The organism is Ruegeria sp. YKSF131 (assembly GCF_059612645.1).
The window spans coordinates 57672-112454 of sequence record NZ_JBXWQZ010000004.1 but is presented as its reverse complement, the minus strand read 5'-3'; the positions used below and the strand labels follow the sequence as shown (position 1 = coordinate 112454).

The 54783-nt window shown below is 58.2% G+C and carries 62 protein-coding genes and 1 tRNA gene (2 of these 63 running past the window's edge); 30 read left to right on the top strand and 33 right to left on the bottom strand.

Translation table 11 applies throughout. The annotated features are described in order from the left end of the window. Window positions 1-830: the 5' portion of a peptide chain release factor 1 gene (prfA, locus tag AC2FLZ_RS03055; protein WP_496881735.1), read on the bottom strand. It extends 226 nt beyond the left edge of the window; the window shows 830 of its 1056 coding nt (coding positions 1-830); it begins with the start codon at window positions 828-830; its stop codon lies off the left edge, out of view. Window positions 831-892: 62 nt separating this feature from the next. On the opposite strand from prfA, the gene AC2FLZ_RS03050 reads away from it, so the two are divergent. Further along, a complete protein-coding gene (locus AC2FLZ_RS03050) occupies window positions 893-1183 on the top strand; it encodes a hypothetical protein (protein WP_480473197.1) in 291 nt (96 codons plus the stop codon). A 3-nt stretch (window positions 1184-1186) separates the two neighbouring features. On the opposite strand, the gene AC2FLZ_RS03045 is transcribed toward AC2FLZ_RS03050, so the two are convergent. The 5 genes from AC2FLZ_RS03045 to AC2FLZ_RS03025 form a co-directional block, all read right to left on the bottom strand. After that, on the bottom strand, window positions 1187-1540 hold the full coding sequence (locus tag AC2FLZ_RS03045) for a DUF6404 family protein (RefSeq protein WP_480553721.1): 354 nt from the start codon (window positions 1538-1540) through the stop codon (window positions 1187-1189). Window positions 1541-1575: 35 nt separating this feature from the next. Then, on the bottom strand, window positions 1576-1980 hold the full coding sequence (locus tag AC2FLZ_RS03040; RefSeq protein ID WP_496881729.1) for a DUF1499 domain-containing protein: 405 nt from the start codon (window positions 1978-1980) through the stop codon (window positions 1576-1578). A gap of 66 nt (window positions 1981-2046) precedes the next feature. After that, complete coding sequence (gene speB / locus AC2FLZ_RS03035) at window positions 2047-2994, bottom strand: agmatinase (protein WP_480553722.1); 948 nt, start codon at window positions 2992-2994, stop codon at window positions 2047-2049. Window positions 2995-3083: 89 nt separating this feature from the next. Continuing rightward, window positions 3084-4058 (bottom strand): agmatinase, encoded by a 975-nt coding sequence (gene speB / locus AC2FLZ_RS03030; protein WP_480473205.1) that lies wholly within the window; start codon window positions 4056-4058, stop codon window positions 3084-3086. Window positions 4059-4088: 30 nt separating this feature from the next. Next, window positions 4089-5252 carry a M20 aminoacylase family protein gene (locus tag AC2FLZ_RS03025; RefSeq protein WP_480473207.1) on the bottom strand — a complete coding sequence of 388 codons (1164 nt, stop codon included), beginning with the start codon at window positions 5250-5252 and terminating at the stop codon, window positions 4089-4091. Window positions 5253-5318: 66 nt separating this feature from the next. On the opposite strand from AC2FLZ_RS03025, the gene mazG reads away from it, so the two are divergent. Genes mazG through AC2FLZ_RS03010 form a run of 3 tightly spaced genes read left to right on the top strand, consistent with a single transcriptional unit; the run spans window position 5319 to window position 7627 of the window. Then, window positions 5319-6185, top strand: a complete 867-nt coding sequence (gene mazG, locus AC2FLZ_RS03020; protein WP_496714824.1) for a nucleoside triphosphate pyrophosphohydrolase — start codon at window positions 5319-5321, stop codon at window positions 6183-6185. A 54-nt stretch (window positions 6186-6239) separates the two neighbouring features. After that, window positions 6240-7181, top strand: a complete 942-nt coding sequence (locus AC2FLZ_RS03015; RefSeq protein ID WP_480517337.1) for a nucleoside hydrolase — start codon at window positions 6240-6242, stop codon at window positions 7179-7181. Continuing rightward, window positions 7178-7627: a GNAT family N-acetyltransferase gene (locus AC2FLZ_RS03010; RefSeq protein WP_480517339.1), complete on the top strand. Its 450-nt coding sequence runs from the start codon at window positions 7178-7180 to the stop codon at window positions 7625-7627. The genes AC2FLZ_RS03015 and AC2FLZ_RS03010 overlap by 4 nt, the downstream gene beginning before the upstream one ends. Here the strand turns inward: AC2FLZ_RS03010 and AC2FLZ_RS03005 are convergent. The 7 genes from AC2FLZ_RS03005 to AC2FLZ_RS02975 form a co-directional block, all read right to left on the bottom strand. Further along, window positions 7624-7788 carry a hypothetical protein gene (locus tag AC2FLZ_RS03005; RefSeq protein ID WP_480517341.1) on the bottom strand — a complete coding sequence of 55 codons (165 nt, stop codon included), beginning with the start codon at window positions 7786-7788 and terminating at the stop codon, window positions 7624-7626. The genes AC2FLZ_RS03010 and AC2FLZ_RS03005 overlap by 4 nt on opposite strands. Before the next feature lie 109 nt (window positions 7789-7897). Continuing rightward, entirely contained in the window at window positions 7898-8467 is a 570-nt protein-coding gene (locus AC2FLZ_RS03000; RefSeq protein ID WP_496881728.1) for a GNAT family N-acetyltransferase, read from the bottom strand. A 48-nt stretch (window positions 8468-8515) separates the two neighbouring features. Then, window positions 8516-9793, bottom strand: coding sequence for a phosphopyruvate hydratase (gene eno / locus AC2FLZ_RS02995; protein WP_480517345.1), 1278 nt, complete (start codon window positions 9791-9793; stop codon window positions 8516-8518). A gap of 136 nt (window positions 9794-9929) precedes the next feature. Beyond that, window positions 9930-10808: a DMT family transporter gene (locus tag AC2FLZ_RS02990; RefSeq protein ID WP_480473219.1), complete on the bottom strand. Its 879-nt coding sequence runs from the start codon at window positions 10806-10808 to the stop codon at window positions 9930-9932. Between the two features lie 135 nt (window positions 10809-10943). Continuing rightward, window positions 10944-11357 (bottom strand): Fur family transcriptional regulator, encoded by a 414-nt coding sequence (locus tag AC2FLZ_RS02985; protein WP_480473221.1) that lies wholly within the window; start codon window positions 11355-11357, stop codon window positions 10944-10946. A gap of 83 nt (window positions 11358-11440) precedes the next feature. Beyond that, entirely contained in the window at window positions 11441-12145 is a 705-nt protein-coding gene (locus AC2FLZ_RS02980; RefSeq protein WP_480517762.1) for an endonuclease/exonuclease/phosphatase family protein, read from the bottom strand. Window positions 12146-12441: 296 nt separating this feature from the next. Next, on the bottom strand, window positions 12442-13860 hold the full coding sequence (locus AC2FLZ_RS02975; RefSeq protein WP_496881727.1) for a protein adenylyltransferase SelO: 1419 nt from the start codon (window positions 13858-13860) through the stop codon (window positions 12442-12444). Between the two features lie 85 nt (window positions 13861-13945). Between AC2FLZ_RS02975 and AC2FLZ_RS02970 the strand changes: the two genes are divergently transcribed. Then, the gene (locus tag AC2FLZ_RS02970) at window positions 13946-14365 is read left to right on the top strand and encodes a cupin domain-containing protein (protein WP_496881726.1); all 420 of its coding nucleotides are present in this window, start codon (window positions 13946-13948) and stop codon (window positions 14363-14365) included. A gap of 90 nt (window positions 14366-14455) precedes the next feature. Next, on the top strand, window positions 14456-15232 hold the full coding sequence (locus AC2FLZ_RS02965) for an extensin-like domain-containing protein (protein ID WP_480517349.1): 777 nt from the start codon (window positions 14456-14458) through the stop codon (window positions 15230-15232). A 27-nt stretch (window positions 15233-15259) separates the two neighbouring features. On the opposite strand, the gene AC2FLZ_RS02960 is transcribed toward AC2FLZ_RS02965, so the two are convergent. Next, window positions 15260-16354, bottom strand: coding sequence for an anhydro-N-acetylmuramic acid kinase (locus AC2FLZ_RS02960; protein WP_480517764.1), 1095 nt, complete (start codon window positions 16352-16354; stop codon window positions 15260-15262). A gap of 305 nt (window positions 16355-16659) precedes the next feature. Here AC2FLZ_RS02960 and tyrS point away from each other — a divergent pair, with 305 nt between their 5' ends. Continuing rightward, complete coding sequence (gene tyrS / locus AC2FLZ_RS02955) at window positions 16660-17952, top strand: tyrosine--tRNA ligase (protein ID WP_496881725.1); 1293 nt, start codon at window positions 16660-16662, stop codon at window positions 17950-17952. Window positions 17953-18030: 78 nt separating this feature from the next. Here the strand turns inward: tyrS and AC2FLZ_RS02950 are convergent, their stop codons facing one another. Next, window positions 18031-18753 carry a hypothetical protein gene (locus AC2FLZ_RS02950; protein WP_496881724.1) on the bottom strand — a complete coding sequence of 241 codons (723 nt, stop codon included), beginning with the start codon at window positions 18751-18753 and terminating at the stop codon, window positions 18031-18033. 220 nt (window positions 18754-18973) lie between these two features. On the opposite strand from AC2FLZ_RS02950, the gene AC2FLZ_RS02945 reads away from it, so the two are divergent. Beyond that, window positions 18974-19729: a 3-hydroxyacyl-CoA dehydrogenase gene (locus AC2FLZ_RS02945; RefSeq protein WP_480553728.1), complete on the top strand. Its 756-nt coding sequence runs from the start codon at window positions 18974-18976 to the stop codon at window positions 19727-19729. A 9-nt stretch (window positions 19730-19738) separates the two neighbouring features. After that, window positions 19739-20287: a sugar O-acetyltransferase gene (locus AC2FLZ_RS02940; protein ID WP_480553729.1), complete on the top strand. Its 549-nt coding sequence runs from the start codon at window positions 19739-19741 to the stop codon at window positions 20285-20287. Here the strand turns inward: AC2FLZ_RS02940 and AC2FLZ_RS02935 are convergent. The 3 genes from AC2FLZ_RS02935 to AC2FLZ_RS02925 all read right to left on the bottom strand — a co-directional run bounded on the left by AC2FLZ_RS02935 (window position 20284) and on the right by AC2FLZ_RS02925 (window position 23475). Continuing rightward, a complete protein-coding gene (locus tag AC2FLZ_RS02935) occupies window positions 20284-22092 on the bottom strand; it encodes an ABC-F family ATP-binding cassette domain-containing protein (protein WP_496881723.1) in 1809 nt (602 codons plus the stop codon). The two genes, AC2FLZ_RS02940 and AC2FLZ_RS02935, sit on opposite strands and share 4 nt — an antisense overlap. 68 nt (window positions 22093-22160) lie before the next feature. Next, window positions 22161-22901 carry a GNAT family N-acetyltransferase gene (locus tag AC2FLZ_RS02930; protein ID WP_496881722.1) on the bottom strand — a complete coding sequence of 247 codons (741 nt, stop codon included), beginning with the start codon at window positions 22899-22901 and terminating at the stop codon, window positions 22161-22163. A 100-nt stretch (window positions 22902-23001) separates the two neighbouring features. Next, entirely contained in the window at window positions 23002-23475 is a 474-nt protein-coding gene (locus AC2FLZ_RS02925; RefSeq protein WP_480517362.1) for an outer membrane protein assembly factor BamE, read from the bottom strand. Between the two features lie 85 nt (window positions 23476-23560). Between AC2FLZ_RS02925 and AC2FLZ_RS02920 the strand changes: the two genes are divergently transcribed. The 8 genes from AC2FLZ_RS02920 (at window position 23561) to AC2FLZ_RS02885 (ending at window position 28918) form a co-directional block, all read left to right on the top strand. Beyond that, a complete protein-coding gene (locus AC2FLZ_RS02920; RefSeq protein WP_480517364.1) occupies window positions 23561-24097 on the top strand; it encodes a YceD family protein in 537 nt (178 codons plus the stop codon). Between the two features lie 205 nt (window positions 24098-24302). Then, window positions 24303-24509: a 50S ribosomal protein L32 gene (gene rpmF, locus AC2FLZ_RS02915; RefSeq protein ID WP_008756996.1), complete on the top strand. Its 207-nt coding sequence runs from the start codon at window positions 24303-24305 to the stop codon at window positions 24507-24509. 24 nt (window positions 24510-24533) lie between these two features. Continuing rightward, window positions 24534-25622, top strand: coding sequence for a phosphate acyltransferase PlsX (gene plsX / locus AC2FLZ_RS02910; RefSeq protein ID WP_480473243.1), 1089 nt, complete (start codon window positions 24534-24536; stop codon window positions 25620-25622). A 22-nt stretch (window positions 25623-25644) separates the two neighbouring features. Continuing rightward, complete coding sequence (locus AC2FLZ_RS02905; RefSeq protein ID WP_480473245.1) at window positions 25645-26616, top strand: beta-ketoacyl-ACP synthase III; 972 nt, start codon at window positions 25645-25647, stop codon at window positions 26614-26616. A 96-nt stretch (window positions 26617-26712) separates the two neighbouring features. Next, entirely contained in the window at window positions 26713-27015 is a 303-nt protein-coding gene (gene ihfA / locus AC2FLZ_RS02900) for an integration host factor subunit alpha (protein WP_209503673.1), read from the top strand. Window positions 27016-27033: 18 nt separating this feature from the next. After that, window positions 27034-27639: a MerR family transcriptional regulator gene (locus AC2FLZ_RS02895; RefSeq protein WP_496881721.1), complete on the top strand. Its 606-nt coding sequence runs from the start codon at window positions 27034-27036 to the stop codon at window positions 27637-27639. Window positions 27640-27700: 61 nt separating this feature from the next. Beyond that, window positions 27701-27777 (top strand) — tRNA-Pro (locus AC2FLZ_RS02890). Between the two features lie 61 nt (window positions 27778-27838). Continuing rightward, the gene (locus AC2FLZ_RS02885) at window positions 27839-28918 is read left to right on the top strand and encodes a 2'-deoxycytidine 5'-triphosphate deaminase (protein WP_480493018.1); all 1080 of its coding nucleotides are present in this window, start codon (window positions 27839-27841) and stop codon (window positions 28916-28918) included. Window positions 28919-29011: 93 nt separating this feature from the next. Here the strand turns inward: AC2FLZ_RS02885 and scpB are convergent, their stop codons facing one another. From scpB to AC2FLZ_RS02855, 6 genes are all read right to left on the bottom strand, one after another. Next, window positions 29012-29659, bottom strand: coding sequence for an SMC-Scp complex subunit ScpB (gene scpB, locus AC2FLZ_RS02880; protein WP_496881720.1), 648 nt, complete (start codon window positions 29657-29659; stop codon window positions 29012-29014). Next, window positions 29652-30446 (bottom strand): segregation and condensation protein A, encoded by a 795-nt coding sequence (locus AC2FLZ_RS02875; RefSeq protein ID WP_480517368.1) that lies wholly within the window; start codon window positions 30444-30446, stop codon window positions 29652-29654. The genes scpB and AC2FLZ_RS02875 overlap by 8 nt, the downstream gene beginning before the upstream one ends. After that, window positions 30436-31443: a beta-N-acetylhexosaminidase gene (gene nagZ / locus AC2FLZ_RS02870; protein ID WP_496881719.1), complete on the bottom strand. Its 1008-nt coding sequence runs from the start codon at window positions 31441-31443 to the stop codon at window positions 30436-30438. Before nagZ ends, AC2FLZ_RS02875 begins: the two co-directional genes overlap by 11 nt. Then, a complete protein-coding gene (locus AC2FLZ_RS02865) occupies window positions 31440-32504 on the bottom strand; it encodes an SPOR domain-containing protein (protein ID WP_480517372.1) in 1065 nt (354 codons plus the stop codon). The genes nagZ and AC2FLZ_RS02865 overlap by 4 nt, the downstream gene beginning before the upstream one ends. Before the next feature lie 88 nt (window positions 32505-32592). Next, window positions 32593-34338 (bottom strand): arginine--tRNA ligase, encoded by a 1746-nt coding sequence (gene argS, locus AC2FLZ_RS02860; protein ID WP_496808728.1) that lies wholly within the window; start codon window positions 34336-34338, stop codon window positions 32593-32595. Between the two features lie 252 nt (window positions 34339-34590). Next, window positions 34591-35730 carry a deoxyguanosinetriphosphate triphosphohydrolase gene (locus tag AC2FLZ_RS02855; RefSeq protein ID WP_480473259.1) on the bottom strand — a complete coding sequence of 380 codons (1140 nt, stop codon included), beginning with the start codon at window positions 35728-35730 and terminating at the stop codon, window positions 34591-34593. Window positions 35731-35806: 76 nt separating this feature from the next. On the opposite strand from AC2FLZ_RS02855, the gene AC2FLZ_RS02850 reads away from it, so the two are divergent. Beyond that, window positions 35807-36130 carry a HesB/IscA family protein gene (locus AC2FLZ_RS02850; protein WP_267363969.1) on the top strand — a complete coding sequence of 108 codons (324 nt, stop codon included), beginning with the start codon at window positions 35807-35809 and terminating at the stop codon, window positions 36128-36130. A gap of 280 nt (window positions 36131-36410) precedes the next feature. Next, window positions 36411-37190: an exodeoxyribonuclease III gene (gene xth / locus AC2FLZ_RS02845; RefSeq protein ID WP_480473261.1), complete on the top strand. Its 780-nt coding sequence runs from the start codon at window positions 36411-36413 to the stop codon at window positions 37188-37190. A gap of 4 nt (window positions 37191-37194) precedes the next feature. Here xth and AC2FLZ_RS02840 read toward each other — a convergent pair whose 3' ends face one another. Together AC2FLZ_RS02840 and dksA are read right to left on the bottom strand one after the other, a co-directional pair. Next, window positions 37195-38343 (bottom strand): FAD-dependent monooxygenase, encoded by a 1149-nt coding sequence (locus AC2FLZ_RS02840; protein WP_496881718.1) that lies wholly within the window; start codon window positions 38341-38343, stop codon window positions 37195-37197. A gap of 71 nt (window positions 38344-38414) precedes the next feature. Continuing rightward, window positions 38415-38837, bottom strand: coding sequence for an RNA polymerase-binding protein DksA (gene dksA / locus AC2FLZ_RS02835; RefSeq protein WP_209504868.1), 423 nt, complete (start codon window positions 38835-38837; stop codon window positions 38415-38417). A gap of 381 nt (window positions 38838-39218) precedes the next feature. On the opposite strand from dksA, the gene AC2FLZ_RS02830 reads away from it, so the two are divergent. The 5 genes from AC2FLZ_RS02830 (at window position 39219) to AC2FLZ_RS02810 (ending at window position 43354) form a co-directional block, all read left to right on the top strand. Beyond that, window positions 39219-40064 (top strand): AAA family ATPase, encoded by an 846-nt coding sequence (locus AC2FLZ_RS02830; protein ID WP_480473265.1) that lies wholly within the window; start codon window positions 39219-39221, stop codon window positions 40062-40064. Between the two features lie 109 nt (window positions 40065-40173). Beyond that, window positions 40174-40623, top strand: coding sequence for a GNAT family N-acetyltransferase (locus AC2FLZ_RS02825; protein WP_496714798.1), 450 nt, complete (start codon window positions 40174-40176; stop codon window positions 40621-40623). Continuing rightward, complete coding sequence (locus AC2FLZ_RS02820) at window positions 40620-41987, top strand: DUF2927 domain-containing protein (protein WP_496881717.1); 1368 nt, start codon at window positions 40620-40622, stop codon at window positions 41985-41987. Before AC2FLZ_RS02825 ends, AC2FLZ_RS02820 begins: the two co-directional genes overlap by 4 nt. A gap of 7 nt (window positions 41988-41994) precedes the next feature. Then, window positions 41995-42165, top strand: coding sequence for a hypothetical protein (locus AC2FLZ_RS02815; RefSeq protein WP_209503658.1), 171 nt, complete (start codon window positions 41995-41997; stop codon window positions 42163-42165). Between the two features lie 4 nt (window positions 42166-42169). Then, window positions 42170-43354 carry a vWA domain-containing protein gene (locus AC2FLZ_RS02810; RefSeq protein WP_496881716.1) on the top strand — a complete coding sequence of 395 codons (1185 nt, stop codon included), beginning with the start codon at window positions 42170-42172 and terminating at the stop codon, window positions 43352-43354. Between the two features lie 83 nt (window positions 43355-43437). Here AC2FLZ_RS02810 and AC2FLZ_RS02805 read toward each other — a convergent pair whose 3' ends face one another. Further along, on the bottom strand, window positions 43438-45063 hold the full coding sequence (locus tag AC2FLZ_RS02805) for a winged helix-turn-helix domain-containing tetratricopeptide repeat protein (protein WP_480553741.1): 1626 nt from the start codon (window positions 45061-45063) through the stop codon (window positions 43438-43440). Between the two features lie 182 nt (window positions 45064-45245). Here AC2FLZ_RS02805 and AC2FLZ_RS02800 point away from each other — a divergent pair, with 182 nt between their 5' ends. Then, on the top strand, window positions 45246-45662 hold the full coding sequence (locus AC2FLZ_RS02800) for a hypothetical protein (RefSeq protein ID WP_480553742.1): 417 nt from the start codon (window positions 45246-45248) through the stop codon (window positions 45660-45662). Window positions 45663-45792: 130 nt separating this feature from the next. After that, complete coding sequence (locus AC2FLZ_RS02795; RefSeq protein ID WP_496881715.1) at window positions 45793-46479, top strand: M48 family metallopeptidase; 687 nt, start codon at window positions 45793-45795, stop codon at window positions 46477-46479. 71 nt (window positions 46480-46550) lie between these two features. On the opposite strand, the gene AC2FLZ_RS02790 is transcribed toward AC2FLZ_RS02795, so the two are convergent. Genes AC2FLZ_RS02790 through AC2FLZ_RS02770 form a run of 5 tightly spaced genes read right to left on the bottom strand, consistent with a single transcriptional unit; the run spans window position 46551 to window position 51821 of the window. Next, on the bottom strand, window positions 46551-47093 hold the full coding sequence (locus tag AC2FLZ_RS02790; RefSeq protein ID WP_496714794.1) for an RSP_2648 family PIN domain-containing protein: 543 nt from the start codon (window positions 47091-47093) through the stop codon (window positions 46551-46553). Continuing rightward, window positions 47090-48292: an RSP_2647 family RNA methyltransferase gene (locus tag AC2FLZ_RS02785; RefSeq protein ID WP_496714793.1), complete on the bottom strand. Its 1203-nt coding sequence runs from the start codon at window positions 48290-48292 to the stop codon at window positions 47090-47092. The genes AC2FLZ_RS02790 and AC2FLZ_RS02785 overlap by 4 nt, the downstream gene beginning before the upstream one ends. A gap of 38 nt (window positions 48293-48330) precedes the next feature. Further along, a complete protein-coding gene (locus tag AC2FLZ_RS02780) occupies window positions 48331-48603 on the bottom strand; it encodes a hypothetical protein (RefSeq protein ID WP_480517387.1) in 273 nt (90 codons plus the stop codon). Continuing rightward, window positions 48587-51382 carry a bifunctional [glutamate--ammonia ligase]-adenylyl-L-tyrosine phosphorylase/[glutamate--ammonia-ligase] adenylyltransferase gene (gene glnE / locus AC2FLZ_RS02775; RefSeq protein WP_496714792.1) on the bottom strand — a complete coding sequence of 932 codons (2796 nt, stop codon included), beginning with the start codon at window positions 51380-51382 and terminating at the stop codon, window positions 48587-48589. Before glnE ends, AC2FLZ_RS02780 begins: the two co-directional genes overlap by 17 nt. Before the next feature lie 49 nt (window positions 51383-51431). Beyond that, window positions 51432-51821, bottom strand: a complete 390-nt coding sequence (locus AC2FLZ_RS02770; protein ID WP_496881714.1) for a DUF4440 domain-containing protein — start codon at window positions 51819-51821, stop codon at window positions 51432-51434. A 142-nt stretch (window positions 51822-51963) separates the two neighbouring features. Between AC2FLZ_RS02770 and AC2FLZ_RS02765 the strand changes: the two genes are divergently transcribed. The 4 genes from AC2FLZ_RS02765 to AC2FLZ_RS02750 all read left to right on the top strand — a co-directional run bounded on the left by AC2FLZ_RS02765 (window position 51964) and on the right by AC2FLZ_RS02750 (window position 54181). Further along, window positions 51964-52386 carry a DUF2852 domain-containing protein gene (locus tag AC2FLZ_RS02765; RefSeq protein WP_480473289.1) on the top strand — a complete coding sequence of 141 codons (423 nt, stop codon included), beginning with the start codon at window positions 51964-51966 and terminating at the stop codon, window positions 52384-52386. 66 nt (window positions 52387-52452) lie between these two features. Then, complete coding sequence (locus AC2FLZ_RS02760; RefSeq protein WP_480473291.1) at window positions 52453-52884, top strand: RDD family protein; 432 nt, start codon at window positions 52453-52455, stop codon at window positions 52882-52884. Between the two features lie 75 nt (window positions 52885-52959). After that, complete coding sequence (locus AC2FLZ_RS02755; RefSeq protein WP_480493009.1) at window positions 52960-53784, top strand: arginyltransferase; 825 nt, start codon at window positions 52960-52962, stop codon at window positions 53782-53784. A gap of 7 nt (window positions 53785-53791) precedes the next feature. Continuing rightward, on the top strand, window positions 53792-54181 hold the full coding sequence (locus AC2FLZ_RS02750) for a VOC family protein (protein WP_480624503.1): 390 nt from the start codon (window positions 53792-53794) through the stop codon (window positions 54179-54181). A 134-nt stretch (window positions 54182-54315) separates the two neighbouring features. Here AC2FLZ_RS02750 and AC2FLZ_RS02745 read toward each other — a convergent pair whose 3' ends face one another. Further along, on the bottom strand, window positions 54316-54783 hold the 3' end of the coding sequence (locus AC2FLZ_RS02745; protein ID WP_480493007.1) for a TRAP transporter large permease. It continues 1887 nt past the right edge of the window; 468 of the gene's 2355 nt are visible here — the last part of the coding sequence; the start codon falls outside the window, past its right edge — the gene reads right to left on this strand; the stop codon is at window positions 54316-54318.

Genomic DNA, 54783 nt, shown 5'->3' with positions numbered 1-54783 from the left:
TGCCGTTCCAGATCATATAAGCGCGTCTTCAGAACCTGCATGGCGATCTCGCGGTTGCGATGCTGGGACTTCTCGGAACTCGTCACCACCAATCCCGTCGGAAGATGCGTGATCCGCACTGCCGAGTCGGTCGTGTTCACGTGCTGTCCGCCCGCGCCCGAGCTTCGCATCGTATCGATTCGGATATCATTGGCGTCTATCTGGATGTCTACATCCTCGGCCTCGGGCAGAACCGCCACTGTCGCCGCCGAGGTGTGAATGCGCCCCCCGCTTTCGGTTTCGGGCACGCGTTGCACCCGATGGACGCCGGATTCGTACTTCAGGCGCGCAAAGACATTGTCGCCTTTGATATGGGCGACCACTTCCTTGATGCCGCCCAGATCCGAGGCCTGTTCTTCGATAATCTCGAATTTCCAGCCACGCGCCTCGGCGTAACGCTGATACATGCGCAACAGGTCGCTTGCGAACAAAGCGGCCTCGTCCCCGCCGGTGCCGGGGCGGATTTCCAGCATCGCCGGACGGGCATCCGCCGCGTCCTTTGGCAACAATGCCAGTTGGAGCGCGATTTCCGCCTTGGGGATGCGGGCCTGCAACTCGGGGATCTCCTCCTCGGCAAGCTCTTTCATGTCCGGGTCAGTCAGCATCGCCTGCGCCTCGGCCAGATCTCCCACCAGCTGTCGCCAGGCCATGATCTGATCGACGACAGGCTTGAGGTCGGAATATTCTTTGGCCAGCGCCGCTATGTCACCACCCGACGCGCCATCGGCCATGGCTGCCTCGAGGTACTGGAAACGCTGGGTGATCTGTTCAAGACGTTCTTCGGGGATCATCCCGGCGGTGTCTCTCATCCGGGGGCTTTGGTCAAGGGCAACGTCATGCTAAGCTTGCGGCCATGAAACGGGTTTTAATTACTCTGCTGCTGACAACGACGCCTGCATTCGCCGATTACATCGGCCCTGATGGCAAGACGCGGGATTGTTATTGCACTGACACATCCGGGTCTCGCATCGAACTGGGTGAGATGATCTGCCTCCAGGTCGACGGACGCATGTTCACGGCGCAATGCCAGATGTCCCTGAACGTTCCCATGTGGCGTGAGGTTCAGGAGGGGTGTTTGTCGTCTGGGTTACACTCGGACTGGCCAAATTTGGATACACCGCCAGATGGTGACAACGCTCTCTGAGCGCTACAAGTCTTCCCACTTGCTCAAATTGTATGCCCTGCGTTGGAACAGTCTGAGTGCGACTGTTAGCAAAGTAAGTGGTACGGCGGCCAACGCTGCAAAGCCAAATATATTGGGAAGGCAAAAGTTCTCACCAAGTATGACAGTTACCCCGGCCTGAACCGAAGCAATTATCAAGGTCAGCAAGACAAACACAGCAACATTGGTTAACGGCGATGCCCAATACAGAAAGGGTCTTGGTTCAAAGCCAAGTGCTTTCAATCGTTCAAGATCAGAATCAATTCTTATGTGCTGCTTAATACCGGCCTGCTCAATTTCAGCCAATGCATTATGGAACTTTTGTTCATAGTCATTCATACGTCCAATTTAGGAACTTTCCCCTTGATTTCAATCTATTGAAGTGCAGTCAACCACCCATCGACTCGCGCTCTGTTAACCCCGAAATCCTTGCGGCCAAATCGCAGGCGCCCATGAATGCGCAGGGTGTCACCATCCTGCTGAACCGTGGTGTAGTCGGGAAAGCCGATCCATTTCGTGCGGGTGATATAGGTGATCATACCCTCACTGACCGAACCTGCCAAAACCGTGGTGCGCGACGTGGCTTGGGCAATCTCGTCAAGACGCTGCAACCCGTCGAAGCCGATTTCGACAACGCGCACCACACCACCGGGCAAATCCTGATTTTCGGTTGCAACAAAAGCAACGTGCCACCGCGTAGGGTCGGACGGTGCCAGGCGGACATAGCCGCCCGCCCCAACCACAAGCGCAATCACTGCCCCCAAAGCCACCTTTTTCATCCCGTTCTATCCTTTTTGGTGAACCCTAAGCGGAACAAAACCGGCGGCAAGACATTCCACCGCGTCTTACCGCGACGTCACACCCGGCAGGATACACAGCATCTCGTAGATCAGGTTGGCTGCTGTCAGTGCAGTGTTGCCCGATGGATCATAAGGGGGTGAAACCTCAACCAGATCACATCCCACCACGTTTACCCCATGCAGGGCATGGATCAGTTGCAGCGCTTGCGGTGTCGTCAGACCTGCGATTTCCGGCGTGCCGGTGCCCGGAGCAAACGCGGGATCAAGGCTGTCGATGTCATACGAGATGTAAACCGGGTGGTCCCCGATGATCTTGCGAACCTGCGATCCGATCTGGGTCAGGTTCTGCTGCCACAGCTCCCAGGCCGGGAACTGGCGGAAGCCCCAGTCCTTGGCTTCGGTGAAGTCCGAAGCGGCATAGCCCGAGCCCCGAATGCCGATCTGGAACGTCTTGTCGGGAACAATCAGCCCCTCTTCATAGGCGCGGCGGAAGACGGTACCGTGGGTTTCACGCTCACCGAACATCTCGTCATTCACATCGGCATGGGCGTCCACATGCACCAGCGCCACGGGCCCGTGTTTTGCCTTGATGGCTCGCAGGATCGGCAGGGTGATCGAATGATCGCCCCCCATGGCCACCGGGATCACGCCTTTCGCCAATATGGCGTCATAGCTTTCCTTGATGATCCTGAGGCTGTCTGCCAGCGAGAAGGTGTTGATCGCCAGATCCCCAATATCGGCTATCTGCAAACTGTCGAACGGGGCCGCTCTGGTGGCCATGTTATAGGGCCGGATCATCGCGCTTTCGCCGCGGATTTGCTTGGGGCCAAAGCGCGTGCCCGACCGCCACGACGTGCCGATATCCATCGGCACCCCCAGCACCGCCACATCCAGCCCCTCAAGCGAGGAGGCCTGCGGCAGGCGCATGAATGTGTTCGGCCCGGAAAACCGAGCCAGATCATTCCCGCTAATTGGTCGGTTGAATTCGGTCATGCGCGTAATAGCCCCGCCCCTGTTCGTCTTGTGATCCAGCACATACCTTAAGCATGGCTAACTGTTGGTTAACGTGAACCCATGCGGGTTTACCCTTCTGCTTTTTCCAGCTTGTTCCACCCCAACAGGCAAATGATCTGCGTCGCCACATGAGCCCCAGCAATCGCTGTCGCACCTGAGGTGTCAAAGGGCGGCGATACTTCGACCACGTCCCCGCCCTTGATATTGATCCCGGCAATGTCGCGCAGGATGATTTGCGCCTGAATCGAGCTTAACCCACCCCAGACCGGCGTGCCCGTACCAGGGGCAAAGGCCGGGTCAAGACCGTCAATGTCGAAGCTGAGGTAAACGGGGCTGTCACCAAGAATGTCTTTGATCTTTTGCGCCACGGCAGCAGGTCCCGATTCATAAACCTCACGCGCATCGATGATGTTCACGCCCAGCGTATCCTCATTCGTCGTGCGAATACCCACCTGGACCGAGCGTTTCGGATCGACAATGCCCGACTTTACAGCCTTGTAGAACATTGTCCCGTGATCCACGCGGGACATATCGTCATCGACCCATGTGTCGGTATGCGCATCGAATTGCAGCAGGGACATTGGCCCGAATTTCTCGGCATAAGCCTTGAGGATCGGAAAGCTGATATAGTGGTCGCCACCCAACGCGACCGACGCTACGTCAGCGGTCAGAATGGTCCGGATGTGGTCGGTCAGCGTGTCGGGAAAGGCCGGTATATTGGCATAATCATAAGCCATATCGCCATAGTCCACGATCGCCAGTTCACTCAGCGCATCAAAGGGCCAGCCATAGGGCGCATCAGGCGACTGAAGCGCACTGGCCTCTCGGATCGCCCTAGGGCCAAGGCGCGTGCCGGGCCGGTTCGTAACCGCCTGATCAAACGGCACGCCGGTTACGGCGATGTCCACACCCTTCAGGTTCTTGGTGTAAAGCCGCCGAAGAAAAGACGTCGCGCCGCCGAACGTATTTTCATAAGACAACCCCTTGAGGTCCGGATTGGTGAATGCCTCATCCACTTGGTTTCTTGCGTCTTCCAGTGCCATGTCTTCCGTAGTCCCTTTCCCGAACCTTTATCAGCTCAACGGCTGCGCTTTTTCCACGATTCGCGCGAAAAACGACGCGCCCACCGGTGCGATTTCGTCGTTAAAGTTGTATTTCGGATGATGCAGCCCCGCGCCTTCACCCTGCCCGAGGAACAGATAAGCACCGGGGCGCTTTTGCAGCATGTACGAGAAATCCTCGGCCCCCATCTCGCGCCCGGTATTGCCGGTGACCCGGTCATCTCCGGATATTTCTCGCGCCACCTCGGTCGCAAAACCCGCCTTTTCGGCATCATTGATGGTGGCAGGGTAATCGACATTGTATTCCAAACGCGCCTCGACCCCATAGGATTTGGCCTGCCCCTCGACAATCTCGGCCATGCGTCGCATCACCATCTGCTGCACGTTCGGATCGAATGTTCGAACGGTGCCGTTGATATAGGCCGTATCCGGGATCACGTTGTTGACCGTGCCTGTGTGAATTTGCGTGACCGAAACGACAAGATCATCCAGCGCATAGTGGTTGCGACTGACAATGGTCTGAATGGCCTGCGCAATCCCACAGGCCGCCATAACCGGATCACGGGTTTCATGCGGCATCGCACCGTGGCCGCCGACACCCTGAATATGCACTTCGAACGTATCGACAGCCGCCATGATCGGCCCTGGCGTGGTATAGAATGTCCCTTCGGCAAATCCCGGCGCGTTGTGCAGCGCGTAGACCTGCGAGATGTCGAAACGGTCCATGATGCCTTCTTCGACCATCACGCCAGCACCACCGCCATCTTCCTCGGCGGGTTGAAAGATCAGCGCCACGCGACCGCTGAAATTTCGCGTCTCGGCCAGATAACGGGCCGCGCCCAGTAACATCGTGGTATGCCCGTCATGACCGCAGGCATGCATCTTTCCGGGGTTCTGAGAGGCGTAGTCAACGCCTGTTTCTTCGGTAATTGGCAACGCATCCATATCGGCGCGCAGGCCAATCGTCGGCCCGTCGCCCTGCCCGTTTATGATCGCGACCATCCCGGTCTTTGCGAGCCCCTCATGCAACTCATCGACCCCGAACTCACGCAGACGTTCCGCCACAAAGGCCGCAGTTTCATGGCATTCGAATTCCAACTCTGGGATGGTATGCAGATACTGGCGCCATCTGGTCATGTCGGCAGAGAAATCGGCAATTCGGTTGACGACGGGCATCTGGGGTGGACTCCTGATCGGGACTGCGGAATGGATGCATCTGACACCGGAATGAAAGGGTTCGCAATGGCTGAAAATCCTCTGATCCATGACAGCGATGCAGGTATCGAACGGCTGCTGGAAATCATGCGCCGCCTGCGCGATCCGCAATCCGGCTGCCCGTGGGATATCGAACAGGATTTCGCGACCATCGCCCCCTATACGATCGAAGAGGCCTATGAGGTCGCGGACGCCATCGAACGCGAAGCCTTTGACGAGCTTAAGGGCGAACTGGGGGATTTACTGTTTCAATCCGTGTTTCACGCCCAAATGGCAGAAGAAGCAGGACATTTCACCTTTCAGGACGTAGTGCGCACCATGTCGGACAAGATGGTCAGCCGCCATCCGCATGTGTTTGGCGATGAATCCCGCGACAAGTCGGCTAACCAGCAAATCAAAGATTGGGAGGCCATCAAAGCCGCCGAGCGGGCGGGCAAGGAACAGAAAGGTGCGCTGGACGGTGTGGCCGCAAACCTGCCCGCACTGCTGCGCGCGCATAAGCTCCAAAAACGTGCCGCTCGGGTGGGGTTCGACTGGCCTGACGCAAGCCATGTGCTGGCCAAGATCACCGAAGAAGCCGCCGAACTGGAAGAGGCGCGTGACCAAATGGATGCTGACGCGCTGGAAGACGAATTCGGCGATCTGCTGTTCGTGATGGTCAATCTGGGTCGTCATCTTGGCATCGAACCCGAAGCCGCCCTGCGTCGCACCAATGCCAAGTTCACCCGTCGCTTTGAAAAGGTCGAAGCCCGGCTGGCCGAACGGGGCAAGACCCCCTCGCAAAGCGATCTGGCCGAGATGGATGCGCTGTGGGACGAAGTTAAAACGGAAGAGCATCGCGCGAATGGCAAACTCCCGCCGGTGGATACACTGGCCGCAACCAGAAACGGGTAGACAAGCGATCCGACACTTGCGAGTGTCCCACCTTCACGACCCCCGGAGACGCCTATGCCCCCTCGCAAGATCATCATCGACACCGATCCCGGACAGGACGACGCCGTCGCCATCCTGCTGGCGCTGGCCAGCCCGGACGAGATCGAGGTTCTGGGTATTACGGCCGTCGCGGGTAACGTCCCGCTCGCCCTTACAGCCAAGAACGCCCGAATCGTTTGTGAATTGGCCGGACGTACGGATGTGCCGGTTTATGCGGGCTGCGACAAACCGCTGAACCGTCCGCTTGTCACCGCAGAACATGTGCACGGGAAAACCGGGCTGGATGGCCCGGTCCTGCCGGATCCGCAGATGCCCCTGGCCAAAGGTCACGCTGTGGATTTCATCATCGACACCCTGCGTGCTGAAGAGCCGGGGACCGTGACCCTTTGTCCACTGGGTCCGCTTACAAACGTCGCGACTGCGTTTCGCAAGGCCCCCGATATCATCGACCACGTGCAGGAAATCGTCTTGATGGGTGGGGCGTATTTCGAAGTCGGCAACATCACCCCCACTGCTGAATTCAACATCTATGTCGACCCAGAAGCTGCTGATATCGTTTTTAAATCCGGAATACCGATTGTTGTCATGCCATTGGATATCACGCACAAAGCGCTGGTGACCAAACCGCGAAACGACGCGTTCCGCGCATTGGACAGCAAGGTTGGGCATGCCGTGGCCGAGATGACGGATTTCTTTGAACGCTTCGACAAAGAGAAATACGGCAGCGCGGGCGCTCCCCTGCACGACCCTTGCGTCACCGCCTATCTGATCCGCCCCGAGCTGTTTTCGGGCCGCCGCGTGAATGTCGAGATTGAAACAGGGTCCGACCTGACCTTGGGCATGACCGTTGCGGATTGGTGGGGTGTCACCAACCGCGCACCAAATGCGTTGTTCATGGGGGAAATCGACGCCGACGGCTTTTTCACCTTGCTGACAGAAAGGCTGGCCAGATTATGAGCGCTGCCCTCCGCCTAGCGCGTCCCGACGATCTGGATCGCCTGATGACGCTGGTCACCGCCTTTCATACCGAGGCCGGGCTGACACAGGACGCCGACAAGACACGCAATGCCCTCGCCCCCATGCTGGATGGTATCCCTCATGGCTGTGTCTATCTGATTGGGCCCGGGCGCGCGCCTTTGGGATATATCATCCTGACCTTTGGCTGGTCAGTCGAGTTTGGCGGCATGGACGGTTTCGTGGACGAAATCTATATACGCCCCGCCGTTCGGGGCCGCGGCATTGCCACCGAGGTTCTTTTGGATCTGCCCAAAGCTCTTGCCGGGGCAGGCCTGATGGCTCTTCATCTGGAAGTCGACCGAAACAATGAATCTGCCCATAAGCTCTATCTGCGTACCGGGTTTAGACAACGCGACAGGTATATGCTGATGAGCAAGGTACTTTAGCGCGACTCGCCGCGGAAGATATTTGCCGGATTCATATGCTGAACCGGGTCATTCGACGAAACCTCTTCTCCGGTTATCGGATACGTTCCCGGACCCGCGCAGGCGGACAATACTGTGATGGACGCTGTGACGATTATCAGAAGGAATTTGGATACAGACATCGTAGTCTCCTTTCTGCAATGAAGACAAACTACGGCATTCTGTGCGGGCGTGATAAGTAACAAGTTCACACATAAGAATAGATAAGCCACATTTTTTTTATCAAACACCTCAACCGCAAACGAACATGTCCCTGAAAAATTTAACTTTTCTCTGGCCTGAGGGTGCCATTCTCAAATAGCGGCATCTCAAAAAAAGCAGGTGGTCGCGTGCGATTTCAGGAGTTTCGTAATAGGCGTCGCGCAAGTGAAAGCCCAAAGACAGGTATAACCGAGTCGCCGCTTCCAGGGGTTTGCCGGTGTCCATTCGAATATAGTCGAACCCAATATCTCGGCACATTTCGATCAGCGAAAGCATGATGGCACGGCCTGCTCCGGTCCCCCTTGCTGCGTCAGTTACAAATACACGTTTGATTTCAGCTACACCGGGTTCGTACGTGTGAAACATACCGCAGCCGACCGGTTCCCCATGCAGCAATGCCAGTTTGATCCCACCGGTCGGCGGTGTGTGTTCCGTGTCGATGTTGTCCATCACGCGGGCGTATTTTTCGCTTGGGTAGAAAGCCTGCACAATCTGGGCGGTTCTTTCATCCAGTGCCAGCAGGAAATCCCTGTAATCCCAACACAAACGCCGAACCGCTTCAATCTGGTCCGGCGTTTCCGGTTCGATGATGTTCAGCACAACGCGACCCCCGGATTAAAACCAGGGGCCAGCCTAGCGCCAAGCGCGTTATTTGCGAAGGATCGACGCGCCTGCGTATTCCGCAACCTCGCCCAGCGATTCCTCAATGCGGATCAACTGGTTGTATTTGGCCAACCGATCCGACCGCGCCAGCGAGCCGGTTTTGATCTGACCGCAATTAGTCGCCACCGCCAGATCGGCAATAGTGGCATCCTCGGTCTCGCCCGAACGGTGCGACATCACGTTGGTATAACGCGCACGGTGCGCCATATCGACGGCGCGCAGGGTTTCGGTCAGCGATCCGATCTGGTTCACCTTAACCAGCATCGAGTTCGCGCAGCCGCGCTTGATCCCTTCGGCCAAGCGCGCCGGATTGGTCACAAACAGGTCGTCGCCCACGAGCTGCACCTTGTCGCCGATGGCGTCGGTCAGGGCTTCCCAGCCGTCCCAGTCATCCTCGGACATGCCGTCTTCGATCGAGATGATTGGATAGTCATTGACCAGAGCCGCCAGATAGGCTGCGTTTTCTTCGGGTGTCAGGGTGATCCCCTCGCCCGCCAGAACGTATTTACCATCCTTGTAATACTCGGTCGCCGCGCAATCCAAGGCCAGGTGGATTTCTTCGCCGGGTTTGTAGCCCGCCTTTTCGATGGATTTCAGGATGAAATCCAGCGCCTCGCGGGTGCTGGCGATGTTGGGGGCAAAACCGCCCTCATCGCCCACGCCCGTGGCCAGCCCCGCGGAAGACAGTTCTTTCTTCAGCGTATGGAACACTTCGGACCCCATTCGCACGGCCTCGCGGATATTCGCGGCCGAGGTTGGCATGATCATGAATTCCTGAATGTCGATCGGGTTGTCGGCGTGTTCGCCGCCATTGATGATGTTCATCATCGGTACCGGCAGCACGCGAGCTGAGGTACCACCGACGTAACGATAAAGGGGCTGCGTCGTGAAATCGGCTGCCGCCTTTGCGGTGGCCAGCGACACACCCAGAATGGCGTTGGCGCCCAGACGGCCTTTGTTATTGGTTCCGTCCAGTTCGATCATCGCCTGGTCGATGGCCACTTGTTCTGTCGCGTCAAAGCCCACCAGTTCCTCGGCGATTTCACCATTCACGGCGGCCACGGCTTCCAGAACCCCTTTGCCCATATAGCGGGATTTGTCGCCGTCGCGTTTTTCTACGGCTTCATGTGCGCCGGTGGACGCACCGGACGGTACGGCGGCGCGGCCCATGGTGCCGTCTTCCAGAATCACGTCGACCTCGACCGTCGGGTTGCCCCGGCTGTCCAGAATTTCGCGCGCGTGGATGTCAATAATGGTGCTCATGAGGTCTGTCCCTATGGCTGCAGTCTGTTGCACGCGTCATAGCAGCAACCGGCCAAAAGTAAACCGGTTCCGTTATCGCTAACACGCATATTTACCGACCTTTAGGGCTAACAGTTTGCTGTTTGCGCCAACAGGATCAGGCCGGAACCAGATTGCGCGCCAGACGTCGCTCGCGGATAAAGGTATACAGGCCAGATCCGATGATGAGGCTCGCCCCAGCCATTGTCAGCGCGTCAGGGCGTTCACCGAACATCAACATTCCGGCAAGGATCGAAAACACCAGACGCGTGTAACGGAATGGCATCATGGCCGAAGCCTCGCCAACCCGCATGGCCGTTACGATGCCGTAATACCCCAAAACGCCGAAACCGATCGCGCCCAGATATGGCCCTGCCTGGCCGCTTTGCACCGGCACAAAGGGTGTTCCGGAAATGACCATCAACAGCAGCCCGGCCAGCGCCACTGCGATATACGCCTGCATCGCCACAACGGATGAGGCCACCCGAGCATCCAGCTTGCGCGTTATCAGATCACGCGCCGCAATCGCAAACACGGTCAGGACGACAAACAGCGAGTCTGGCTGAAACCCTTCCAATCCGGGGCGAATGATCATCAGAACACCGATAAAGCCGACACCAATGGCGCTCCAGCGGCGCCAGCCGACCTGCTCTCCCAGAAACAGGGCCGCGCCCATGGTCACGGCAAGCGGCATGGCCTGAAACACGGCGGCGACAGTGGACAGATCAATCAGCGACAACGCGGTGACAAAGGTTACGGCACCGAATCCTTCTGTCCCTGCACGTACCATCGGCAGCAGTTTCCACGCCACGGGATCGAAGATGCGTTTGCGGGTGACCACCGACATCACCGCAAAGACAAGCCCGCAGAACACACCCAGACACACCATGATCTGACCTGTCGGCACAGCGCCCGACAGGAACTTGATGAACATATCCTCAAGAGAAAAGGCCGCCATCGAGCCGATCAGCAAAAGGATGCCGTTTACGTTATTCATGCGCGCGTCCGTAGGAAAAGGGTACTTGGGGTGCAGTATGCGGGCACATGAACCGCAACCAGCGGCATCTGGCAAGCCAATTCCCGACACATTCAATGAATTAACGTGTTGGGGCCGTTCGTGATTTGTGATGGATCACTTCTGCTTGAGCGGCACGCCATACAGTTCCAGCCGATGCCCTTTCAGCTTGTACCCAAGCTTGGCGGCGATCTTTTCCTGCAGGGCTTCGATCTCGGGGTCGACAAATTCGATAACCTCCCCCGACTGCATGTCGATCAGGTGATCGTGGTGATCACGCTCGGCATCCTCGTAACGGGCCCGCCCATCGCCGAACTCCAGACGTTCCAGAATTCCGGCCTCTTCGAACAGTTTGACCGTACGATACACCGTCGCAATCGAGATGCCTGTGTCGATGGCAGAAGCACGCGCGTACAGTTCTTCGACATCCGGATGGTCGTCGCTTTGTTCCAATACCTGCGCGATGATCCTTCTTTGACCGGTCATGCGCAGACCCTTGGCCTCACAACGTCCAATAATCGTTTCCGACATGATGCCCCTCAGAATTGCTCGGGTGTCTGTCTTAGTATGTCTGTGCGATTTGCGCCACAGGGATTTCTTCTTTTCCAGTGAACTTAAGCCACGCGCGCCAAATCAGCCCAAACCGGCAGATGATCCGATGCGATATGTGCCGGGCGCGCGTCATGGACACCATGCGCAGTGGCCCTGACGCCCGCGCCCAGCGCGATCCGATCCAGCGCGCCCAGCGGCTGCGCGGCGGGAAAACTCGGCTTGGGGGGCAGAAAACGCATTTCCGGTGCCAGATGATCCAGAACAGGCTGTCGGGACCATTCGTTGAAATCCCCCGCCCAGACAGTCGGCATCTGCTCCAGCTCTTTATCAAACCGCCTGATATGCGAGATCTGCTGACGTCGCGATGCAGGCAACAGCCCCAGATGCATTCCCATCACCCTCAACGGCCCGATATGGGTATCAAATTCGACACGGACCGCGCCGCGCGGTTCAAGCCCGGGCAGTTCGTGATGCCCGGTTCGCCGGACCGAAAGGCCCTCGCCACGCCAGATCACTGCATTGCCATGCCAGCCCAGACTGCCGGCACCACCCAGATCGACGATCTGCCACCCCGCTTCATCCAGCATGAAATGCGGCAGGGCCGCCGGCCGCGGCGGCAGACGTTTGTCGGCCTCCTGCAACACAACGATATTGGCCTGCATATGTTCGATGACCTGCAAAATGCGCTGCGGCTGGCGCCGGAGATCCAGCCCGAGGCATTTCTGAATGTTATAGCTTGCGATGCGAAGGGTGGAAGATGACTGCATATAGACCTGACCAGTGGGCTTGACCCAAAGTGCCACGCCTGTCGCCGGACGCAACCCTTCAGTTTCACTTCTCAACAACGGCGACCGGGGAAGTCGCCTCGGCACAATATATCGCCTAAAAACCCGGCACGTGGCGTGGCTGGAAACAGATGGGTTTCCCCTCATATCATCCAGGTGCGGCAGGACGGAGATACAGCAGTTTCAGCGCATCCGACACCGATCTTGAACGGGCAAATTCATTCACCCCTCCCAGCGAAACCGTACCGCACCGAGAGACTACCAGAGATGTTTGACCGTCACGTACCGCAGAACGTGGCGTGCACGACCTCGTTATCAGCCGGGGGCCGTTTGAGATCCTCCGCATCTGCCTGATCGTCGTAAGGCCGCGCGAGGACAGCGTTCAGCCGATGGAACGGCTGGTAATCCCCCGCCACCGCTGATTGGATCATCTGCTCGACACGGTGATTGCGCGGAATATAGGCAGGGTTCGCTGCGGTCATCACTTCATGCGGCGAGGCCTCACGCGCCAAACGTGCACGCCAGCCTTCTGCCCAACTGTCAAAGGCCTGTGGATCGACAAACTGATCGCGCGCGGTTTCTCCACCCAGCGCACGGAAGGTGTTGGTGAAATCAGCCTGCCCCTCGGCCATACGTTTCAGAAGATCGGTGATCAGCGCCTGATCGCCTTCTTCAGCGGTCGTCAGTCCGATCTTTGCCCGGAACCGGGTCAACCAGTTCTGTTGCAGCAGGTCCGGCATGGCATGCACGATCTCGGTCGCCTGCTCAACAGCGGCGTCCTTGTCGTCCATCTGCTGAATCAGAGAGGTTGCCAGCTGCGCCAGATTCCAGACGGCAATATCTGGCTGGTTGGCATAGGCATAACGGCCCATCCGATCTATCGAACTGTAGACCGTATTGGGGTGATAAACATCCATGAAGGCACAGGGGCCATAATCGATGGTCTCACCTGTAATCGAGCAATTGTCGGTGTTCATGACCCCATGGATGAAACCCACGCTCATCCACTGAGCGATCAGGTGGGCCTGCGCATCCCGAACGGCCCGCAACAGGTCCATTGGCCCTTCGGCCCCGGGATAGTGGCGCGCGATTGCGTAGTCTGTCAGGCGCCGCAGATTGTCCAACTGCCCCCGCGCTGCAAAGACCTGAAAGGTGCCTACCCGTAGATGGCTGGTTGCAACCCGGGTTAGCACCGCACCGGGCATCGGACCCTCCCGGAACACGGTTTCACCCGTCTCTACCGCCGCCAGCGCGCGTGTTGTGGGAATGCCCAGCGCGTGCATCGCCTCGGATACCACGTATTCGCGCAGAACCGGACCCAGCCAAGCCCTGCCGTCGCCTCGACGCGAAAACGGCGTCGGGCCCGAGCCTTTCAGCTGAACATCCCGCCGCACGCCATCCGTTCCGACAGTTTCGCCCAACAGCACCGCGCGTCCGTCCCCAAGCTGCGGATTGTACTGGCCAAACTGATGCCCGGAATAAAGCTGCGCGATGGGGTCCGCACCATCGGGGATGCGATTACCTGCAAAGGCTTCCGCCATCTCTTGCACGTCGCCCGGATGGACCTGCAACAGCCGTGCCAGATCATCATTGAACGCGATCAACTTGGGCGCGCGTACAGGCACCGGATTCTGTCGTGCAAAAAACGCGTCCGGCAGGCGGGCATATGAGTTATCGAATGGAATGGTCAGTGTCATGCGGCATACATATTCCCCGTGCGCACGAATACCATAGCGGATCACACCTTGCCGTGCATAATTGCGCCAAACACACGGGGGCCACATGACAGCACAAGAGATCATCGACCGCCTGAACCTGCAACCTCACCCCGAGGGCGGCTGGTACGCGGAAACCTGGCGTGCCGAGAACAAGGGCCGCCCGACCGGCACCTGCATCTACTTCCTGCTGCAAGCGGGGGAAAGCAGCCACTGGCACCGGGTAGACGCGACCGAGATCTGGCTCTACCACGCGGGCGCGCCACTGATCCTGTCCTTGAGTGCAACAGACAAGGGTCCGGCGGTTGACCATGCGCTGTCGCCCGATTTGTCTCGGGGCGCACCGCAACTGATTGTTCCCAACGGCCATTGGCAGGCCGCGCGCAGCACCGGTGATTACACGCTGGTCAGCTGTACAGTTTCTCCCGGATTTCAATTCGATGGGTTCCAACTGGCAGAACCTGGGTTTGATATCCCTCGGGGATAAGCTGATCTGGGGATGCTCTGAAAAAGTGAGTTTACAGAAAGTTACCCATTTATCATTCTGTCAACGCAACCGCAGGTATCGGAGCATCGGGTGATTGTGAAACGCATCTTTCTGGTCCTTCTGCTTCTGTTCGCAAGTACCTGTCTTGCAAACGCTGAGCCCGCCTGTGCAGAATCCCGCCTTTCATCCGAACTGGCACTGCCCGATCTGCAGGAGGAAGTCACGACCGAACATATCGAACCTACCGGGACTGTCGAACCTGCGGTGCTGACCTCGAAACGCCCAGCGCTGCGCCCTTGCAAGTTTCGCCAGTTTGAAGTGGGTCGTCAGCGTATGCGTGACCGCGGGGCGGTCTGTGGTGACTGGACCATCTTGGGCGAAACCCGCACGTCTTTGGCTGGAAAAGCGCTGGGTTGCGGCATCGCCAACCCGGTCCGGATTTACAGAATTTCGGACATTGCGCTCAGCCAGTTCTCGCTGATGGACTGTCAGACAGCCGTCACGCTGAAAACATGGATCGAAAACGTCGCCAAACCCGCCTTTGCCGATCTCGGGGGTGGGCTAAAGGGTATGCGGGTTGTTGGCCACTATGCCTGCAAGACGCAGAACAACCAGCCCTATGCGCGCATTTCCGAACATGCGCGGGGTCGGGCCATCGATATCTCGACCTTCGTGTTGCAGGACGGAACGCAGATCACCGTTCAGGACGGGTGGAGCGACACCGATCAAAGCGTCGTGTTGCAAGAGTTGCACAGCGGAGCCTGTGGCCTGTTCGGAACTGTTCTTGGTCCTGACGCTGATCGCTATCACAAAGGGCATTTTCACTTCGACACAGCCCGTCGTAGTGGCAAGCCTGTGTGTCGATAACGCGATAGCCGATACCTGTATGCAGCCTCAACCCACCGGTTGAACGTTCACTGAACTGACCATACCGCCACCCACCAGCGCTTTCACCCCGGTTGTTCCGGGGCACGAGGTTGGCAATCCCCGCGCCACGCGCACAGCCAGATAGGCAAAGGCCTGCGCCTCGAGCATGTCGCCGTCCAGCCCCACCGCCTCGACCGGTTCGACCGGGCAGTCGAGAGATACGCGCAGCATCTCCATCAACACCGGATTGCGCCGTCCACCGCCTGTAACCAGCACGCAAGACGGCGGCTGCGGACAATGTTCCATCCCCTGCACCACACCCGCTGCGCACATCCCGGTCAGGGTTGCCACCGCGTCAGCGTCACCCAGTTCTTTCACTAGGTCGATCATCTCAGAGAAATCGTTCCGGTCTAGCGACTTGGGCGGCATACGTGCGAAGAAAGGCTCAGCCAGAAACAGCTCCAGCGCGCCCATTTCGACGGTGCCATTGCGCGCAACCGCACCATCCCGGTCCATCGGCTGCCCCAACCGGGCTTGCATGAGGTCATCGACCGGCGCGTTCGCCGGCCCCGTATCAAAGGCAAGCAGCGCCCCCGGTGCCTCGGGACCATCAAAGCTTGGGTCCACATAGGTCAGGTTGCCAACACCACCCAGGTTCAAAAAGCACAAGGGGCGGTCCGCGCCAAACCACTTGGCGCAGGCAAAGTGAAAAAACGGCGCCAACGGAGCGCCCTCGCCCCCCATAGCCACGTCATCGCTTCGGAAGTCCCAGACCACCGGGCGCCCCAGCGCCTGCGCCAACCCAAGACCATCGCCCACCTGCAATGTCCCGCGCCCGCGCGGTTCATGCGCCAAAGTCTGGCCGTGAAAGCCAATCAGGTCTACATCTTCGAACTCGGACAGCGCTTCGGCATGGGCAAAGGTCACCATCTCAGCCGCCGCGTCGACCTGTGGACCGTGCCATTGCCCCAAAGCCGCCCGCAGAATTTCGCGTTCGGCATCGGTATAGGCGCGATAGCCGCTTTTCCCGAATCCAGCGATGGAATGCCCGTCGGTTTCCACCACCGCAGCGTCCACCCCGTCCAGCGACGTACCGGACATTGCGCCCAATGCCCGAACCATTCCGTGTTTCTTGATGGTTTGGCCCACGCCTGCCTCCTGATCTGGCAATGTTTCCGCCGTGCCCGGGGTTCTGGACTTCACCTCTGGGTTGCAGCTTGGTCAAGGTGCTTTTGTTATGCCGCCTTGGCAAGCCTTCTGATTGGGGGCGTCGGTTTTTTTCCGACGTCGCGTTTCATGATCAACACCCCGGCCATCAAGTTGCGCGCGCATATCACGGCACGCGGTTTTAGAGTGAAAAGGTGGCTTTTCCTCATCCGCAGCGCCGCCTATACAGTGCCCCGCAACACAAACCCCGAGGGCACGATATGACCTACCACCCCAAATCGGATTTCATCGCCACGATGATCGAGCGCGGCTTCCTCGCCGACTGCACCGATTATCAGGGCCTTGACGACGCGCTGATCAGTGGGTGCAAGCCAGCTTATATCGGCTTTGATGCAACGGCCAAGTCGTTGCATGTGGGCAGTCTGATTCAGATCATGATGCTGCGCTGGTTCCAGAAGACCGGCCACCAGCCGATCACCCTTATGGGCGGCGGCACCACCAAGGTGGGCGATCCCTCGTTCCGCGCAGATGAACGCCCCCTGCTGGGTCCCGAACAGATCGACGAAAACATCGCGGGCATCAAGAAAGTGTTCGCGGCCTATATCGATTACGACACTGATGCCGAAAACAAGGCGCTGATGTTGAACAATGCCGAATGGCTGGATGATCTGAACTACCTCGATTTCCTGCGCGACATCGGGCGGCATTTCTCGGTCAATCGGATGCTCAGCTTTGAATCGGTGAAATCCCGGCTGGATCGCGAGCAATCGCTGTCGTTTCTCGAGTTCAACTACATGATCCTGCAAGCCTATGACTTTCTGGAGCTGAACCGCCGCTATGGCTGTGTTCTGCAAATGGGCGGTAGCGACCAGTGGGGCAACATCGTCAACGGTATCGACCTGACTCGCCGGGTGCTGGATCACGAAATCTACGGCCTGACCTCACCCCTGCTGACCACCAGCGACGGCAAGAAGATGGGCAAATCGCAGGATGGCGCGGTCTGGCTGAACGCCGAGATGCGCTCGCCCTATGAATTCTGGCAGTTCTGGCGCAACTCCACCGATGCGGATGTCGGACGGTTCCTGAAGCTCTATACCGAATTGCCGGTGGATGAATGTGACCGTCTTGGCGCGCTTGCCGGGTCCGAGATCAATGAGGCCAAAAAGATACTTGCTGACGAAGTTACAACACTCCTTCATGGTGCTGACGCATCCAAAGCTGCCCGATCAACATCGGAAGGTATTTTTGGCTCCATGTCTGTTCGTGAAGGAGGTCAGGATACCCTCTACGCAACCGGAAATATCAGCGCGCTCCCAACCTTGACTCTAACTAAGGAAGAATTGGGCGACGGCATGTCCATCGTGCAGATCATTGTCAAATCAGGCCTCGCCAAGTCCGGCAAAGAGGCCAAGCGCCTGATTGCCGAAAACGGGGCCAAACTGGACGACGCTCCGCTGACGGATGCGGGTTTGATGATCGACGCGGGCGCATTGACGTCTCCGATCAAGCTGAGTGCAGGCAAGAAACGCCACGCATTGGTGCAACTGGGCTGACGCCCCTTTCACCTTGGACAGCAAAACAGAAAACGGCCACCCGATTGGGTGGCCGTATCTATATTGGGGTGGACGAGACTACTGACGTCCCTTTCCGCCACCGCGACCGGGTCTGTCGCTTTCACCTTCATCGTCATTGGCGTTGTTTCCGCGACCCGGACTGCTGCCCTCGCCGCCGTTGCCGCTGCCATTGTTACCCTTATCGCCACCTTTGCCGCCGTTATTGCCTTTGCCACCGCCGGGCTCTCCACCGCCACCGCCGGGTTCTCCACCGCCACCGCCAGGTTCTCCATCGCCACCGCCGGGCTCTCCACCGCCAGCACCGGGTTCTCCGCCACCGCCGCCGGGTTCTACACCGCCATCGCCGGGTTCCCCACCGCCACCGCCGGGTTCTTCGCCGCCGTTGTCAGGTTCTCCACCACCACCGGGGCCGTCAGGACCAGCTGCATTCGCAAACCCTGCCCCGCCGGGTTCTGAACCGCGGCTTTCACCCCGATTCTCGGCCAGACCGGACAGGCTTGCCGTTGGCAAGTCTGCCAGCAAAGCGGCCAGACCCGGGCATTGCGCCCCGGTAATGCTCAGCGTTGTCTCAAAATCCGGTCTCTTCTGAAGTCTGTCCAGAAAGCTTGGGGTCACCTGAACACAATCGCAAAGCCCGGCATAGTCGCCTGCATTGGCAAGACTTCGAGCCGTTTTCCAGTTACAGGTTTCCGGCGCTGCAACAGCACTGCCGGCAACCATAATCCCAAAGACAGGCGCGGCCAGAACAGCGCCCAGTGTTAGTTTCTTACTATTTACCATATCGGAACCTCCTGACGAAAAAACACGCAATGGCTGTGATTACTTCGTTCACGAACTGGCGCGTTTTCGTGAAGCGCGGATTAAGATGCCTTAAAGATGTGTATTGGCCCAGCAGCGGTTATTCCGCGCCGCCCCTTTGGGCGTTCGGGCTCAAAGATATGGACACAGCCCCTGCAAAGCAGTTATTGAACAGTTGTTCATATCTTAGGGAGGAGTTCCGATGCACCTGTCCACCACAGCCGCTCTTGTCACCGGCGGCGCATCCGGTCTGGGCGAAGCCACCGCCCGTCACTTTGCCGCGCAGGGCGCACAAGTTACTATTCTAGACCGTGACGCGGACCGTGGCGCTCAAGTCGCCTCCGAAATCGGCGGGTATTTTGCGCTGACGGATGTAACAGACGAATCCTCGGTCGCAGCTGCCGTGCGCCACGGTATTGACAGGATGGGCAAGATTACCGCGACTGTGAACTGCGCCGGTATCGCTTATGGAATCAAAACGGTCGGCAAGGATGGCCCACACCCGCTGGACGCGTTCCAGCGCACGATCGACATCAATCTTGTCGGCACATTTAACGTCTCAAGGCTGGCTGCGGCCGAGATGGCAAAGAACGAACCCGAACCAGACGGGGCGCGCGGTGTGATCATCAACACTGCATCTATTGCTGCATTCGACGGCCAAAAGGGACAGGCGGCATATGCAGCATCTAAAGGCGGCGTGGTTGGCATGACCCTGCCGATGGCCCGCGACCTGGCCTCAACCGGGATTCGCGTCATGACCATTGCGCCGGGAATCTTTATGACCCCGATGCTGGCGGGCCTTCCTGAAGACGTGCAACAACAACTTGCCGCAGATGTCCCGAACCCGGCCCGCCTGGGTGACCCCAAGGAATACGGGCGACTGGCCGGTTTCATCGTTGAAATGGGCTACCTGAACGGCGAGGTCATCCGCATCGACGGCGCTCTGCGGATGCGGTAAGACAGCTCCATGTCGGAGCGCCAGAAAATGCAGTCCGGGCAGTGGTATTGCTGTCTCGATCCTGAGTTGGACGATCTGCGCGCGCAAGCACGACGGGCTGTTCACGCTCACAACACCTGTCCGCCCGATACACGCGGCGCGATGGCCCCGGAACTGCACGCGCTGCTGGGCCATGTCGGCGAGGACTGTTTTCTCGAAGCCCCTTTTCATTGCGCCTATGGAATGAACATCCATCTGGGCAGTCGGGTTTTCTTCAATGCCGGATGCGTTGTTCTGGACACGGCCCCCGTTCGGGTTGGCGACGACACGATGTTCGGCCCCAATGTTCAGATTTACTGCGCGCATCATGCCAAGGACCCTGCTGATCGGGCACAAGGGCTGGAAGTCGGCCTGCCCGTCAACATCGGCAGGCAGGTTTGGATTGGCGGCGGAGCGATCCTGTTGCCCGGCATAACCATAGGCGACTACGCCACAATCGGCGCAGGCAGCGTCGTCACCAAAGATGTCCCCGCCAGAGAAACCGTGGCAGGTAATCCAGCAAGACGTCTGGCCCTCTAAACGCTTTCAGCTTTCTCTTCGAGCGTCAGCCATTCCTCTTCAGCGGCCGAGAGTTTCTCCTGCCGCTCAACCAACGCCTCGGTCGCTTTTTGGAACTTCACCGGCTCACGCGTGAACAGCTCGGGATCGGACATCAACTCTTCCAGCTTGGCAATCTCGGCCTCTAGGCGCGCGATCTCGGCAGGCAGTTTCTCCAGCCGGTGCTTCTCCGAGAAGGACAAGCCGGATTTCGGCTTTTCTTCCTGCTTGACCTTTGGCTTTGAAAGCTTTGCTTTTTCTACACTTTTTTCGATCACATCACCGCGCTGTGCGATGTAATCCGACCAACCGCCAGCATAGACTGTCGCCTGTCCGTTACCCTCCATCGCGATGGTGGTTGTCGCCACGCGGTCCAGAAAATCCCGGTCATGGCTAACCAGCAGAACGGTGCCGTCGTAATCGTCCAAAAGCTCTTGCAGCAGGTCCAGCGTCTCGACATCCAGATCGTTGGTCGGTTCGTCCAGCACCAATAGGTTCGAGGGTTTCGCCATCAGCTTGGCCAGAAGCAATCGGGCTTTTTCCCCACCGGACAGGGACTTGACGGCTGCTCGGGCCTGCCGTTCGTCAAATAGAAATTCCTTGAGATACCCTACAACATGTTTGGGCTGCCCGCCCACCATCACCTGATCGGCCTTGCCCGACACCCGCATAGCCGGATCGCCGGTCAGACTGTCCCACAGGCTCATCTCAGGGTCTAGTTGGGCGCGGTTCTGATCGAATACCGCGATTTCAAGGTTCGTCCCCTGAGATACCGAGCCCGCGTCCGGCTCCACCTGCCCCAGCAGCATCTTCAGCAACGTTGTTTTTCCAACACCGTTCGGCCCGACAAAGGCCACCCGGTCACCGCGCTGTACCAGCAGATCAAAGTTCCGAACGATCTGCTTGTCGCCAAATCCTTTGGCCAGCGCCTTGGCCTCAATGACCTTGCGGCCCGATTTTGGCCCTGCCTCCAGCGCCATTGCAGCCGAACCCTGACGTTTGATCTGCCCCGCCTTTTCAGTTCTCAACGCCTGCAAGGCCCGCACCCGGCCTTGGTTGCGTTTGCGTCGGGCGCTAATGCCCTCAACCGCCCATTTCGCTTCAGATTTGATCAGGCGATTCAGCTTGTGGCGTTGCTGGTCCTCTTCCTCCCAGACCTTGTCCCGCCAGGCCTCAAAGGCTTCAAAACCCTGCTCCTGTCGCCGAACAGCCCCCCGGTCAATCCAAAGCGTTGCCCGCGTCAGAGCCCTCAAAAAGGCTCGGTCATGCGAGATCAGCACAAAGGCCGCTCGGCTCGCGCCAAGTTCGCGTTCCAGCCACGCGATGGCTTCGATATCCAGATGGTTGGTCGGCTCGTCCAGCAACATCAGATCCGGTGCTTCGGCCATCAGCTTGGCCAGTGCCGCCCGCCGCCGCTCTCCGCCCGAAGCGGTCTCAACCGCGCGTGAAGGATCGAACTTCAACCCTTCACCGGCCCGTTCAACTTTGTAAAGTTCTCCCGGCTCCAACCCGCAGGATGCGTAATCTCCCAACGTGGCAAAGCCTTCCATCGTCGGATCTTGCTCCATATAGCCAACGGATTTCCCGGGCGGCACGACAATCTCGCCCCGATCCGCCTCGACCAGACCGGCCATCACTTTCATCAACGTGGACTTTCCGGACCCGTTTCGCCCCACCAGCGCAACACGATCACCGGGTTGAACCACCAGATCCAGTTCGGAAAACACCGGGTCACCCCCGAAAGCCAGGGAAATGCCGGACATCTGCAACAAAGGAATTCTCGCCATGCCCGCCAGCTAAACCGGCTGACACATTGCGTCAACGCCCCGTCTTCATCTTTTCAAAAATACTCAATCTACCCGGCCACCGCCCGCAACAGACGTTTGCGCGCCGGGGGGATCGCACCGATTTCCACCCCTGTGAAAACGTGCAGCGTGTTCATGTCGCGATCCACCACCGCATGATCGCTGACCCAACCGCCCATCATCAGATAGGTCCGCAACAAAGGCGGCATCCGCAGCATTGCCTTTTTAGAATCCGGTCTGCGCCGCAAACGCGCGGCAAAACGAAACACATCCGGAGCCTTCACGCGCGGCAACCAACGTTTCGGGCCCAGATGGCGATGTTTTAGCATCGCAAACGCATCCAGATACTGCTCTGTTTCGGTACCGGCAAAAGAGGAACATCCAAACAGCATCTCGACGTTGTTCCGATCAACGTAGGCCGTCATTGCACCCCAGGCGACACGCAGGATGTCGGGGTCGCTGTGATCAGGATGGATACAGAATCGTCCCATTTCGACCATCCGACCTTTGAAGCCTTCGAGCGAGGTCAGGTCATAGAACTGCGCCGAATAACTTCGCCCGATCTCGCCGCCACTATCCATGGTCAGCATCCGAAAGCAGCAGACCAGCCGTTCTGCCGAGCGCATATCCTCGACCAGGATATGGCTACAGCGTGCATCAAACTCGTCGCAGTCCGGTTGCTCTGTGCCAAAAGCCAAGGTCCGCAATGCCTGAGCTGGTCTGATATCCTCGGGCGACTGCGCCAGTCTGGCGCGATAGCGCCCCTTGCTTAACAAAACTGCCGTTGCCACGGTCGCGCCCTCCACGGTTGCCGACCCTCAGGCGTCGGTACGACACCATTAGCACAAGACATGTGACTGCCCTGTGACCACCGCAAGGTTTAGGCGCAAATTAGTTGGCGCCCGGAATGTTCGCCGGGTTGAAGTTGCCGATATTGCCTAGCAGCTGACGCAGGAAGCCTTTGTCCTGAACGTTGGAATCGGTAACGCGGCGCTCCAGAGCAATCACATTCCCGTCTTCAAGACCAAAGCGTTCGATGTTTCTGACGACACCGCGCTGATCAAAACTGATGGCAACCAGTTCGCGGGATACCACCTCGGGCCGTTTCGGACCGTAGTGACGCACGCGAGAGCGGACATAGTAATAGCCCGAATCCCGAACCACGCCGGATGCGCCCGGCGCGCCGATAGCCTCTTGCACACTGTCCCGCGTGTCTACGCCTACTTTGATTTCCGCCAGTTCTTCGGCCGGTGGCACATAGCCGTGATTCTTGAAGATAGCCGTACAAGCCCCGGTCGCAGCCAGACAGGCAACAAACACAAGCGATTTCGCAGTTGGTTTCAACCGGTTCACTACCTTCAACATCTGCACCCTCTTGCCTTGGCCTTCTTCGGCTTCTATCCGATTACATAAACCGCTGCCACGGTTCAACACATAGAAAGGCTCACGAATGAGCAACACGACATCATTTCGGGTGTCTGACCTGCCGCAGAACGCCCCGACACCGTTCGATCTGCGCCCCGCAACCACCGCGCTCGAGCAGATCAGGCAAGACCTTGGGCTGCTGGGGCTGCGCAAACTCAGCTTTTCGGGCGAACTGAGGGCGCAGGGCAAACGGGACTGGGTTCTAAACGGGAAACTCGGTGCAACTGTCATCCAACCTTGCGTAGTGACGCTGGAACCGGTGACGACAAGGATCGACATACCAGTGCACCGGACTTTTCTTGCGGATTGGGCAGACCCAGATGATCCAGAGTTCGAAATCCAGGAAGATGACGAATCTGAACCTTTGGGGCCTGAAATTGATCCGGCCCTTGTCATGGTCGAGGCCCTGTCTCTGGCTTTGCCACAATATCCGCGTAAAGACGGCGCGGAACTGGGCCAAGCTGCCTACACAGAACCGGGCAAACAGGCGATGACGGATGACGATGCCAAACCCTTTGCAGGATTGGCAGGACTGCGCGATGTGCTAAAAAAAGACGAGTGACAGGTGCCAGATTTCCTGTCATAGCAGGCGGTCACAAAAATCGCTTGAACATGCCGAGAATCGCAGTATTTTCGCGCGCTCATCGGATTTTGGGTTGGACATTGCGGGGCCCGTCGCCTAAACGCGCGTCAAACCACGATAAACGAACTACGAAACCCGGGTCGGCAGCGAATCTGCGGCCCCCAGTCAGACAAAGGTTGAGACCATGGCCGTCCAACAGAACAAAGTTTCCAAGTCGCGTCGCAACAACCGCCGCGCACACGACGCTCTGGTTGCTGCAAACCCGAACGAATGCCCGAACTGCGGCGAGCTGAAACGCCCGCACCACGTTTGTGCCTCTTGCGGCCACTATGACGATCGCGAAGTCGTCGCACAGGCCGACGAAATCGATCTGGACGAAGACGCAGCCTAAGCCTGATTGAGCGCAGGCCAAGGCATGAACGATCAGCCCACGCACGCCGGACGGATCACCATCTCGGTTGACGCAATGGGAGGGGACGCAGGTCCCGCTGTCGTCGTTGCAGGTCTGGCAAAATCGGCTGGCAAGAACCCGAATATCGGGTTCCTGCTGCACGGGCCCGAACAGGTATTGCGCAAGCTGGTTGCCAAACGACGTGTCCTTGAAGGGCGCGTCGTTTTTCGTGATTGCCCCGACGTTGTCACGATGGAAGACAAGCCCAGCCAGGTCGTGCGCAACGGCAAGCAGACCTCGATGTGGTCCGCGCTGGAAGCGGTTCGTCAGGGTGAAGCCCATGGCGCGGTGTCCTGCGGGAACACCGGTGCCCTTATGGCCCTTTCGATGATGCGTCTGCGCAAATTGCCGGGCGTGAACCGCCCCGCAATCGCGATCCTGTGGCCTTCGCGCAACCCGCAGGGGTTCAATGTAATGCTGGACGTGGGCGCCGATGTGCGCGCAGACGCCAAGGATTTGCTGCAATTCGCCCTGATGGGCGCTTCTTATGCGCGCAACGGCATGGCCCTGAACCGCCCCCGGATCGGGTTGCTGAACGTTGGCACCGAAGAGCATAAGGGCCGGGCCGAACTGAAAGAAGCGCATGCCATGATTTCGGAATACGCCGAACAGGCGAATTTCGAGTTTGTTGGCTTTGTCGAAGGCAGCGACATTCCCGGCGACAAGGCAGATGTCATTGTTACAGATGGGTTTACGGGCAATGTTGCGATCAAAACGGGCGAAGGCACAGCCAGGCTGATCGGAGATCTTCTGCGTGAGGCGTTCAAATACTCTCCGTTGTCGCGATTGGCTTCGGTCCTGGCCATTACGTCACTACAGCGCCTGAAAAAGCGCATTGATCCGCGGCGTGTGAATGGTGGCGTGTTTCTGGGTCTGAACGGGACTGTTATTAAATCCCATGGCGGGGCAGATGCGACCGGAGTGTCGGCAGCGATCAAACTGGCCTTTACTCTGGCACGGTCCGGCTTTGCCGAAAAATTAGCTGCGCGGGTTGCATCCACGGCCCAGCTTGCACAAGATGCCGCGCAAGCTGCGCCGCAGACCGATAAATAACAAAAAAGGCAGTACCCCAAAAATGGCAGGCCGTTCAGTTGTAGTAGGTGTCGGGCATTATTTGCCGGAACGTATTGTTCCAAATTCCGAGTTTGAGAAAACGCTGGACACAACGGATGAGTGGATCAGAACCCGGTCGGGGATCGAACGCCGCCATTTTGCTGCCGATGACGAAACGACGTCGGACCTGGCCACCAAAGCTGCCGAGGCTGCCCTGGCCGATGCGGGCCTGACATCGGATGATATTGACGCGATCGTCGTGGCGACCTCGACCGCGGACCTGACCTTTCCTTCTGCCGCGACCATGGTTCAGGCCCGGCTGGGTATGACCAAGGGGTTTGCTTTCGACGTACAGGCCGTCTGCGCGGGATTCGTTTTCGCTCTCAGCAACGCAAATGCGTTGATCTTGTCCGGTCAGGCCAAACGCGTGCTGGTCATTGGTGCCGAAACCTTTTCCCGGATTATGGACTGGACCGACCGCTCGACCTGTGTTCTGTTCGGGGATGGTGCCGGCGCTTTGGTACTCGAAGCGCAGGATGGCGAAGGCACCGCTGCGGATCGCGGCATACTCGCAACCGATCTGAACTCGGACGGGCGCTACAAGGACCTGCTTTATGTCGATGGGGGTGTTTCGACCCAATCCACCGGGCATCTGCGCATGCAGGGCAATCAGGTTTTCCGACATGCCGTTGAAAAGCTTACCAAAACGGCTGAAACAGCCCTGAGCCGCGCGGGGCTGAGCAGTGCTGACGTCGACTGGATTGTTCCTCATCAGGCCAATATTCGCATCATTCAGGGCACGGCCAAAAAGATGGGCCTGCCGATGGAAAACGTGGTTGTGACCGTTCAGGATCACGGCAACACCTCGGCTGCATCCATCCCATTGGCACTGTCGGTTGGTAAACAACGCGGGCAGATCAAACCCGGCGACTTGATCGTGACCGAAGCAATTGGCGGCGGTCTGGCCTGGGGCGCGGTGGTTCTGCGCTGGTAACCGGCGCAATCCAGCTTACACAGCTGCTTGCAATTCATTGATATTGACAGCGAATTTGCCATACCCATATGCTTTGACAGCAACAGGGGAAATGACATGGGCGACAATACACTGACTCGAATGGATCTGAGCGAGGCCGTCTTTCGCGAAGTTGGGCTTTCGCGCAACGAAAGTGCGCAGCTGGTCGAAAGCGTTCTGAACCACATGTCCGACGCTCTGGTGCGTGGTGAGCAGGTGAAAATCTCGTCCTTCGGTACGTTCAGTGTTCGCGACAAGACCGCGCGAGTCGGACGCAACCCTAAAACCGGCGAAGAGGTTCCGATACAGCCCCGCCGCGTACTGACCTTTCGCCCGTCGCATCTTATGAAAGATCGCGTCGCCGTCGGGAATCGCAAGTAACCCCAGGGTCACGCGGATATGAGCAAATCCCGCGACGCGTTTCGCACGATCAGTGAAGTAGCGGATTGGCTTGGTGTTCAGGCCCATGTTTTGCGTTTCTGGGAAAGCCGCTTCACTCAGGTCAAACCGGTCAAACGCGCGGGCGGGCGTCGGTATTACCGCCCCAATGACATGCGTCTTCTGGGCGGCATCAAGAAACTGCTTCACGAGGACGGGATCACAATCAAAGGTGTGCAGCGCATCCTGCGCGAGCAAGGCGTTGCACATGTCGCAGCACTGTCTCCGCCTCTAGACGAACCGGGCCCTGCCCTGATTGAACCCGTTCAGGGCAAAGTGGTGCCGTTCGAACCGAAACCCCCTGCCGCCACCGAACAAATCCTTATGGATCTAGACGAACCGGCCGAGCAGCCGGTGAACGAAGGCGTGCAGGCCGACGCACTTCCCGCGACTGCGTCAGAACAAGAACCACAGCCAGACCTGAACACTACGCCCCTGATGGGTGGGATCGCGTCGCTGGCGTGGAAGCGCGCCGAGTTTGACGACGAACTACTGCGCCGGATTGCACCAATTGCAAAAGACCTGCGCCGCTGGCTGGATCGTGTTGAAACACAGGCGACGGGTTAGGAAGAAAGGCAGTGTTTTCCTCTTGCCCCTGCCGGGAAAATCTTTATGAACGGCCCAACGTCGGGCTATGGCGCAGCCTGGTAGCGCGTCCGTCTGGGGGACGGAAGGTCGCAGGTTCGAGTCCTGCTAGCCCGACCAAATCACACCGACGTTTATGGCACAAAGGCCAGATCCCGCTCTGGCACATGAGGGGATCGAGATGACAGGTGTTTGCGCGAACCAGCAAATCGAAGCAATGATCGCGCGCGGAGAGATTGCCGCCAACCCCGATGTCCTGCCAGCGCAAATTCAACCAGCTAGCCTTGATTTGCGTTTGGGAACAGTGGCCTACCGGGTGCGCGCCTCGTTCCTCGCGGGCGAAGGACGGACCGTTACGGATCGGTTGGCCGAGTTCGAAATGCACCGCATCGACATCTCGGACGGCGCTGTTCTGGAAAAGGGCTGCGTCTATCTGGTACCCCTGATGGAATCACTTGCCCTGCCCCGCGACATAACCGCCGTCGCCAATGCCAAAAGCTCGACCGGGCGGCTTGACCTTCTGACCCGTACCATTACCGATGGTGGCACAGAATTCGATCGCGTTCCTGCGGGCTATAAGGGCCCGCTGTATGCCGAGATCTGTCCACGTTCGTTTTCGGTTCTGGTCCGCCCCGGTATGCGTCTGAACCAGATCCGTTTCCGTCAAGGTCAGGCCGTCTTGTCTGACGCCGAACTGACCGCCCTACACGCCGAATCGCCGTTGGTAGACGGCCCTGCTGTGATTCAGGACGGTCTTGGCTTTTCGGTAGATCTGCAACTGCCCGATACCGATCTGGTCGGCTATCGCGCCAAGCCCCATACCGGGGTAATCGATCTGGACCGAATTGGCGAATACGACCCCCAGGAATATTGGGAGGAAGTGCGCACCAAGGACGGTCGCATCATACTTGACCCCGGAGCATTCTATATCCTTGTCAGCCGCGAGGCGGTCCACATCCCGCCGATGTATGCCGCCGAAATGGCACCTTATCTGGCCATGGTTGGTGAATTCCGGGTGCATTATGCCGGATTCTTCGATCCCGGCTTTGGCCATGCAGCCGCCGGGGGGGCCGGGTCGCGAGGCGTGCTTGAGGTGCGATGCCACGAAGCGCCTTTCGTGCTGGAGCACGGACAAGTGGTCGGGCGCCTTGTCTATGAGAAAATGGCTGAAATGCCCACGCAGCTATATGGTGCCGGGATTGCATCGAACTATCAGGGCCAAGGCCTGAAGCTGTCCAAGCACTTCAAAGCGGCCGGCTAATCCTCAGAATTTCTTGCAACGGTGCACGTGCCGGATAACCCACGTTGCCTGTCGCAGGTTCCGCGCCTGACCCGTAGTGACCTGTCCGGGTTATTATTCCTCAAACAATTCCGACTGGTCCTCGTCCACTTCGTCCTCGCGCTCCTCGCCCAGAGGGATAGCCCCCGGTGGAGGCCGGTTTTCCAACAGACCCGCAGCCCTCAATTCCTTGAGACCCGGCAGGTCGCGGGCGTTCTCCAGACCAAAATGATCCAGAAATTCGGACGTCACCACAAATGTCACCGGACGACCCGGTGTCATGCGACGACGGCCCAGCCTGATCCACTCCATCTCTAGCAATTGATCAATCGTCCCGCGAGAGACTGACACGCCGCGAATTTCCTCAATCTCGGCGCGGGTGCAGGGTTGGTGATAGGCAACGATGGCCAATGTCTCGATCGCGGCCCGGCTGAGTTTACGAGTTTCAACCGTTTCCTTTTGCATCAGAAAGCCCAGATCAGGGGCCGTACGGATCGCCCATGCCTCTCCAACACGCACCACGCGCACGCCGCGCCCTTCGTAACGTCTCTGAAGCAACTCAACGGCTTGTGCGGCGTCGCTTCCATGCGGCATCCGCGCCTCAAGGTCGGCAATCGTCACCGGATCGGCGCTGGCAAACAAAACGGCCTCGACCATACGCTCCTGTTCCGCCAATGGTGGCGCCTCGAACAGGGTGCCGGTTTCTTCTGGGGCGTCAGTCACGTGTCTGGGTCCTCTTGCGCAAATGGATCGGCGCGAATGTCTCGCTCTGCTTGATCTCCATATGTCCTTCTTTCACCAGTTCCAGCGAGGCCGCAAAGGTCGCAGCCGTCGCCGACCTGCGGCGCACCGGGTCAGTATCCCAACCATCGGGCAGATAGGTTTCCATATCGGTCCACGTCCCCGCAAAACCGATCAGCGGGCGCATCCGCTCCAGTGCCTGCTCCATCGTAAACACCGAGTCGCGGTCCATCACAAAGGGGCGGAACTCGTCACGGGTGCGAATACGGGCATATCCCTGCATCAGATCCAGCAGCGTGGCGGAATAGGTTACGGTGCGGATGCGGGTTACGTCCTCGCCCTGCCCGCGCTTGAAAAAATCACGACCCAGTTGGTCGCGGGCCATCAGCCGCGCAGCGACGTCGCGCATTGCCTGCAGGCGTTCAAGTTGAAACGCCAGATGCGCGGCCAGTTCTTCACCCGATGGCCCATCGTCATCCGGATCTGGCGGGAGCAATAGACGGGACTTGAGAAAGGCCAGCCACGCCGCCATGACCAGATAATCGGCGGCCAGTTCAATGCGCAGCGCACGCGCCTTTTCAACAAAGGCCAGATATTGCTGCGCCAGCGCAAGAACCGAGATCTTGCGCAGATCCACTTTTTGCGTGCGTGATAGAGTTAGCAGAACGTCCAACGGGCCTTCGAACCCGTCGACATCAACAATCAGCGCTTCGGCCGCAAGACGATCCGCGACCGAGACAGGGTCTTCGCTAAAAAGATTATCGTTCATATACCTGCCCGCCCATTAGGGCAGATAGTTCCGCTTCGGCGGCTTGGATGTCAAGTTCCCGCGGGCGTTTGCGCATCGCCAGCGCCCGTTCTGCGCGGGCTTGTGCCACATCCGACATTTCTCCGGCAGTTTCCATTACAGCGGCACGTTCAGAAAAACTGCCATTGCAATGCAGGACTACATCGCAGCCCGCCTGCAAAGATTGGCGGGAGAGGTCCGTCAACGCCCCGCTGAGCGCCTTCATCGAGATATCGTCGGTCATAATCAGCCCGCCAAAGCCGATATTGTCTCGGATCAGACCCATCATGGCCGCGGAAATGGTGGCCGGCCGGGGATCTATCTGATCAAAGACCAGATGCGCGGTCATCCCCATCGGCAGGTCGTTCAAGGCACGGAACGGCGCGAAATCGCTGTATTCCAACTCTTCCAGCGGCAAATCAACATGCGGCAGGTCATGGTGACTGTCCAGAGTGGCACGGCCATGGCCGGGAATGTGCTTGAGAACCGGAAGAACGCCCCCATCAAGAAGGCCCTGCGCCACAGCCCTGCCGATCCTGGAAATCTGCTCAGGATCAAAGGCATAACAGCGGTTTTTCAGAAACGCGTGTGTCTCGGGCCGCACCACATCGACCATAGGGGCACAATTGCTGTCGATGCCCAGACCCAACAGCTCATCCGCAATCAGGCGGTACCTGAGGTACATGGCGCGTTCCGCTTGATCACCCGCCCTGGTCACATGATCCAGCGGGGGCAGCCATTCGCGGGCAAAGGGTGCGCGCAAACGCTGTACGCGCCCTCCTTCCTGATCAATGGTAATGGGGCAGTTGCGCCCAACAGCCTCTCGGAAATCATCACACAAGGCGCGCACCTGATCGGCGCTTTCAATATTGCGGGCGAACAGAATGAACCCAAACGGGTTCATCTGGCGAAACAGGTCTCTTTCCTCCTGCGTCAGGCGCAGTCCTTCAGCATCTGTGATCGCTGCTCCGAACTTCACCTCACGGCCACCGGGATACAGTCAGCGCCTTGCGCGACCAGAGCGGCGCAGAATTGGCGCGAGTCGCTCAGATCTTCAAACCCCAGAACGCGCAGGCGGTAGAAGGTCCGCCCACCGCTTGAGGTTTTCTGAATAACGCGCTGTTTTCCCGACATATACTCACCAAACTGACCATTCAAACGGTCCCACTCGGCCTGTGCCACTTGCGTGCTGTCATAAGCCCCAAGCTGCGCCAGTCGGGTCCCCTTGGCCAGTGTATCCGGATCAACATCCACCCCAACCGCAGCTTTCACCGCTGCATTAATGGCGTCTTCGGAATTCTCGCTGGGTGCGACCTGACTGCGGGTCGACCGTGCCGGACGCGTCACAGGGCGCAACGATCGGCGCACACCCGGCAACTCTGCGAAACTTGGGTCTGGCAAGGCCGCAGCAAAATCTGCCGGGTCAATGGCGGGTTCTTCGTCGGGGGTGGTCAGCGATGCCAGTTGCACACCGTCTTCGAATTCTTGCTGCGTTTCTGCTGCCGCACCCGCCAATTCCGCAACCAGCGCATCTACTGCGTTCTGGCGCAGGCGCGCGGCTTCCTGCGTGGTGATCGGTTCTTCGACCACATGCAGCGCAGGGGTCGGCTTCAGTTCTCCGGCGGGCAGGTCTTCTTCCGTAAGGGACACCGGGCGCGGCGCAAGGATCAACCGGTCAGCCGGTGCCGCGGCACTGCCTTCGGCGGCGACGGCATTCACGGCAAAGCCCTGATGATCGGCGGGTGTTCCACCCGGATTTTCCGGTTGCACACGCATCGGCCCTTCGGCGGCGCGGACAACCGGCACGCCACTGACATCGCGCATGATCAGTTGATAGCCCCAGACCCCGACACCGGCGACCAGCGCCAAGGAAGCAACAGCCCCCAGGAAATTGACTGCCCTGCCCAGACCAAACGAGCCTCGCGGCGCGTCATCTTCCTGCATATCTTCGGGAAAATCATACACATCATCAGAATGCGCTTGATTCGGGTAATGAATCTGCCCGGGGCTTTGATGCCCCGAGTAATCGTAACTCGCCATGTCCGCCTCACTGCCCGTTTCACGCCTGAAAATAAGGCCCGCGGGTCATTTCTTGCCTACCTCGTACCGGCGGTTCGGGCGATATTTGTTACCGCATCTCCTGCGCCGGAGTAACGCCAAGAATACCCAAGCCCGCTGAAATCACAACAGAAACGGCCCGGGCCAAAGCGATTTTTGACTGGCTTGTGGCAACATCGCCATCCTGGATGAAACGCAATTGCGTCTCGTCATTACCCTTGTTCCACAACGCATGAAAGTCGCCTGCAAGTTCATAAAGGTAAAATGCGACCCGGTGCGGTTCATTGGTCCGCGCCGCAATCTCGACCAGCCGCGGCCATTCTGCCAGCTTCTTGGCAACAACCAGTTCCGAGGCATGATCGTTTTTGCTCAGGTCGGCGCCTGCAAGGGTCGCATCATCAACCGCAATTCCAGCCTCGGCCGCGCGGCGCAGCACGCTCATGACACGGGCATGTGCGTATTGAACGTAGAATACAGGGTTCTCGCGACTTTGTTCCAGAACCTTGTCAAAATCGAAATCCAACGGCGCGTCGTTCTTGCGGGTCAGCATAACAAACCGCGTCACGTCCGGGCCCACCTGATCGACCACATCGCGCAGAGTGACAAAGTTCCCTGCACGCTTGGACATCTTGAACGGCTCGCCATTCTTCCACAGCTTCACCAGCTGCGTCAGCTTGATATCTAGCGGCACCTCACCGTCGGACAGTGCCGAAACAGCCGCCTTCATCCGCTTGACATAGCCGCCATGGTCCGCGCCAAACACGTCGATCAGCGCGTCAAAACCACGGGACACCTTGTCATAGTGATAGGCAATATCCGGGGCAAAATAGGTCCAGCTGCCATCTGATTTCTTGACAGGGCGATCCACATCATCGCCATGTTCGGTCGATTTGAACAGCGTCTGTTCGCGTGGCTCCCAATCTTCGGGCTTTTTGCCCTTCGGCGGCTCGAGCACGCCTTCGTAAATCAGACCCTTGTCAGTCAGCGATTGCAATGCGGCCTCGATCCGACCGGTGCCATAGAGCGATTTTTCCGAGAAGAACACATCCATCTCAACGCCCAGCGCTTTTAAGTCAGCACGGATCAGATCCATCATCGCGTCGGTCGAGAACTCACGTACCTCTTCCAGCCAGTCACTTTCCGGCTTGTCGATCAGGCTGTCGCCGTATTTCTCTTTCAACGCTTCCCCAATTGGGATCAGGTAGTCGCCGGGATAAAGACCTTCGGCAATCTCGGGGCTCAGACCATTGGCCTCGCGATAGCGTTCGTAAGCCGAGCGCGCCAGCACATCCACCTGCGCGCCGCCGTCGTTGATGTAGTACTCGCGGGTCACATCATGGCCCGAATAGGCCAGCAGGCTTGCCAGAGCGTCACCGAATACCGCACCCCGTGTATGACCCACGTGCAGCGGACCGGTTGGGTTGGCCGAAACATATTCAACGTTGACCTTCTGCCCATGACCCATAGTCGAGCGGCCATAATCGGTGCCCTTCTCCAGCACGGCCGCCAGCACACCTTGCCAGACCGACGGCGCCAGCCGCAAATTGAGAAAACCGGGACCCGCCACATCGGCGCTGGCGATCCGGTCATCCGCCTCCAGCTTCCCTGCCAATGCCTCGGCAATGTCACGCGGTTTCATCCTGGCCGGTTTTGCCAGCACCATCGCCGCGTTTGTCGCCATGTCGCCATGCGCCGCGTCGCGCGGCGGTTCGACCGCCACGTTGTCAAAACTCAGCCCCTCGGGCAACGCGCCTTCGGACTGCATCTGCGCCAGCGCGTCCAGTACAAGGCCGCGGATCTCGGAAAACAGGTTCATTTCGGATGTCCTTTTGCTTGCCCGGCGGTTTACCACGCATCACGGCAAGGTCAATGGACGCCTAATGTTTGGACTTGGTTTGCGCCCAATGTCTGCCAATCTCGCCCGGATTTCCACTGTCAGAGATTTCAAATACCCTGCGGGCTGTCTGTCGTACGGCTTCTGATCATCGCTTCCCGCCTGCGCAAGGCACCAATCAACCCACAAAAAAGGTCGCAAACATGGACCATTACCCGTGTCATTGCGGCCCAGTCAGCCAGTCAGCCGCGCGTGATCCTGCAAGGCAAAACGGTCGGTCATACCTGCGATGTAGTCCGATACGATCCGGGCCAAAGCTGTCTCATCCGCCGCAGCTTCAATATCCTCGTGCCAACGTGCGGGCATCTGTTTCGGGTCGTTCAGGTAGATCGGGAACAGGTCTTCGACAACCGTTGCAACCTTGGCCCGTACCTTCATGACGCTGGGTGCGCGATACATCCGGGTGAACAGGAACGCCCTGATTTGTTTCAGATCCGCCCAAGTCCCGGTCGAGAATTGGATGACAGGATGCCCAAGATGGCGAATCTCTTCGACCGATTGCGCGCCCGAGGCTACAATCAAGTCTCGTGACGTTGTGATGACATCTGCCACCATGACCCCAAATACCCGCCGCAGTGCTTCATGACGTCGTCGATACGGATCAAGACCGGGGTATTTAGCATCCACATCCGCGTAGCATCCCCCCACGATCGGAAGGTGACGCAGATCATCATCTTCAAACAACCCCGCGCGCAACCCATCCAGAAGGTCGTGATTGTTGTAAGCAATGTCATCAGACAAAGCCGCCACCTGCGCCTCGGCACTTGCATGGGTATGAAGTTCAAGATCAAAGCCCTGGTTGCATTCAGCCAGCGCCCACGGCAGATCGCCAACAACCGGACCGTTATGCTTGGCGATACCCTCCAGACATTCCCAGGTCAGGTTGCATCCGTCAAACCCGGCATAATGCCGCTCCAGCTTCGTTACGATCCGAATGGCCTGGGCATTGTGATCAAACCCCCCGTAAGGCACCATCAGCGCGTGGAGGGCGTCTTCACCCGTATGACCAAAGGGTGTATGACCCAGGTCGTGCGCCAGGGCTACAGCCTCGGTGAGTTCAGGATTCAGGCCCAACGCCCCTGAAATGGTTCGCGCGACCTGAGCAACTTCGATGGAATGGGTCAGCCGTGTTCGATAACTGTCGCCTTCATGCTCGACAAAAACTTGCGTCTTGTGTTTGAGCCGCCGAAACGCACTGGCGTGAATGATCCGGTCGCGATCACGCTGAAAGCATGACCGGAAGCTGCTTTCTTCCTCTGGCACCAGCCGCCCCCTTGCACGGTCTGGGTCCGAAGCAAATCCCGCTCTGTCCAAAGGCCTTGTCCTTGTCGCCTGTCTTTTTGTTTCATATATTGTAGGACGCTTGGGAAATAAACCTTTGGAGACCGGCATGAATCTGCCCCCATCAGTCACCGAACGCGCCTTTGACCGCCTCGCCGAGATCGGTGCCGCGGAACAGGGGCAAGCCCTGCGTGTCGCAGTGGAGGGTGGTGGATGTTCCGGTTTTCAATATGAAATCGCTCTGGACACGCCAAACACCGATGACCTCATCCTTGAAGGCAAGGGGCAGAAAGTCATCGTCGACCCGGTCTCTCTGCCCTTTCTTGAAAACGCGGTGATCGATTTCACTCAGGAGCTTATTGGTGCAAGGTTTGTGATCGACAACCCCAACGCCACCTCTTCCTGTGGCTGCGGCACGTCGTTTTCGATGTAACCGACGGGGGCTTTGCCCCCACACCCCCAGGATATTTTCAGCCAGATGAAGCAGGGATCCGCTCTCTGACCAAAACGACCAGAGAGCTTCACCTGGCGCGGTCATCGGCGTCCCCGCCTGTACCGCCCCTTCTAGTATCGAAAAAATGGTTAAGGGTTCGTTTCTTCATCTGGCTAAAAATATCCCGGAGCGCGAGGCAGAGCCTCGCAAATCCGATCTCCGACTTGCCGCTGGGCCCGTTCTGAGCGATAGGTTGCCACAAGGTTTCGGAGGATCGCGCATGAAAATCGCCACGTTCAACATCAATGGCATCAAGGCACGAACCGAGGCGCTGCCCCGCTGGCTGGACGACGCCCAACCCGACGTTGTTCTTCTTCAGGAAATCAAATCCGTCGACGAGAACTTCCCCCGCGAGATGTTTGAAGATCGCGGGTACAACGTGGAAACACATGGGCAAAAAAGCTTTAATGGTGTCGCGATCCTGTCGAAGCTTCCGCTGGAGGATGTATCTCGCGGCCTTCCCGGAGATGACAATGATGAACAGGCGCGCTGGATCGAGGCCACCGTCGTAGGCAAAAAGGCCCTGCGGCTCTGTGGGCTGTATCTGCCCAACGGGAATCCGGCACCCGGACCGAAATACGATTACAAGCTGGCCTGGATGGAACGGCTTTACGACCGCGCCCAGGCCCTGATGAAATCAGAGGAGCCTGCCCTGATGGCCGGAGACTATAACATCATCCCACAGGCCGAGGATGCCAAACGCCCCGATGCCTGGCGGGAAGACGCGTTGTTCCGCCCGGAAAGCCGGGCCGCCTTTCGAAAGATCCTGAACCTTGGCTTTACCGAGGCCTTTCGCGCCACAACGCAGGGCCCCGATCACTATTCTTTCTGGGATTATCAGGCTGGCGCGTGGAACCGGAATGACGGAATTCGAATTGATCATTTCCTGCTGACGCCACAAGCGGCCGACCTCATGCGGGATTGCCAGATTGATGCGGCTGTTCGGGGGCACGAAAAGCCATCCGATCACGTTCCCGTCTGGATTGACCTGGATCTTTGAGGCCCTAGGCGGCCGTGACGTCGTGACTGTAGATCCATTCATAGCGTTGTGGCAACCGGGCACCGACGACCCTCAGCACACATTGCGCAGCCATACGGGCTGGACCGCGCAGATGAAAGTTCCGCGCATTTGACCCGGCCGCCGCGACAACGCGCTGCGCCCTTGGTTTGCGGGTTGTTTCATAGGTTGCCAGTGCGCTGGTGATACCCGATCGTTCGTCAAACGCGCGCGCCAGAACCCAAGCGTCCTCGAGCGCCAGACACGCCCCTTGCGCCATGAACGGCAATGTCGGATGGGCCGCGTCCCCTACCAGAACCAATCGGCCATTCTGCCAGTTTTGCGCGACAGGCCGCAGAAACAATGCCCACAGATGCACATCCGTGACTTTCGACAGAATGTCGCACACGGGGCCACCGAAATCTGCAAAGCGCTTGCGCAACTCTTCAGGGTCGCCCGTCTGACGCCATCCTTCTTCCCGCCAGTCCGAACGCTCTTCAACCGCGACAATGTTCATCATGCTTTCGTCACGCAACGGATAGGTTACCACATGCCGCCCAGGCCCCATCGTCAGGGATGCGGAAACCGGGTCATGACCGGGCTGCCAGGGGATGGCGGCGCGCCACGCCACCTGATGCGTGAACTCCGGCATCTCTGCCCCGTTCAGAGCCGGGCGGAGCATGCTGCGGCCGCCATCGGCCGCAATGGCGCACTCGGCGCGAATTCGCTCGCCTGACGCCAAGATCACCTCGGCCTCGTTGGGATGCTTTTGCACATGCGAAACTCTGGCACCCAAGCGGATATTCACGCCTGCGTCACAAGCCGCATCATGAAGAAGGTTCAGAAGGTCGGCACGGTGGTAGTAATAAGTCGGACCAGCTGCAGGGCCCGGCAGGTGACTGACCACGCGCCCTTTTCGGTAATCGCGCAAGACAGTTCCATGGGACTTCTGCCCGACAGAAAGACCTGTGACGCCAAGTGCATGAAGAACGCGCATCCCGTTCTCGCTGATCTGCAAACCAGCGCCGACTTCGGTCAGGGCCGGTGCTTGCTCCAGAAGCGTGACATGCGCCCCACGGTGTTGCAGTGCCAGAGCCGAGGCCAGGCCGCCGATTCCACCGCCAATGACACAGAATTTCAATCCATCTATCTTCATGGCATCCGCATAACGCAAAAACGCCGGAGCCACAGGCCCCGGCGTTTGGATTTCTTACACATACCCGGCGATTAATCGTCGCGGTGGACCTTTTCGCGACGCTCATGGCGCTCTTGTGCCTCAAGTGTCATGGTTGCAATCGGTCGTGCGTCCAGACGCTTTAACGAGATCGGATCGCCCGTCATTTCGCAATACCCGTATTCGCCATCATCAATCCGGCGCAGGGCCGAGTCGATCTTTGCGACCAGCTTTCGCTGACGATCACGGGTCCGCAGTTCCAGCGCACGGTCAGTTTCTTCGCTGGCGCGGTCCGCGACGTCCGGAATGTTACGGGTGTTGTCTTGCAGCCCTTCGATGGTGTCGCGGCTACCAGCCAGTAACTCTGTCTTCCAATCCAGCAGCTTGCGGCGAAAATACTCAAGCTGACGATCATTCATGAAAGGCTCATCTTCGGCCGGACGGTAATCTTCCGGCAGAAAAACTTCCTGCTTCATATTTGCTCCCTCGGTATGGCCAGTAACGTCGTTCGAGGCTGTTTCAGCTGACATTTGGCTCTCCCTTCTGCGCAGCGTTTAGCCGACGGGCGGTGGAATGTCACTACACAAACGTTGCGCAACACTGCACCCCCGCGGATTTGTCTAACTATGAGACAAACATCAACAAAACCTTGTATTTCTATGAAATTTGACAGGCTTTTTTGGGGCGAGAGTTACAACGTCCGGGAATGGTCTACATCGGAATCAAGCAAAAGGGCTTGGAGTTGCAGCACAATTCCCGCCGGGCGACGCAGGGACGCGGGTTGTAAAAAACCTTGCCGCTCTGTAACCCGGAAACCACAACCTGCCCGTCCAACGCAATATACGCACGAGAGGCCCATGACCGCACGTTTCCAAGGTACAGCCGAATATGTCGCCACCGACGATCTGACCATTGCCGTGAACGCCGCTGTCACGCTTGAGCGCCCCCTGTTGGTGAAGGGCGAACCCGGTACCGGCAAGACCGAGTTGGCCAGACAGGTGGCCGGTGCGCTGGGGCTGAAAATGATCGAGTGGAATGTGAAATCCACCACCCGCGCGCAGCAGGGTCTTTACGAATATGATGCCGTCAGCCGCCTGCGTGACAGCCAACTAGGCGAAGAGCGTGTCCATGATGTGTCGAACTATATCCGCAAGGGCAAGCTGTGGCAGGCCTTCGACGCCGACGAAAAGGTTGTTCTGCTGATCGATGAAATCGACAAGGCGGATATCGAGTTCCCCAATGACCTATTGCAGGAGCTCGATAAGATGGAGTTCCACGTCTACGAAACGGGCGAGACGATCCGGGCCAAGCACCGCCCTATCGTCATCATAACCTCGAACAACGAAAAAGAGCTGCCAGACGCTTTCCTGCGCCGCTGTTTTTTCCACTATATACGCTTTCCGGATGAGGCGACGATGCGCCGGATCGTTGATGTGCATCATCCCGGCATCAAGGACGCACTTCTGACCGCCGCGCTGACGCAATTCTATGAGATCCGAGAGACGCAAGGGCTCAAGAAAAAGCCCTCGACCTCGGAGGTGCTGGACTGGCTGAAGCTGTTGCTGGCCGAAGACCTGACGGCCGAAGACCTCAGGCGTGACGGGGCCAGCGCGCTGCCGAAGCTGCATGGCGCTTTGCTGAAAAATGAACAGGATGTGCATCTGTTCGAACGTCTTGCTTTCATGGCACGTGGCAAACGCTAGCCTGCGTGTGAACAATCAGTGATCACGGCTTGCCATTGCGTATCCCGGGTGTCAGCATCGAAATACCTGACGCAACCGCGTTTCAAAGCAGCAGTATTGGGGTCATCACTTGGCGAACGCTCTGACAATCCGGACCCTGCGGGCCGAGGACAAAGATCAGTGGGCCGAAATGTGGCGGGATTATCTGGCGTTTTATGAAACTACCCTGCCTGAAAACGTGTATGAAACGACCTTTTCCAGATTGTTGGGCGACGACCCACAGGATTTTTCCTGTTTTGTTGCGGAACAGAATGACGTTTTGGTCGGGCTGACGCATTACCTGTTTCATCGCCACGCCTGGAAAGTGGAAAAGGTCTGTTACCTGCAAGACCTGTTCGCCCGACCTGAAACCCGAGGAACGGGCGTCGGTCGCGCCTTGATTCAGGCGGTTTATGAAGAGGCTGATCGCCAGGGCGCCCCAACCGTTTACTGGCTGACGCAAGAGTTCAACCACACGGCACGCCACCTTTATGATCGCATCGGCACCCTGACACCGTTCATCAAGTACGCCCGCCCATGATGCGTTTGGGCGCCCTTTTTCTGGCGCTGGTTATCGCTGGCTGCACGTCTGTCGAGACAATCGAACTCGGGAACGATGTTTCATATATCGAAGTGGCGTTGCCGCCAGCCAAGTCTTTTGCGGCACCCCGCCCTTCGCCACCGGCACGGTCCAACACGAACATCGCGGCGGATTTCTTGTCCCTGCATTTCGAACTGGAAAGCGGGGCCGCCCTGCCCGTTTTCACCCGGTTCGAAACGCCGATCACCGTTCGCCTGACCGGATCGCCGACACAAAGTATGCAGCAGGATTTGACCCGCCTGCTGAACCGCCTGAAGCGCGAGGCGGGTATCAACATCCGACAAATCAACGACGGTCAGGCCAATATCACGATCGAAGCGGTCAGCCAGAAGGACATTCTGCAAATTCTGCCAAACGCGGCCTGTTTCGTGGTGCCAAACGCGTCCAGCCTGGCTGAGTATCAGCGCGACCGCCGCAAGACCAAAAGCAGTTGGGTTGAGCTGCGCCAGCGCGAACGATTGGGGATATTCATCCCCTACGATGTCAGCCCGCAGGAAATGCGCGATTGTCTGCACGAAGAACTGGCGCAAGCCCTTGGTCCGCTGAACGACCTCTATCACCTGCCGGATTCCGTGTTCAACGACGACAATATTCATACGGTTTTGACTGGGTTCGACATGCTGATTCTGCGCGCGGCCTATGCGCCCGAACTGCACACCGGTATGACACGGGATCAGGTCGCCGCCGTCATCCCCGATGTTCTCAGCCGCCTGAATCCACGGGGTGACCGATTAGCCGCGCAACGGCCAACGGATACCCCCCGAGAGTGGATCAACGCGATCCAGAAATCACTGGGACCAGGGCCGGGTTCCCCCCGGCAGATACGCGCCGCGCAAAAGGCAGCCCGCATCGGGCAGCAATTGGGATGGACGGATCACCGCCGCGCCTATCCCCACTACCTGATGGGTCGGATGGAGCAGTTTCGTGACCCGGCGGAAGCCCAGCGGCAGTTCAAGATCGCGCAACAGTTTCTTCGCGCAACGCCCGGAACCGAGGTTCATCAGGCTTATGTCTCAACGCAAACCGCAGCCTTTGCGCTTGCGCAGGATCGCGGGCCAGAGGTCCTGCCCGAACTGGATCAGGCCATCGACGTGATGACCCGCGCGGAAAACGCTTCGCTTCTGGCAACCTTGCTGCTGTTGAAATCCGAGGCCTTGAAACAGGCCGGTCAATTACAAAAGGCACGTGCCGTCAGACTGGACAGCCTTGGATGGGCGCGATACGGGTTCGGTTCTGAATTGGTGGCTCAATCTCTGGCTCAAAACAGTGGCCGACGCCCCGCTGACAGCACGAAAGACGGATGAAACGCATATGTTGCTAGTACTGGGAATGGCGATACTGGGTGCAATCCTGGGTGCTTTGACCGCAAAAAAACGCAATGGAAACGGCGCTGACATGGCACAGTATGCCGCCGGATATGGGATCGCTTTTGCGCTTGTGGGGCTGGTGATCTCGCTGGTTCTGCTTCGCATGGTGGCATGACGCAATGTTCCTGCCCTTTTTCAATAACCTCCGCAAAGCGGGCATCCCGGTATCACTCCGGGAGTATCTGACTTTTCTGGAAGGCATGAAAAAGGGTCTGGTCACCTATGATGTCGAAGCGTTTTATTACCTTGCCCGGGTGTCGATGGTGAAGGACGAGCGCAATATCGACAAATTCGACCGCGCCTTTGCCGCCAGCTTTGAGGGCTTGGGCGAGATCAGTTTCGATCAGGTGTTGGAAGCTGTCGATATCCCTGCCGATTGGCTCGCCAAGATGGCCGAGAAACACCTGTCGGAGGAGGAAAAAGCCGAGATCGAAGCGCTTGGCGGGTTCGACAAGCTGATGGAAACACTGCGCGAACGGCTCAAGGAACAACAGGGCCGTCATCAGGGCGGCAACAAGTGGATCGGCACCGCAGGAACCTCTCCGTTCGGGGCCTATGGGTACAACCCCGAAGGCGTCCGTATCGGTCAGAAAGAAAGCCGTCACCAGCGTGCGGTCAAGGTCTGGGACAAACGGGAATTCAGGAACCTCGACGATACGGTTGAACTGGGCACCCGCAACATCAAGGTCGCCCTGAAACGCCTGCGCCGCTGGGCGCGGGAGGGAGCAGCCGAAGAGCTGGATCTGGACGGCACCATCCGCGCCACGGCCGAGCATGGCTATCTGGATGTCAAAACCCGGCCCGAGCGCCACAACGCCGTCAAAGTACTGTTGTTTCTGGATGTCGGCGGCTCGATGGACCCGCATATCAAGGTGGTTGAAGAGCTGTTTTCCGCTGCAAGAACCGAGTTCAAGCATCTGGAATATTACTACTTTCACAATTGCCTGTATGAAGGGGTCTGGCGGGACAACCGCCGCCGCTGGAACCAACTGACCCCGACCCACGAAGTGCTGCGCACCTATGGGTCCGACTACAAGTGCATCTTTGTCGGCGACGCTTCGATGAGCCCCTATGAGATCGCCTATCCCGGCGGTGCCAATGAACATTGGAATCAGGAAGCTGGTCAGGTCTGGCTGCAACGCGCGCGCGAACAGTGGGCGTCAAACCTGTGGATCAACCCGGTGCCCGAGAAATACTGGGAATATACCCATTCCATCAGCATGATCCGCGACATCTTTGAAGATCGCATGGTGCCCATGACACTGGCTGGTCTTGAAAAGGGAATGCGCGAGCTGACGCGGTAGAGACTGATGGCAGGTTTGAGGCCATAGCGACCAATTTTCCAACTTACGAGCGTCCAGTCTTCGAACATCTTTGTTTTTTGCACCTAATCCGGCACACCAGCCTTTTTCAAACTCGCCAACCAGATTTTTCGGTTTTCTGGATGATTTTTCGATCCTGCGAACTGTCTCTTCATCGCCGAAATTGAAAGTTTCGGATTAATGCGCATAGCCGCCTCCACGGCCTCATGAGCTTCTTCCGGTCGATCCATTTCGGCAAGGTTTGCGGCGCGCAGTAGATGATGAAACAGACGCCAGGTGTTGCTTGTCGCGACAGTGCCCAGCTGCCTTGCAGTATCCAGCGCCTCTTCGTGGCGTCCAAGATGAAACAGGATATGCCCTTTATAAAAGTACATGTTCTGCAGCATCGGATCGCGCGGACTCAGTTTGATGGCCATTTCAATCTCCGGCAACGCACGGTCCTGCATACGAAACCAATCGAAAGTATGCGCCAGTTCCAAACGGATACGAGCGTCATTGGGATTGAGAGCGACCGCGCGTTCGAGGTTTGCGATGGCAGGATCCGCCTCGCCGGTAAACCGGTAAATATATCCCAATGCCGCGTGGGCCTGCGCTTCCTGACCGTCGAGTTCTATAGCTCGCGTAGCGGCTTCGGTAGCGGATATGAGCGTGTTCTGCGGGGTGTCTGCCCATTGGAAGAAGAAAGTCGTCCCAAGGGCACGAGCCAACAGGCTGTAGGCTGCGGCAAAACCAGGATCAGCCGCAATCGCTTCCCGCGCGTAGCTTGCGGCTTCCTCTTGTGCCTCCTTGGTAAACTCGGATTGACGCACCCGACCGCGAAGGTACAGATCCCACGCTCCCATGTCCTGGGTTGGCTTTCCCTGTGAGCGCGTCGCGTCCGACAGGTATATTTCCGGCAACAATTGCCCGGCGATTGCTTGGCTAATCTCGTCCTGAACCGCAAAGATACCCGTTGTTTGCCGTTCGAAACTCTCTGCCCAAATAGTTTCGCTGGCATCCACATCAATAAGTTCTCCGCTAACCCGCACCCGATCGCCAGCGCGTCGGACGCTGCCCCGGACGATGTAATCGACCCCCAGTTCGCGGGCGATTTCGATCGGGCTCGCCTCGCCACGCGCATAAGAAAACATCGTCGCGCTGGAAACGACGAACAAGTCACGGTTGCGTGACAGGTGAGTGGTCAGATCGTCTGTAAGACCATCGACAAAGTACTGCCCCGCGTTATCACCGCCCAGATTATCAAAACGAACAACAGCCAATGACGGGGTTTCGGTATCTGGCAATCCTTGCCGTTCAAAGGAGACAGAAAAAAAGACAATGGCAAGAGCACACGCCGAAACAATGCTCGCAGCAAGAGCAAGCCGTTTTGAAGGCCTGCCAGATTGCTGTTCCGAAGGCTCGTTTTGAACGACCGGCGCAACGAACTGAAACCCGCGCTTGGGAAGCGTCTTGATGTACTCCGAACTCGCCGCGCTATCGCCCAGTGCTTTTCGTACAGAGCGGATTCGCGTGTTCAGAGCTGCGTCCGTTATGGCCTTTCCGGCCCAGACTTCATCAACTATTTCATCCTTGGTGACGATTCGACTGCGGTTTCTAATCAGTAATTCAAGCAGTTGAAGTGCCTGAGGCTCCAATGCCACCGGATGTCCGCTGCGGCTCAAACCTTTTGCCGGGTCAAGTTCAAAATCCAAAAACCTGTACATAGTTCAACTTACATCCGGCTGTGTTTGTCGCTCAACGGATTTTGCCAATTGTCATCTAAATGTCAGGAAATATCAGCTTTCGATCAAGTGCCGCGGCCGGAATCCTTCTAACTTCCGTATGGCGGGAAATCATCCCGATACGTTTCCCCCATCATGAAAGGAGAAGGAACATGCCACGGTTGAGAACACTGCTCATGGCGGCCGCAATAACCTGTGCCGGCGGCTCGGTCTTCGCGCAAACTGACCTTGAAGCGGCATTGGCCAATGGCGGCAAAAAGCTGAATGCAGAACAGATAGCCGAGTTACTGATCGGAAACAGGGTCACAGCCAGTTCCGGAGAGAAGACGTTCCGTTTCTATTACGACCCGAACAATATCGTCAGTGGCGAATTAACCAACGGCGGTTGGACGGGTACGGGAGCATTTGCGATCACTGATACGGATCAGGTTTGTGTTTCCATGGTAGCAGATGAAGGCCGCTATCGTTGTCTGACGGTCGTTCGCGACGGTGACGTGGTTCAGAAATTCGACGTCAATGGAAAGAAGACTTTCGTCTTACTGGAAGTTGAGCCGTCTACAGGTCTTTGATTGCTACATCGCATCCTATAGATCAACAAAGCTGCCGCAGGATCGCAGAATTCTGGCGGTAGCTTTGTCCCAAAAGCGGCCCCTGAATTTTTCGTTTGCCCTAAAAGCCCAGTGCTACCATATCTAACCCATGCTTCGCCTGACCCCGATCCTGCTGGCCATTGCCTATGGAATTGTGATGTACCGGATTTCCGTCTGGCGCACCCATCGGGAACTGGATGCGAAATCGACGGAACTTGCCGATCCAGCGCTGAAACGCATGACCGACCGGCTGGCGGCGGTGCTCGGGATCGAACGGGTGCCGGTCTATATCTACGAGATCGACCCGGTGAACGGGCTGGCCGCGCCGGACGGGCGGATATTCATCACGCGAGGATTTTACCGCAAGTTTCACAACGGAGAGGTTTCTGCTGAGGAAATGGCCAGTGTAATCGCGCATGAGTTGGGGCACGTGGCGCTGGGTCACGCACGGCGGCGGATGATCGATTTTTCAGGGCAGAATGCGATGCGAACGGCGCTGATCATGGTTCTGAACAGGTTCATCCCCTTTGTCGGGGCGATGATTGCCAATGCGTTGACCGCGCTGATCGCCTCGCGCCTGTCGCGGCAGGACGAGTATGAGGCGGATGAATACGCAGCAGCTTTGCTGACAAAAGCCGGTATCGGAATCGGCCCGCAGAAATCACTGTTTCACAAGCTGGAAGAGTTGACACAGCAGCGCGCCGGGGTGGTCCCGGCCTGGCTGATGAGCCATCCCAAGACAGATGAACGTGTTGCGGCGTTGGAAAAGCTTGAACAGCGTTGGGCACGCGGGTGATGCCTGTGCTGCGAGAGGCCAGCCTCTCGCGCTCTCCGGGATATTTTTGGCCAGATGAAGCTGGATCCCGCTCAGATGGCGAGCGCTTTGCCCAATCGCGGAAGCCGGGCTTTTTTCATGAGCGCGCGGAGGGTCCATTGTTCGCCTGAGAGGCGATCGGCTTCGGCAAGGACCTGTGTGGCAAGTGTGCTCATGCCTTCTGGGTTTGACTGCCAGAAACTGTACAACAGGCTGTCGGGATCTTGCCGGTCAAGCCCTTCATCAGTCAGGATATTTCTGGGAAAATCCTTGGCATTTACCGTGACAATCAGATCAGCGGAAGCCGCGATTGCTGTGGCCAGCACGTGGATATCTGCGGCGTCCGGCAGCCACAGACGGTTTTGAAGACCCTCGTTCGCTGGACGTTCGGCATCCGGCCAGGCCGCTTGCACCAGCGCGATTTCAGCACGCGCCTGCGCCTCCCCCGTCGGGCCCAGCTTGCGGGCGGCGCGGGCCCATTCTTCGAGGATGCGGGCGGACCAGATCGGGGTGAAATATCCCAATCGCGCGGCGCCCAACAGCATTTCGCGCATGACCGTGGGATAGAGGACGCAAGTGTCGAGAACAGCCTTCATAGGCGGTAGAACACCGCCTTGAGGTAGCCGCTTTCCGCCAGTTGCGGCAGTTGCGGATGATCCGGCCCAGCAAATCCGGTGTGGATCAGTTGCGCCTTTCGGCCCGCCCGGCCGATCCCGCGGGAGGAGGCATCGCGGAACCGTCCCAGATCGGCGGCATGAGAACACGAGCACAGCCCCAGATAGCCGCCCGGTTTGACCAGAGGTGCGGCAAGCCGTGCGATACGTTCATAGGCGCGCAAACCCGAATCCAGCGCTTGTTTTGATGGGGCAAAGGCAGGTGGGTCACAAATGACCACGTCAAAAACCGCACCCTCGTCCCCCAATTGAGTCAGTACATCGAACGCGTCGCCCTGCCGGGTCTGGAACCTGTCGGCAAGGCCCGAAGCCTCGGCACCTTTGGTGGCCAGTTCCAGCGCGGCCGCAGACCCATCGACGGATAAGGCCCGTCCGGCACCTGCGGCCAGCATCGCCAGACCAAAGCCGCCGACATGACTGAACACGTCCAGCACCTGCGCTCCGGGATGTACCAGCCGTGAGGCAAAGGCTTGGTTGGGGCGTTGATCGTAAAACAGGCCGGTTTTCTGACCTCCGGTCAGGTCGGCCATATACGTGGCACCATTCATTGGCACAGGCAGGGGCGCGTCGGGTGCTGTGCCGTGCAAAGTCAGGTTCTCATCGTCGAGCCCTTCCAGCCCGCGCGTGCGGCCCGAGGCGTTTTTCAGCACCGTCGTCACGCCTGCGACCTTGATTAGCGCTTCGGTGAGCGTATCCAGATGCACCTCGGCCCAGGCCGCGTTGGGCTGGATGACACAGGTATCGCCAAACCTGTCGATGATCACACCGGGAAAGCCATCGGCCTCGGCATGGACCAGACGGTAGAAAGGCGCATCAAACAGACGTTCACGCAGTGCAAGGGCGCGGCTGAGGCGGGTTTCGAACCAAGTATTGTCCAACTGCGCGTTGGTATCACGATCCAGCACCCTGCACATGATTTTTGACTCAGGATTGACCGCCACCAGCGCAAGCGCTGCGGGAGTGTCATCCTCGAGAATCGCCAGAGCGCCTGCGGGGATCTTGCGCGTACGGCGGTCGGTGACGATGTCATTTGCATAGACCCAAGGGAAGCCATGGCGCAGGCCGCGCGCGTTGGCTTTGGGTTTCAGGCGGATACGGGGGCGGTCGGCAGATTGGGTCATGGTGCCCTCTTAGTCGCGAATGTGCCGATGGAAAAGACCTAGCGGCTTCGCGAACGCCAGCCACCGCGCCGTTTCGGGGTTTGGGCCGCCTGAAGGCCCTCGGACAGAACCTGAGTCATGGGATGATCCGGGCTGTGCAGCGCGTATGCCGCATGCAACTCGGTCAGCGCCGTGTTCTGGTCACGCTCTTCGGGCAGGCTGAGCGCCCAGTCCAGAAATATGCTGCGGCATTCCGGCAGGGTGATGCCTTCGATGCGATAAGCTTCCTGGATCAGACCTTTGTGGTCATTGGGATCAGTGCTGCGTGCCATCTTCGCCCTCTTGGATCACGCTGCCGATCAGGTCGGCCGCAGTTGTGTAACTCTCCTGCAATGCCCGTTGCAGTGCATCGACCTGTTCAAACCCGGTGGCACGGCACAGGAAATCCACACCTCCTTCACCGATCTGCTCCGCCTCGATGACTTTGCCCGATAGAAGCCGGGCCGCACATTGCACCGACCAGCATAGGCTGTAGCAGTCTTTCAGGGATTGCGCCTGCGCGACATCCAGCAACCCGGCAGCGACGGCTCCATCGAGGCCCGAGGACACATCGCGTGCCGTAGTCCCTGCCAGCAAGGCACCGGTTTCGGCCATCAGTTCGATGTCCATCAGGCGGCCGGGCCCGTTTTTGGCATCCCAAATCCCGGCAGGTGCCTTGGCTGCGGCCAGGCGCGTTCGCATCTCGGCGACTTCGCGCAAGACATTGTCCCGCTCGCGTGGGCGCGACAGAAACCCGGCGCGGAACGCTTCGATATCATTTGCCAAACCGGCATCACCCGCAACGACATGAGCACGGGTCAGGGCCAGATGTTCCCACACCCAGGCCTCGTTCTGCTGATAATTGGTAAAGCTGGCCCAACTGGTGGCGACCGGCCCCTGATTGCCGGACGGGCGCAGGCGCATGTCAACTTCATACAGCCGCCCCTGTGACATCGGAGCTGAAAGTGCTGTGATCAGCGCCTGCGTGAACCGCGCATAATAGGTGCGCGTGGCCAGAGGGCGCGGACCATCGGACATGTCCTGATCCTGCGGGTCATAGATCACAATCATGTCCAGATCGGATTGCGAATTGATCCGTCCTGCGCCCAGCGACCCCATGCCCAACACCGCCGCTCCGCGCCCCGGTGCGGGCCCGTGTTTGCGGGCGAAATTTTCGGCAACATATGGCAGGATGGCGGCAATCACCGATTGTGCAAGCTCTGCATATTGCCGGCCTGCCTGTGCCCCGTCGATCAGACCGCGCAAGTGGTGGACACCGACCCGGAAATGCCATTCCTTACACCAGCGCCGCGCAAGGTCGAGCCGGGTTTCATAGTCAGGCTCTTCCGCCAGCGCACGGGCCAGTTCGATTTGCAAAGCCTTCTGCCCCGGCCAATCGGCAAAGAAACTGCCGCCGATCACCGCATCGAAAACCAAGGCATTGTGCGACAGATGCGAGGCCAGAGCATGAGACGTGCCAACGATATCGACCAGTAGGTCAATCAGTTGCGGATTGGCCTCGAACAATGAAAACAGCTGCACCCCGGCAGGAAGGCCTGACAGAAACCCGTCCAGCGCCATCAACGCCTCGTCCGGTTTGGCGGTCTTGGCAAGACGCGACAGCAGCTCGGGCCGCAACCGTTCGAATATCCGCGACCCGCGCTGGGACCTTAAGGCCGGATAGGTCGTCCACCGGGCCAGAACACTCTGGTCAAACTCCACATCCTGCGCCGCCACAGGTGCAGGACCGGGCCCGGGCGCAAAAAAACCTTCGGTCAGTTCGTGTACTTCCGTCAGGCGGTTTTTCAGGTCCTGTTTCAGTTCGTCGCTGCCGATCCCCATCAGACAGGCGATGCGTTCGATGCCTTCCGGTGATTTCGGCACCTTATGCGTCTGTGCATCATGAACCATCTGAATGCGGTGTTCGACTTCGCGATGCGCCCGATAATGATCGGTCAGTTTGTCCGCGACATCCTGCGGCACCCAGCCTTTTGACGCCAACGCCGCCAACCCCGGGACCGTTCCGCGCACCCGTAAATCCGGATCGCGGCCACCTGCGATCAACTGACGGGTCTGGGTGAAGAACTCGATCTCGCGAATACCGCCCTGCCCCAGCTTCATGTCGTGGCCGGGGATCGACAAGGCCCCGCCCGTACCCTTGTTTTCGCGAATTCGAAGACGCATATCATGCGCGTCCTGAATGGCGGCAAAATCCAGATGGCGACGCCAGACAAAAGGGCGCAATGTGTCCAGAAACCGCTGCCCCGCGGCCAAGTCTCCGGCGCAGGGGCGGGCCTTAATATATGCTGCGCGCTCCCACGTGCGGCCAAGGCTTTCGTAGTACCGTTCAGCGGCCTCCATCGCCATGCAGACCGGTGTTACGGCGGGATCAGGTCTCAGCCTCAGATCTGTACGGAAAACATAGCCATCGGCAGTCTTGTCGCTAAGCGTCGCGCAGAAGTTCCGCGTTGCCCGCACCATACCCTGCCGGGCCTCGTAGAAGTCGTCGGGGTCAAACCGTGTCTCATCAAACAGCACAATCAGATCGATATCCGAGCTGTAGTTCAGCTCATGCGCGCCCATCTTGCCCATGGCCAGAATGACCATCCCGGCGGCAGTTTCGATATCGTCCTCGGTCATACCCGGCAGTTTGTTGCGCCGGATCAACGTCGCAATCTCGGCCTTGGCCGCAACATCTGCGGCCAGTGCCCCGTAATCGGTCAGTGCCGCGGTGACTTTCTCAAGCGGCCAGGCACCTGCGATGTCGGCAAGCGCGGTCAACAGCGCCACACGCCGCTTGGCCTGCCGCAAGCCGGATTTCAGCTGATCCGGCGGCAGCTCACGCGCATCCGCCATGACTTCAGTCAGCGCCTGGTCCGGGCGCACTAAGGCATCAGGCAACCATTCCCTTTCATGCTCTATCAGGCCTTTAAGATATGGGCTGGACCCGGCCGCCCCCGCCACCAGCTCTCCCATCTCCTGCGACAGATCAGGTATCAGAGCGCGGGCTTCATCGCCCAGGGACGGATCAAACGCACGCGGAAGGCGGGTAATGGCAAGAGCGTCAGTCATGCGCGCACCCTGCGCATTGCGGGACGTAATCGTCAATGGGGCATTCTGATCAGGTTTCCTGAACCGGCGTGTCCTGACTGAAGCTGTTGACCCAAACGTCGTTTCTTCGTTCCCACAAAGATGAAATCAGCATCGCCTCGCGCCGATCTGCACCCGGGCGCAGGTAATCGGCACGGTAGGACAGCAAGACGATATCCGGGGTCAGAACGCGTAACCGAGCGTCACTCAGATCAAACTCGGCCATCGTTGGCGCATCTGCAAATTGCCCGACGTGATCGTCCCGATTGGCAAATCCTGTGGGATAAACGCCCAGAAAATCCGTGCTCAGCAAGGCGCGGTCGGCGCTTGCATCACCTTCAACCAGCGCCACCCAGACCTGCGTTTCCAGTTCAAGAATGTCCTTTAGTGCAGGGGCAGCTTTGTTGTCCGTCTTATCCATACCCGGACCCTGCGAGCCAGATCCTGAAACGTCAACCGGATTGCATAATGTAAATCTTTTTCACATTACCCCTTGCACCCGTCCAAACGGTACCCCATCTATGCAATGTGAATAGAGTTTACATCAACCCTGGAGAGCTCAAATGACCGCATTGTCCGACCCCGCCGTCCCCGCGAATCCGGGATGGCTTTACCGAACCGAAGCTTGGCTGGATGACAAAGGCAAAGGGGCCTGGATCGCCGCCATGGTTCTTGGTTTCATCTTCTTCTGGCCCGTTGGCCTTGCCCTGCTGGCCTATATGATCTGGAGCAAACGCATGTTCAGCAAATCCTGCAACCGCCGCAAATCCTGGCACAGCCACATGAGTGCAATGAAGCCCTCGGGCAACAGCGCCTTTGACGCCTACAAAGCAGATACCCTGGCCCGCCTGGAACGCGAACAACAGGATTTCGAAGCCTTCTTGCGCCGCCTGCGTGACGCCAAAGATAAAGCCGAATTCGATCAATTCATGGATGAACGCGCCCGCGAAAGCCATGACGAAGACGGCAAGGGCGAGCCCGCCTGATTGACCTTGCCCTGCCCCGGTGTTTCGGGACAGGGTCCCCCTACCCCTGTTTTACGGACCTTTCGAATGAACCATCTGCCCGACCCGGACACCCAACCTGATTTCTATCGTTCGGTGACAACCAAACGCTTTGTCGCCTGGCTGTTCGATATCGCGTTCATTTCGCTGCTTTGCACGGTGGCAATCCTTTTAACCGCTTTTCTGGGTCTGTTTTTCCTGGCCCTGATCTACGCGGTTGTCAGCTTCGTCTACCGGGTGGTGACCATCGCCAACGGCTCAGCCACGCTGGGTATGCGCTTTATGGGGATCGAGCTGCGCGATGCGTTCGGAGAACGAATGGATCTGGGCAAGGCGCTTGCCCACACAGCTGGTTATTTCGTCAGCATGGCCTTTCCCGTGGTCCAGATCATCTCGGTCATCATGATGATGACCAGCGCCCGTGGCCAGGGTCTGACCGACAGTTTTCTGGGCACCGTCATGATCAATCAACGGGCCTAACGCAAGGTTGCGTGAAACACTTGGCGGTCTCGGGAACGGTTGCTATCATCCCTCCCGAGGCTGGATGGGGATTTCATGCGACATACGCTGCCAATTGCGCCACAATTCTATGTCACGGCACCGCAGCCCTGCCCTTATCTTGGCGGCAGGATGGAACGTAAACTGTTCACCGCCCTGCAAGGCGAAGGGGCTGAACAGCTGAACAATTCCCTGTCTCAACAAGGATTTCGCCGGTCTCAGAATGTACTCTACCGGCCTTCGTGCACGGATTGCGCAGCCTGCCTGTCGGCCCGGATCGATGTTTCAGCCTTCCGTCCGACCAAAAGCCAGAAACGCACGGCAAAGCGGAACGGGTATCTGGAACGCCGCGCAACCTCGCCATGGGCCACGGATGAGCAATACGAGCTGTTTCGCCGCTATCTTGACACCCGGCACGCCGATGGTGGCATGGCTGACATGGACGTTTTCGAATTCGCCGCGATGATCGAGGAAACACCGATCCGCAGCCGCGTTGTGGAATATGCCGATCCTGAAACGGGCGAGTTGATCGCCGTCAGCCTGACCGATGTGCTCGATGACGGGCTAAGCATGGTCTATTCCTTCTACGACCCGGAACAGCCGCAGAACTCACTCGGCACCTACATGATCCTCGACCATATCGACATCGCACGTGAGGCGGGCCTGCCCTATATCTATCTGGGGTACTGGGTCCCCGGCAGTCCCAAGATGGGCTACAAAGCCAAGTTTTCTGGGCTTGAGGCGTATATTCAGGGGGGGTGGCAAAAGATCAGTGATCCGGATGCTTATTCCGGCACATCGCATCACCCCTTGTCGGCGCCGCCAATCGCCGAACAGGTCGCCAATATCCAGCTCCCTGACCGGCATCCGACCAAAGGCTGACCGCGCGATGAAACAAAGCCTGCATGCCGTCACCCTTGTTGTGCCGGATTACGACGACGCCATCTTGTTTTATACAAAGACACTCAGCTTCCAACTCATCAAGGACATCGACCTCGGCCATGGCAAGCGCTGGGTTCTCATCGCGCCTCCAGGTTCGGACAGCGGATGCCTTCTATTGGCAAAGGCTGACGGACCTGAACAAACCGCCGCCATAGGCAACCAGACCGGCGGGCGCGTTGGGTTCTTCCTGCAAACCGATGACTTTTATCGTGACCACGCAGATATGCGCGCTGGGGATGTCCACTTCGAAGAAGACCCACGCCACGAACCCTATGGCATCGTCGCTGTCTGGCGTGATCCCTTCGGCAATCGCTGGGACCTGATCCAGTTCACCTGATCCGCATCTTCATCTGGCTATAAATATCCCGGGGATGAATTGGCCGCAGGCCAAGAAGGGGCTGGCCCCTTGCCCGAAACAAACAGAAAAGGGGGCCAATCGGCCCCCTTTGCAATATTCTCTTCCGGATCGGATCAGTTTGGCATCAGGTCCGGAACGATCGTGACAATCGTCGGGAAGAACCACAAGATCGCGATCCCCATAACCTGGATCAGAACAAACGGAACGATCCCGCGATAGATATGACCAGTTGTGACCTCTTTCGGCGCAACCCCCCGAAGGTAGAACAACGCAAACCCGAAAGGTGGCGTCAGGAACGACGTCTGAAGGTTCACCGCCACCATGATCGTGACCCATTTCGGATCGAACGAGCCGCCATAGATCACCGGGCCCACGATGGGGATCACGATGTAGATGATCTCGAGGAAATCCAGCACGAACCCCAGAATGAACAGCACCAGCATCACGATCAGGAAAACCGTGAACTCGTTGTCAAAGCTCTTCAGGAATTGCTGGATATAATGCTCCCCTCCGAATGAAATCACCACGAGGTTCAGCAACTGCGATCCGATGAGGATGGTGAACACCATCGAGGTCACTTT

Bases quoted from the DNA above. Each gene is read 5' to 3' on its own strand.
- AC2FLZ_RS03050 (WP_480473197.1), top strand. From the start codon at position 893: ATGAAACGGGTTTTAATTACTCTGCTGCTGACAACGACGCCTGCATTC.
- AC2FLZ_RS03045 (WP_480553721.1), bottom strand. From the start codon at position 1,540: ATGAATGACTATGAACAAAAGTTCCATAATGCATTGGCTGAAATTGAG.
- AC2FLZ_RS03040 (WP_496881729.1), bottom strand. From the start codon at position 1,980: ATGAAAAAGGTGGCTTTGGGGGCAGTGATTGCGCTTGTGGTTGGGGCG.
- speB (WP_480553722.1), bottom strand. From the start codon at position 2,994: ATGACCGAATTCAACCGACCAATTAGCGGGAATGATCTGGCTCGGTTT.
- speB (WP_480473205.1), bottom strand. From the start codon at position 4,058: ATGGCACTGGAAGACGCAAGAAACCAAGTGGATGAGGCATTCACCAAT.
- AC2FLZ_RS03025 (WP_480473207.1), bottom strand. From the start codon at position 5,252: ATGCCCGTCGTCAACCGAATTGCCGATTTCTCTGCCGACATGACCAGA.
- mazG (WP_496714824.1), top strand. From the start codon at position 5,319: ATGGCTGAAAATCCTCTGATCCATGACAGCGATGCAGGTATCGAACGG.
- AC2FLZ_RS03015 (WP_480517337.1), top strand. From the start codon at position 6,240: ATGCCCCCTCGCAAGATCATCATCGACACCGATCCCGGACAGGACGAC.
- AC2FLZ_RS03010 (WP_480517339.1), top strand. From the start codon at position 7,178: ATGAGCGCTGCCCTCCGCCTAGCGCGTCCCGACGATCTGGATCGCCTG.
- AC2FLZ_RS03005 (WP_480517341.1), bottom strand. From the start codon at position 7,788: ATGTCTGTATCCAAATTCCTTCTGATAATCGTCACAGCGTCCATCACA.
- eno (WP_480517345.1), bottom strand. From the start codon at position 9,793: ATGAGCACCATTATTGACATCCACGCGCGCGAAATTCTGGACAGCCGG.
- AC2FLZ_RS02990 (WP_480473219.1), bottom strand. From the start codon at position 10,808: ATGAATAACGTAAACGGCATCCTTTTGCTGATCGGCTCGATGGCGGCC.
- AC2FLZ_RS02985 (WP_480473221.1), bottom strand. From the start codon at position 11,357: ATGTCGGAAACGATTATTGGACGTTGTGAGGCCAAGGGTCTGCGCATG.
- AC2FLZ_RS02980 (WP_480517762.1), bottom strand. From the start codon at position 12,145: ATGCAGTCATCTTCCACCCTTCGCATCGCAAGCTATAACATTCAGAAA.
- AC2FLZ_RS02975 (WP_496881727.1), bottom strand. From the start codon at position 13,860: ATGACACTGACCATTCCATTCGATAACTCATATGCCCGCCTGCCGGAC.
- AC2FLZ_RS02970 (WP_496881726.1), top strand. From the start codon at position 13,946: ATGACAGCACAAGAGATCATCGACCGCCTGAACCTGCAACCTCACCCC.
- AC2FLZ_RS02960 (WP_480517764.1), bottom strand. From the start codon at position 16,354: ATGGTTCGGGCATTGGGCGCAATGTCCGGTACGTCGCTGGACGGGGTG.
- tyrS (WP_496881725.1), top strand. From the start codon at position 16,660: ATGACCTACCACCCCAAATCGGATTTCATCGCCACGATGATCGAGCGC.
- AC2FLZ_RS02950 (WP_496881724.1), bottom strand. From the start codon at position 18,753: ATGGTAAATAGTAAGAAACTAACACTGGGCGCTGTTCTGGCCGCGCCT.
- AC2FLZ_RS02945 (WP_480553728.1), top strand. From the start codon at position 18,974: ATGCACCTGTCCACCACAGCCGCTCTTGTCACCGGCGGCGCATCCGGT.
- AC2FLZ_RS02940 (WP_480553729.1), top strand. From the start codon at position 19,739: ATGTCGGAGCGCCAGAAAATGCAGTCCGGGCAGTGGTATTGCTGTCTC.
- AC2FLZ_RS02935 (WP_496881723.1), bottom strand. From the start codon at position 22,092: ATGGCGAGAATTCCTTTGTTGCAGATGTCCGGCATTTCCCTGGCTTTC.
- AC2FLZ_RS02925 (WP_480517362.1), bottom strand. From the start codon at position 23,475: ATGTTGAAGGTAGTGAACCGGTTGAAACCAACTGCGAAATCGCTTGTG.
- AC2FLZ_RS02920 (WP_480517364.1), top strand. From the start codon at position 23,561: ATGAGCAACACGACATCATTTCGGGTGTCTGACCTGCCGCAGAACGCC.
- rpmF (WP_008756996.1), top strand. From the start codon at position 24,303: ATGGCCGTCCAACAGAACAAAGTTTCCAAGTCGCGTCGCAACAACCGC.
- plsX (WP_480473243.1), top strand. From the start codon at position 24,534: ATGAACGATCAGCCCACGCACGCCGGACGGATCACCATCTCGGTTGAC.
- AC2FLZ_RS02905 (WP_480473245.1), top strand. From the start codon at position 25,645: ATGGCAGGCCGTTCAGTTGTAGTAGGTGTCGGGCATTATTTGCCGGAA.
- ihfA (WP_209503673.1), top strand. From the start codon at position 26,713: ATGGGCGACAATACACTGACTCGAATGGATCTGAGCGAGGCCGTCTTT.
- AC2FLZ_RS02895 (WP_496881721.1), top strand. From the start codon at position 27,034: ATGAGCAAATCCCGCGACGCGTTTCGCACGATCAGTGAAGTAGCGGAT.
- AC2FLZ_RS02885 (WP_480493018.1), top strand. From the start codon at position 27,839: ATGACAGGTGTTTGCGCGAACCAGCAAATCGAAGCAATGATCGCGCGC.
- AC2FLZ_RS02875 (WP_480517368.1), bottom strand. From the start codon at position 30,446: ATGAACGATAATCTTTTTAGCGAAGACCCTGTCTCGGTCGCGGATCGT.
- AC2FLZ_RS02865 (WP_480517372.1), bottom strand. From the start codon at position 32,504: ATGGCGAGTTACGATTACTCGGGGCATCAAAGCCCCGGGCAGATTCAT.
- argS (WP_496808728.1), bottom strand. From the start codon at position 34,338: ATGAACCTGTTTTCCGAGATCCGCGGCCTTGTACTGGACGCGCTGGCG.
- AC2FLZ_RS02850 (WP_267363969.1), top strand. From the start codon at position 35,807: ATGAATCTGCCCCCATCAGTCACCGAACGCGCCTTTGACCGCCTCGCC.
- xth (WP_480473261.1), top strand. From the start codon at position 36,411: ATGAAAATCGCCACGTTCAACATCAATGGCATCAAGGCACGAACCGAG.
- AC2FLZ_RS02840 (WP_496881718.1), bottom strand. From the start codon at position 38,343: ATGAAGATAGATGGATTGAAATTCTGTGTCATTGGCGGTGGAATCGGC.
- dksA (WP_209504868.1), bottom strand. From the start codon at position 38,837: ATGAAGCAGGAAGTTTTTCTGCCGGAAGATTACCGTCCGGCCGAAGAT.
- AC2FLZ_RS02830 (WP_480473265.1), top strand. From the start codon at position 39,219: ATGACCGCACGTTTCCAAGGTACAGCCGAATATGTCGCCACCGACGAT.
- AC2FLZ_RS02820 (WP_496881717.1), top strand. From the start codon at position 40,620: ATGATGCGTTTGGGCGCCCTTTTTCTGGCGCTGGTTATCGCTGGCTGC.
- AC2FLZ_RS02815 (WP_209503658.1), top strand. From the start codon at position 41,995: ATGTTGCTAGTACTGGGAATGGCGATACTGGGTGCAATCCTGGGTGCT.
- AC2FLZ_RS02810 (WP_496881716.1), top strand. From the start codon at position 42,170: ATGTTCCTGCCCTTTTTCAATAACCTCCGCAAAGCGGGCATCCCGGTA.
- AC2FLZ_RS02800 (WP_480553742.1), top strand. From the start codon at position 45,246: ATGCCACGGTTGAGAACACTGCTCATGGCGGCCGCAATAACCTGTGCC.
- AC2FLZ_RS02795 (WP_496881715.1), top strand. From the start codon at position 45,793: ATGCTTCGCCTGACCCCGATCCTGCTGGCCATTGCCTATGGAATTGTG.
- AC2FLZ_RS02790 (WP_496714794.1), bottom strand. From the start codon at position 47,093: ATGAAGGCTGTTCTCGACACTTGCGTCCTCTATCCCACGGTCATGCGC.
- AC2FLZ_RS02785 (WP_496714793.1), bottom strand. From the start codon at position 48,292: ATGACCCAATCTGCCGACCGCCCCCGTATCCGCCTGAAACCCAAAGCC.
- AC2FLZ_RS02780 (WP_480517387.1), bottom strand. From the start codon at position 48,603: ATGGCACGCAGCACTGATCCCAATGACCACAAAGGTCTGATCCAGGAA.
- glnE (WP_496714792.1), bottom strand. From the start codon at position 51,382: ATGACTGACGCTCTTGCCATTACCCGCCTTCCGCGTGCGTTTGATCCG.
- AC2FLZ_RS02770 (WP_496881714.1), bottom strand. From the start codon at position 51,821: ATGGATAAGACGGACAACAAAGCTGCCCCTGCACTAAAGGACATTCTT.
- AC2FLZ_RS02765 (WP_480473289.1), top strand. From the start codon at position 51,964: ATGACCGCATTGTCCGACCCCGCCGTCCCCGCGAATCCGGGATGGCTT.
- AC2FLZ_RS02760 (WP_480473291.1), top strand. From the start codon at position 52,453: ATGAACCATCTGCCCGACCCGGACACCCAACCTGATTTCTATCGTTCG.
- AC2FLZ_RS02755 (WP_480493009.1), top strand. From the start codon at position 52,960: ATGCGACATACGCTGCCAATTGCGCCACAATTCTATGTCACGGCACCG.
- AC2FLZ_RS02750 (WP_480624503.1), top strand. From the start codon at position 53,792: ATGAAACAAAGCCTGCATGCCGTCACCCTTGTTGTGCCGGATTACGAC.